This is a genomic window from Chitinophaga sp. XS-30, from assembly GCF_008086345.1.
In the GTDB taxonomy this organism is placed as follows: domain Bacteria; phylum Bacteroidota; class Bacteroidia; order Chitinophagales; family Chitinophagaceae; genus Chitinophaga.
Map to the genome: position 1 here is coordinate 3,402,617 of NZ_CP043006.1, position 57,671 is coordinate 3,460,287.

The window sequence follows — 57,671 nt, forward strand, 5'->3', positions numbered from 1 at the left end:
ATCCTGATACCGGGATCACTGCTTCTTATGTGATATAAGATCACCTTCCAGTACTGCTTCGATCCGCCTTTGCATCTCTTCGTTCCCGGGGTACCCTGTAAATTGCTGTTTCAGTACGCCTTCCTTATCAAATATCAGGTAAGTAGGTATAGCGCTAAAATCGAAGCTGTCCAACACATATCTCCACTCTTCTGCAGACAGGTAATACTGTTCTCCTCCTATACCTTGTATATGCCTTTCCCATAATTCCCGGGGCGATGAGGGGCTACTTATATAAATAAATACAGCATCTTTATCGACTAGCTGCTTTTTTATGTCCCTGGATGCTTTTATGGCTTCAAGGCAAGGTCCGCACCAGGTTGCCCAAAAGTCAACAATAACGGTTTTCCCTTTATATTTCGAGATAATAGTACTCATTAGCTCTTCGGGGGATACATCCGGAGTATTGTTGACTACCACAGCCTCTTTTGCGAGGGCCAGTTGTTTTATGTCCTGGTTTTTCCGCAGCAGGATCTTTTCCAGCTCGCCTCCCTTGTAATAGTTTTTGATGTTTTCAATCTGTTTTGTTGTCAATGGTTCTAGCTCCGTGCCAAATTGCATTGCATAGGCGTTGCCTATGAGGATATCATAGAACAAGCCCTGATCCGATCCGATCAGATCTTCCAAAATATCTTTTACTTCTTCTGTCCATTCACGGATGGGGGTATCTTGAATACGCGGGATATTCAATATATTATTTTCCAGCAACTCCTGCGTAAAATCCGGGTAGGAAAAGCCATACAGATGTAACTGATTATTCAGGTCCAGGTCTTTAAGGAACGAATAATACTCGCGGCCAGGCTTCTTTATCTCTGAACTGTCCGGCCGCTTGCGATTATTCGTGTTACTGTAGTTTAAAACCATTTTATCATGGTAATTAAATATATACCCATAGTACATTGCCAGTAAGTAGTCCTTGAATATAATCTCATTCATCTTTTCAGATAAAAGGGGCGGTTTGTTCAGAATGGCCCGCCTTTCCTGCAAGATGCTATTTGTATGATCGAGAAAAACACTAAACGGTTTATCATATAAGCGTTCGATCGGTTTATCGGATCTATAACCGATCATTTCGTTAAACTTGTTCAGGCTCAGGATAAGATCTTCTTCAGTGAACCCGGCATCATCACTGGTCTTTACTTTGTCAATAATTCCATCATCACTATAGCTAAAGGTTATTTTGCTATCCCGGCCGTTTGCTAACAGAACGGTAATCAGATTTTCCATATTTATATCCGTGCCTACGGCACATCTGCTAATATCCGTTTCTGTGTTGACCTTCAGCGCAAACCGCCCATCGGGATCGAGCAACGTTTTATATTGTTTGTTTTCGCCTGTGAATGGTTGAGGGATTACCAGCAATAGCCATACACTATCTTTCTTCATCGTTTCCGGGATAGCGACCTCTCCGCTTATACTAACAGTGCCGGCTTGCAGTACAGGAAGGCCCGATTGGGCACAAGCGGCCACCGGCCACAGGAATAACAGGATCGCGCGGGTCAACTTCATTTTTTGTAATAACATGATGATGATTAATTTTTGCAATAACGTTGAATAAATCTGCTTTTGGCGGAACCACCATCGGAACTCACTTCACCGGGCAGGCGCTGAGTTGTTGACGGGATAACAATTCCCTGGCGCCGGGTTTCAGCGCCTTCAATTTAAGCATTTTCAGTAACTAATTCTGGAATTAGTTACTGAGCAGATGATCGGTTGAATTCAGGAGGGCGAGCCATTTGCCACCCATTGCGGAGCCTCCGTTGCAGTTCGCTGATCAAAGCAATATTCGCTGAAATATTGGCGATATTATTGACTTCACCAGGATCGGCCTGATGGTCGTAAAGTTCTGTTGCCTTGACAGTATCTGTTTTGAAGTCACGCCATTCTACATAACGGTAGCGGTCCGTTCTGATAGTGTACCCCATTGTTGCAGGTTCGCCCTTGTACAGCCAGGGTCGGGGGAATTGGCTGAATACAGCGCTTTTCCAGGGTTGATCCGGCCTGATCAATAATGGCGCTAAAGAAGTCCCCTCGAGCCCACCGGGAACAGGAAGATTGCCCAGTTCGGCCAGAGTGGGGTATAGGTCTACCAATTCAACCAGTTGATCGGACTTGGCTCCTTGTGCTTTCCCCGGCGCCGCAATGATTAAAGGCACGCGGGTATCCAGTTCATAGTTAGTTGATTTTGCCCACAATCCTTTCTCGCCCAAATGGAATCCGTGATCGCTCCACAAAACGATGATGGTATTCTTTGTTAAATTTAAACGGTCCAGCTCTGCCAGCACTTTTCCAATCTGGGCATCAGTATAACTGATCGCGGCATAATACCCATGTAGCAGTTCCCGCTTTTTTTGATCAGTAATTGAATCATTGGATCCAATGTCGCTATACCCGCTAAGCTCCTGGTTGTTATGCACCGCATAGGCGGGTATATTGCCGGGAGGGGTGCGGTGAAGGGGTAGGGGGATATTTTCCCGGTCATACATATCCCAGTATTTTTTTGGCGCGCTGAACGGCAAATGCGGGCGGCGAAAGCCTACCGCCAGGAAGAAGGGCTTGTCCCTGATCTTTCTTAAAACCTCCAGCGCCTGATCTGCTACCTGTCCATCGATATAGGCATTATCGGGCACGTCTGCCTGTTCCGTTGCCACTGCTTTCGAAGATTTTGTTTGACGATTTGCAGGCAACACATATTTGCCTTCTTTTTTTGTTACTGCGGCGATCTCCGGCACAGACCAGGAAGGGGCATCTTGTGCCGAGGCGGGATCATGATAAATTTTACCGATGCTTTGCGTATGATAACCATTACTCCTGAAATACTGCGGTAAGGTAACTACATCGGGAATAGTACTGCGAAAATGTGTCTTCAGGTCCCAAACCTTTGTCGTATTGGGTCTTCTTCCTGTCATTAAAGAAGTCCGGGAAGGAGAACATACAGCTTGCTGGCAGTAAGCGCGATTGAACAGCACGCCTGATCCCGCCAATTTATCAATATTTGGACTTTGCACGATCGTATCTCCATAACAACCCAATTGAGGACGCAGGTCGTCTACCGCGATAAAAAGAACATTGAGCTGCTGTTTATTATTGCCCATTCCTTTGTTTATCCGGCAGCCGCTCATTGTCAGCATCGCTATAGAGACCGCTGTAAGAGCAAGCTTGCTTGTGCAAAAAAATATGTCAATTTTATTTTTCATATCCGGTGGAAAACAGTGTTATTTATCAGATTTCGTCAAAACACAACCTTAGTGCTTGCTGGCGAGACACTTGTTGTGGTATTCCGGGCGGCAATTAAACACTGAGCATTACTTCCACAAGTATATGTAGCACAATTGTACAAAACAAATATATTCGTTCCCGATTTTTGCTTTTTTGCAAAAAATGCAGGATTTAGCCAGATGCCGGAAAATGTTTTACATTAAGTGTGTATCCAGTACACTAAGGGTTTTTATAGAAATTGGATGCGGGTCTACCTATACCGTTTTTATATGTTGATGATCAGTATGTATGGGAATGGCCGGTACGTTATGTTGTCAATTTTCAAGAAATGTTTTGATATGTACTACATAACTACTAAGTTTGTTTTTCGACACTTCTGACGATTCATTACGGTGTGCCTATATTGGTGACCGGTCATTGGGGAATGTGCCGCGATGGCAATCCGATACAGTAGACTAACACGCAATACCAAATACAACCCGGGAATTTTATGGCTTTATCAAGAAGACATTTTGTCAAATTAAGTTCTTTGGCCCCCCTCATATATGCTTTTCCTTTTCCGGAATTTTTGACTGCACCGGGTACAAATGCCGGTGCGGCGTCCTTGTATGAAAATTTCAAGAACCCTTCGGCTGCTGCCCGTCCTTTTGTACGGTGGTGGTGGAATGGGGGAAAGATAAATGAAAAGGAACTGCTGCGCGAGCTGGATCTTCTCAAAGAAAAAGGCATTTCAGGAGTGGAAATTAATCCCGTGGCATTTCCCAAAGGAGGGAACGCAATGGATTACCGGACGCTGGACTGGCTAAGTGCGGAATGGCTGGCTGTGCTGAAAGCAACGTTGATTGCCGCCAGGGAGCGTGGCATTACCTGCGATATCATTGTTGGCTCCGGCTGGCCCTTCGGTGGCGAATTCCTTAAAGATGATGAGCAGATACAGTTACTTGCGCTCGGAACAAAACGTTTGAAAGGTCCGCAGCAATTCAGGATAAAGAAGGAGGATTTATTGGCTGAAACCAGGTTTCTGATGAAACGCAAAGCCGGTTCGATGGAACTTTTCGGATTGAGGCTTTCAGCAGCCCAACTCGACGCTTTCACTCCCGGAATCGACCTCAATTCACAAATAGCGCATGCGGAGATCATTGTAGATGTACCGGCCGGCGACCACGTGCTTTATACGATCACAAAATTAACCGGTTATGCAGCTGTAACCCATGGATCACCCGGAGCTTCAGGACCGGTTCTCGATCACTACAACAAGGCAGCGGTACAACGTTACCTGGATAGAATGTCTGATGCGTTCACCTCCCAAATTGGCAATATGGGAGATTATTTCAGATCAGTATTTGTTGACAGTCTGGAATTACGCGGATCGAATTGGTGCGTTGATATGGCTGAGCAGTTCAGGCAGAGAAGAGGGTATTCGCTGGAACCCTATTTGCCTTTTGTTCTCTTTAAGTTAAACAAAAGACTCACACATACCGGTGCGCAGTCCATTGAAAACATCATCACGCTTTCGCCTGAAACACAGGATGAAATTAACCGGGTGAGATACGATTTTGAAACGACCTGCCTGGAGCTGTTTAATGAAAGATTTTTACAAACTTTTATAGATTGGTGCGGGAAGAACAATGTAAAATCAAGGGTGCAGGCTTATGGCCGTGAATATTATGCTTTAGAATCAGCGATGCTGCCCGATATTCCGGAATGTGAAACCTGGATTCGCGATGATATAGGTGGTGATCTGCCGGAAAACACCTTTAAGACCGGCAGGGCGTACCGGCCTGTTAATAAATTTGTTTCTTCGGCGGCAAGATTAACCGGAAAGCGTGTGATCAGTTGCGAAGAAATTACCAATACCGATCTCGTTTTCAACTCCACACTGGAAAAGATAAAGATAGCAGGGGATCAAAGTAATCTTTCCGGCGTTACCCATTCCATCTTGCATGGCTTCAACCATAGTCCCCGGGACGTTCCTTTTCCAGGTTGGGTACGTTATGGAACTTATTTTAGTGAGGGCAATACCTGGTGGCCCTATCTGAAAAAATGGATCGACTATAAAGCCAGATTATCTGCAGTTTTTCAGCATTCGGAAATGCAGTCGGACATTGCCATCATGTTCCCGCTGGCGGATATGTGGTCCGAGGTTGGCCTTCAGTATCAACAAGTTCCGCAAATCGTTTATCCTGCATACGCGAACAATATATGGGAGGCTATTCACCAGCATGGAAGTGGCTGCGACTATATAAATGAAAACATTCTGCAAAAGTGCAGTTTTTCAAACGGCCGGATGCATTACAATACGCGAAGCTATAAGGTACTGCTGATGCCCGAAATAGAATCGATAGCTCCCGGAACCCCGGAATTACTTGGGAAATTTGCTGCTGGAGGCGGGCAGGTGATCTTTATCGGAAAGGAACCTGTCAAGACTTTCGGAAAGCTGCAAGCCGGGGCAGGGAATCAAAAAGTGCAAAGTGATATTCAATCCCTGAAAAAGGCATTTCCAGGGAATGTTAGGTGCTTCCCGGCTCCCGAAGGAAAGATCATAGACTGGTATGCACAGTTGCAGTCTGAATTTAAGGTAACCCCATTTGTCAGGTTCGATAAACCTGTTTCATATGTAAGTCAGGTGTACTACAAGACTGACGAGGCAGACATTTTCTTTATCTGTAACTATCACCAGAAAAAAGCCCATGCGTTCACGGCTACCTTTAACGTAAAGCATAAAAGCGCATGGCTGTGGGATCCCGAAACAGGCGAAAAATACCTGTATCCTTATCAGAGCGCAAAGAACAATCTCGGGATCCGTCTCAATCCGGCCCAATCCATGCTAATCGTGTTTACTGAAGACACTGAAGGCGAGTTATATCCATTCCGGGAAGTTGCCGGAGAACGATCCAGTGCTCTTGAAGGTCCATGGGATGTAACCCTGGAAAAGGTACATGAACAACCCAGTACAACGATATTTAAGAAGCTGATCGATCTTAAAAAGGATCCGGAGCTTCAATCGTTTGCCGGAGTTATTGTCTATGAAAAGCAATTTCAGATAGACGACCCGGGAAACTGCCATTCGCTCGATCTTGGAAAAGTATTCGGCATATCAGAAGTGGAGATCAATGGCCAGCCATTGGGATCCAGGTGGTATGGCAAGCATATTTACGATTGTGGCCAGGCATTGAGAGGCGGCAGCAATACCGTAAAAATAAAGATCACTACTACACTGGGTAATTATATGAAATCATTGAAAGATAACGCGGTTGCGCAGCGATGGACCGGTAAGCAGCCGCTGCATTCGGCAGGATTGGCCGGCCCGGTAAAATTAATCTGGTGTAAGAACTTGTGAAATGGATAGTTATATGTGGTACATTTGAACAACATTGATATATTCATACCCGGTTTTTCCTTTTTATAAGAAAGCGGAGTTTATCCAGGCGATAAAAATTGTTTCTATCGGGTTATTTTTTGCAGTGCTGTACGGAATATTGGAGGAATTGATACGGCTACTATTGTACCTGTTTCACATGTTGATGACTGGTAATAGCGGGAATAGCAGACCTGATATACGATCAATTTTCAAAAAATATTTTGATATGTAGGACATAACTACTAAATTTGTTTCGATAGCTTTTAGCACCTTTTCTGAAGCATAGGGCGTAAAAGAATGAATTCCATGATTACTGAAGTTTGATTCCACGATTAATGAGAATTAAGGACCTTCCCCGGAAAGACTCAGCGATAGTCTTCAAAGGTTGGCTGCTTAAAGTCTCCCTGTACATATTGCTTTTACGCTAAATAAAATTAACAACCAGAGTCAATTATTATCATAACAATCGCTGCTGACAGGCCGGGGATTGCCAGAGGCCCTGAACAGCGAATGCTAACCAATTCAAATCATTATCACATGTACCACGAACCAACGGCTATTCAGCGTTTCGTTTGCATCAAAGTACCTATGCGTCGCTGTTTAGGAACAATGATGATCATAGCGCTGATAGCATTGTCGCTACCCCGGGAGGCAGCGGCGCAACGCTCTTCTGTTGTTATAGCAGGACGCGTTACAGACAACGAAGGCGAGGCATTGGTGGGCGTAAACATCAAGTTTAAAAACGGGATCGCCGCAACAAAGACGGATACGTCTGGCAATTTTAAGATCAGCGTTCCTGCTGCTGAAGGAACCCTAGTTTTTACGTACCTGGGGTTCAGTACTGCCCAGGTGCCGATCAGGGGGCGGGTGTTTATTGCTGTCACACTGGAGCCTAACATCACCGGCCTGAACGAAGTGGTCGTACTCGGTTACGGAACCACCTCCAAAAAAGATCTGACCGGCTCTGTTTCCCAGGTAAACGTAAAGGACTTGCAAAAGGCTCCGGTCTTGTCGTTCGATCAGGCGCTTGCGGGAAGAGTCGCGGGCGTTCAGGTATCGTCCAACGATGGACAGCCTGGAAATGAAGGCATTAACATCGTTATTCGCGGCGCAAACTCGCTGTCGCAAAGCAATTCACCACTCTTTATTATCGATGGATTTCCGATGGAGGATCCCGAGAACATGTCCATCAACCCCGAAGATATCAAGACAATAAACATTCTGAAAGATGCGTCTGCTACTGCGATCTACGGAGCAAGGGGTGCGAATGGTGTTGTCGTGATCGAGACGAAACGCGGGGAAATCGGCGCCCCATCCATCACGGCAACCGCATCTCTCGGTTTCCAGGAAGTGACCAACCGGATGGAGCTCATGAATCCCTATGATTTTGTTCGTTATCAGTTTGAGCGGGATGAACAGACTGCCACCGATTATTATCTGCAAAACGGATTGACGATCGAGGATTACAAGCGGACTTCCGGCATAAACTGGCAGGACCGGTTGTTGCGCCGGGCACCCATGCAGGTGTATAACATCGCGCTCCGCAGCGGTAACGCCAAAACGAAATATGCGCTTTCCGGCTCCGTTTCAGACCAGGAAGGGGTGCTGATAAATTCCGGTCAAAGTCGTTACCAGGGCCGCTTTGTTTTGGACCAGGAAATCAGCAAGAAGGTGAACGTGGGTTTCAATGTGAACTACAGCCGGTTTGAAAATAACGGACAGATCGCTTCCTCTGCAAATGCCGGAACCGGAGCCAGCAGCTACCTGTTATATTCCGTTTGGGGCTCCCGTCCTGTATCGGGAAAAAGCCTGGACCCGGCCACTGATGATCTCGGTGATGAGCTGATTGATGAAGATATCGATCATACGATGGATTACAGGATCAATCCGATCAAATCAGCAGAGAACGAAATTCGAAAATCAATCTCCGGAAATCTTATTGCCAATGCTTTTATTGCAATCGATGTCATTCCCGGGTTGAAGCTCCGGGTAAGCGGAGGCATTGAAAGCCGCAGCCGTAAAAATACCAGTTTCTACAACTCGCAGACTTCACGCGGCACACCGATATTTCCCAATAATACCCGCGGTCAGTATGGTAGTGTCAGCCATTCCGAGAGGAGCAGCTGGCTAAACGAAAACACGCTGACCTGGACCAAAAGGATCAACAAGCACAACCGTGTGGAAGTTTTGGGAGGGTTTACCTTGCAGAGTACCAATTCCGCAGGCTACGGGTTTTTATCGCAGAACGTACCGAATGAATCGCTTGGCGTCGCCGGTCTCGAACAGGGGATCCCCGGATCTACCTCGTCATCAGCATCAGAAAACAAACTCAGTTCATTCCTCAGCCGGGTGAATTATAATTATCGTTCCAGGTACCTGTTTACAGCGAGCTTTCGCGCGGATGGTTCATCAAAGTTTTCTCCTGAAAACCGCTGGGCCTACTTTCCCTCCGCGGCTTTTGCCTGGAGATTGAAGGAAGAACGGTTTATGAAAGCACTGAAATTTATCTCCGAGGCGAAGGTGCGAACCAGTTATGGTGTAACGGGAAACAATCGTGTAAGCGATTTCGCCACCCTGCCGGGACTGACCAGTCCGGTAGGTGCTTCGTACTCCTTCCATAACGGAAGCCCTTCCACCGGCGTGATCCAGTCGTCATTGGGCAACTCCAAACTTAAATGGGAAAGTACCACCCAGATCGACATGGGCCTGGATGTAGGTTTTTTGAACAACCGGATACAATTCACCGCGGATGTATATCGCAAGATCACTTCCGATCTGTTGCTGAATGCCAATCTTCCAACGACGACGGGCTTTTCCAGGGTCTACAAGAATATCGGGGAAGTGCGCAACGAAGGTCTTGAATTAACGCTGACTACGGTCAACGTCAGGTCAAAATCATTCTCCTGGAGCAGTGATATAAATATCAGTTTCAACCGGAACAAGGTGACGGGCCTTGCTGAAAACCAGGATAATTTGCTAAGCACAGTGGGATGGGAAACCAGCTTCAATACGGTGCCCCTTTACATTGCTGCTATCAATGGGCCCGCCGCAATGTTCTTCGGTTATCTTACCGACGGGCTTTATCAGGTGGATGATTTCGACGAGTCGGCCAGCGGTGCATATACCCTTAAACTCACAGAACCCACGAATGGACTGGCAAGATACCGTGTTCAGCCCGGTGATATCCGGTACAAGGACATCAATCTTGACGGAGTAGTGGATGAACAGGACCGGGTTGTTATCGGACGTGTACTGCCCAAACATGCGGGAGGATTCAATAATAACTTCGGCTACAAGGGCTTCGACCTGAATGTATTCTTTCAATGGTCGTATGGCAACCAGATATACAATGCCAACCGGATGATGTTCGAAGGCAACGTTAGCAACCGCGCCAATTTGAATCAATATGCTTCTTACAACGACCGGTGGACATTGGATAACCAGGATAGCAAGATATTTCGCGCCGGAGGGTTTGGCCAGCGGGGTTATTACTCGGACTACTTTCTGGAGGACGGATCATTTCTCCGGCTCAAGACCGTTTCCCTGGCGTATTCGCTCCCTGCGAGGTTCCTGAAGCCGACCTTCGTGAAAAGTCTGTCGGCCACCGTTTCTGCTCAGAACATTTATACCTGGACGAAATATTCCGGTATGGATCCGGAGGTTTCGGTACGGAACTCCGCCCTGACACCGGGTTTCGATTATTCCGCTTATCCAATGGCCCGAACGCTGGTTTTCGGCATCAGGGCTGGTTTTTAGTTCCTAAATAAAATAGCAACATGAAGTCGTTTCATATATCTCTTCTGGCATTTGCCCTGATCACACAGGGCTCCTGTAACAAGTTCCTTGAAACCGAACCGAGCGATTTTCTGGCTCCTGAAACATACTATAACACGGAAAAGGAACTGACGTATGCACTTACGGGTGTTTACGATGTACTGGGCAATTCAGATCTTTATGGAGACAATATTTTCTATCAATTCGATATCACGGATGAAGGGGTATATAGCCATGCCGGCCTTACAGCAGGCGTGCAGGTGTACAATTTTTCCAGCGCTGATCCGGTTGTAATCAATACATGGGAAACCCTTTATAATGGTATTGGTCGCGCCAACCTGGTACTTGAGAATATCAACCGGCCGGAGATGAATGAAGATAAAAGGAAGGTGATCAAAGGAGAAGCGCTTTTCCTTCGCGGTTATTTTTACTTTTTGCTTGCGCAGATGTGGGGCGGCGTACCGCTGATCCTTCATACGACCACATCACCCGACGATACGCAGCAGCCGCGCGCTCCCCTTTCGGAAGTCTACAACCAGGTACTGGCCGACCTGCAGGAAGCCGAGCAGCTTGTGCAGCCCATCAAAACGCTGGGCTTCGGCGGACGGGCGAATAAGTCCGCCGTACGGGGTATCCTTGCGCGGGTATGCCTTTACATGGCCGGCTATCCGCTGAATGACAAATCGAAATATACGGACGCCCGCGATTGGGCCAAAAAGGTGATCGACGATGCGGAGGCCTCACATGCCCTGAATAACTCCTATAACCAGGTATTCATCAATCTTGCGGCAGATAAATATGACATTGAAGAAAGCCTGTTCGAAGTTGAATTCTGGGGAAATCGTTCAGATGCATATACGGAAAGTGGCCGACTGGGTTCCCGGAATGGTATTCGTTGTACGAACGTGGATACTGGCTACAGCCTTGGACGGATCAACGCAACTCCCCGTTTTTACAGCCGATATGAGGCGCTTGATGAGCGTCGTGACTGGAATATCGCACCCTATATTTACGGAGGGGCCAACAACGCCGAGAAGGTGTACTGGCCAGAGAGCAATACCTGGCAACGAAGCTGCGGCAAGTACCGCCGGATGTACGAAGTGCTCACACCAAAAAGTACCAGCTTTACGCCAATCAACTATCCGGTCCTGCGCTATGCAGACGTTCTGCTGATGTTTGCTGAAGCGGATAACGAGCTGACTGCGACGCCATCAACAGAAGCCATAAATGCGGTGAATCTCGTTAGGCGAAGAGCCTTTGGTAAAAATATCCATGGAGAAAATTTGAGCGAGATAACCGTTACGAATGGCGGCAGCGGATACTCTTCTGCAAACCTGCCGGATATTACGATAACAGGTGGTGGTGGCAGCGGCGCAACAGCACGCGCAACGGTTTCCGGCGGCACGATAACTGCGATCACTATAACGGATCGCGGGGCGTTCTACACCTCGGCGCCAACCGTCACGATAACAGGCGGGGGCGGAACGGGGGCCACGGCAACCGCCGGGATCACGGTTCCCGGCGATGCGGATGTTCAGCCCGGAGATTACAGTTCGCAGAACAACTTTCGCGCTTTCCTGCAGGATGAACGCAGCCGCGAACTGTGTTTTGAAGGCCTGAGAAAAAGCGATCTCATCCGCTGGCAGAAGTTCATAGAAGAGATGCGTGCAGCAGGTACCGAGATCAGCCAGATTGCCGCATCAGCCTATAAATTTGAATCAAGGGCCGGCCTTAACGTTTCAGAAAAAAATTATCTGTTCCCCATTCCAACCAGGGAGATGTCGCTTAACCGCACGCTCGTTCAGAATCCGGGATGGTAAATTCACTCATTAATACTGATCAATATGAGATTCAAATATATCGTATCAGCTTTGTGCCTTGCCATCTTTGCTTCCTGTGATAAAGAAGGCATCAGCGAACCCGACTTCAATGTAACCGGCTACAAGGTTACTGCTGTCGTTGACTCTTCAGGCAACACGGTTAATCAGGTCACATTCAGCTTTTCCGGCGATGCAGCCATCATCTCTTTTTACCCCGGCATTCTCGGCAACGATTATGCCTACCGGGAAGGGCGTATCCTCGATGTAAAGGCATTGCTTTCATCGTTTTCTACCACGCTTAATAATGGAACACAGGAGGACCAGCTGTCAGTTATGGTTTCCTCCGATTTTAACGGGACTTATGACATTGCAAGCATCCGTGCGGCAACATGGACCGATATCACCAGTTATTATACCCTGAATACGAGAGGAGCCTCCGCATCCCTGCCGTCCGGAACGAAAGATATCAGGGAATTTGTTGTGGACGGGAAGCCACTTTACTATGCTTATCGTTACATCTGTAAACCGCAAGCGGAAAACGGCGCCAATTCCACATGGCGCATCCGTGCTTTTTCGCTGGAATCACAGACTGATCTGGGCACTACTTCGCTTGCAACGCTCACCACGGCAGATTGGAATCTCATTAACGAGGGAGAGATTGTTGATCCCAACCGGGGTGCAGTCATTGAAAGTTCCGGAGCCATCCGCTTCAATGGGAACCACAAGAACAAAGAGGTGCATACGGAGTCGTGGGCGATAAGCAAAGGATTTGAGATTACTAAAACCGATATGGGACCGGACCGGCCTCTCGCCATCAAGAGTGCTATTAATCCGCATCTCGGCAGCTATTCTTTTAACTATGCCACACCCGGAACTTACAAGGTGGTCTTCATCGCTTCCAATGCAAGCCATGAAGGCCAGCTACGTGTTGTTCGCGAAATAGACGTTACAATTCCTTAACCGTTGTCCTGCATTTACACTTAACTTATTATATTATGAAAAAGAACCTCAATCCGACCCCCTTACGATTTCCGTTCTTGCGCCTTTGGCGTAAACCGTTAAACGCAGATTTCCGGCGATGGCGCCTGGCGTATGTGGAGATGGCGGCTGTCGTTGCCATCGCTTGCCTCGTCTCGGTTTCCGCATGCCGGAAAGGAACCGGCATGCCGGAAGGCCCCGATACCGCCAGCCAAAGTCTTCAGCCTGATGGGAAGGCAATGGCAGCAGTAACAGCAGGCGCAGCAGTACATACAAGTATCAAGCTGTTTGATGGGGGAACCGGAGGTTTTCATGCCTATCGTATCCCTTCTATCGTACGCACAACCAATGGTACGCTCATCGCTATTTGCGAGGGAAGAGCGGATAATGACAACGATTACGGCAATATCAACGTCGTCTGTAAAACATCTTCGAACAACGGTGCAACATGGTCAGCGCTCAAAACTATTGCAGGAGCAACCCTTGGCACATGGGGTAACCCCACGGCGGTTGTTGACTGGGACACTGGCCGGGTATGGCTCTTTATGTCCTGGAACGACGCCAATCACAGCGAAAACGGTAGCGGTGATACGGAACCGATTGACACCTGGGGGCAAAGACGCGTGTATGTAACATGGAGTGATAATAATGGCGCGACCTGGGCGCAGCCTGTCGATAAAACCAGCACACTGTTGCCTCCCACGATGACGTGGGATGCCATGGGGCCTGGCGTTGGCATACAAACTACCGGAGGCCCGAGTCCCGGCCGTCTGATTATCCCGGCCAGGAGGCGGAACATTTACAGCGATGACCATGGGCAAACCTGGCATTACCAGATTATTCCTGCAGGAACGGATGAAGGTACAATTGTGGAACGGGCTAACGGCACGCTTATGCGTAACGATCGGCCCGGCGGAACGCCCTGGCAGGCTGCTAAAAGACGCCATATCTCCACCGGAACGATTGAAGGGGGCTTTTCTGCATTTGCCCCCGCTGCTGCATTGCCTGATCCGCGCTGCCAAGGCTCGATAATTCGCTATGCCGGCAGTCGTTCCCGTATTATTTTCCTGAATTCAGCCAGCACAAGCACCCGCTATAACATGACGGCCCGCGTAAGTTATAACGAAGGACAGACCTGGTATGCCAGCCGGCGGCTGCACAATACCATTACGCAGGAAGAGGCCGCTGCACAAGGAAAAGGAGGGTACTCAAGCATGACTAAAACAGCTGACTTTGCCATCGGCGCTTTAGTAGAGCAAAAAGAAACACCTTCTTCCTCAAACAGCCATTGGTCCATAGAATTTCAGAAATTTAATCTGCCATGGCTGCTCAACGGACAGCCTGAACCTTGATAAACAAAACATAACTGCTAAATATCAATCCATGAACCTGATAAAAGCCGGAAGTTCGCTTTTTGCGATAGTGCTGCTGCTTACTTCATTTTCAAAGCCGGATCAACCGGATCCCGACTTGCACCTTTATCTGCTGGTGGGACAGTCCAATATGGCTGGCCGGGGGATCATCTCCGACGAATACCGCAACCTTTCGCAATCCAATGTACAGATGCTGAATAAGAAGAATAAATGGGTAACAGCGTCGCATCCCTTGCATTTTGACAAGCCGGCAAGGGCAGGCGTTGGACCGGGACTTGCCTTTGGTTTGGAAATGGCGAAAGCTGATCCCTCAGTACGGATCGGCCTGATCCCGTGTGCTGTCGGCGGCACAGCAATTGAATCCTGGGTGCCCGGAGCAATGGATCGCGTGACCAGGGCATATCCATATGACGACGCGATGGCGAGGTTGCGCATAGCGATGAAAAGCGGTGTAATCAAAGGCATTATCTGGCATCAGGGAGAGGCGAACAGCAAGCCTGAGCGATCTGCGGGCTACCTCGAAAAGCTGGAATCGCTCATCGGCCGCCTGCGCCAGGCGGCCGGAGATAGCAATCTGCCCTTTGTTGCCGGGGAACTTGGGCGTTATCGGGATAATTATCAATTGATAAATAATCAGCTAAGGCAATTGCCGGGGAAAGTAAAAAACACCGCTCTTGCCAGTTCGGAAGGACTCATTCACAAGGGAGACAACACCCATTTCGATGCCGCTTCGGCCACGGAACTGGGCAAACGCTTCGCAGCACAAATGATTCTCCTTCAGCAATAGATGCAGACGCAAGGTATTTTCGGAAAAAATCAACAAGTCATATGAAACGAATAAAAGTATTGACAGGGCTGTTTATGCTGGTGATTACGGTTGCCCGCGCCAAGGTAATTCTTCCGGCTGTCATCGATCACAACATGGTGCTGCAGCAAAAGACGAATGCCGCGCTTTGGGGGAAGGCACGCCCGGCGGCGAAGGTGAAGATCACCACCAGTTGGAATGGAAAATCGTACACAGCTCAGGCCGGAAGCGACAGCCTTTGGCAGGTTTCGGTAAGTACTCCGGCAGCAGGCGGTCCTTTCAATATCACCTTCGACGATGGTGAAAAACTGGTATTGAAGAACATACTCATCGGGGAGGTATGGGTTTGCTCAGGTCAGTCCAATATGTCGATGCCCGTTAAAGGCTTTCGCAACCAGCCTGTAGAAGGTTCAAACGATCTGTTGATGACCGCGAAGAATCCCGACATCCGGTTGTTCCAGGTTACACGTCAGGTGGCTGACCAGGTTCAATTTGATGCAAAGGTTCGCCGTTGGGAAGAAGCGGATGTAGCGAGCGTGAGCGAGATGAGCGCAGTTGCCTACCTGTTTGCCAGGATCATCCAGGAGAGGCTGGATGTGCCTGTGGGGATCCTTCACACTTCCTGGGGCGGAACCCGCATTGAAGCATGGATGAGCGCCGCTGGTCTGCAGTCCTTTCCTTCGGTTGAGATCCCGGCTGCCGGCGGTACTGCAAAACTGAATCAGAATAGCCCTGCAGTGCTCTATAATGCCATGATCAATCCCATCGCCGGGTTTAGTATCAAAGGAGTATTGTGGTACCAGGGAGAAGCCAACCGGAAAAACTACCAGGAGTATCCGCAGCTGATGCAGGCTATGGTAGCCGACTGGCGCAAGCGCTGGAATTGCGGAGAATGGCCGTTTTACTATGTGCAAATTGCGCCATTCAAATACGCTGGCGATAGGATATCTGCCTTTCTCAGGGAAGCACAGTTGCAGGCCTTGCAGCTGATCCCTAATTCGGCAATGGCGGTAACCGCTGATGCAGGGAAAGAAATGTCGATCCATCCGCCGGACAAGATGACGGTAGCCAAACGCCTGGCCTACTGTGCGCTGGCACGGGATTATGGGATGAATCAGCTTCCGTATCAAGGCCCGGTTTACAAGTCGATGAAAGTCAACAACGACATTGTTGATATCACTTTCGATCATGCGCAAAACGGGCTGTATGCAGGAGCGAAGGATCTTACGCTGTTCGAAATAGCAGGGGAGGATAAGGTCTTTCATCCTGCCAGTGCCAGAATAACGTCAACCGGTGTTCGCTTGCGGTCTGACCAGGTAAAAAATCCGGTAGCAGTCCGATATGCTTTTAAAGACTGGTTCGCAGGCGAACTTTTTAATACGGAAGGCTTACCGGCTTCTCCTTTCCGTACGGATAACTGGTGATTGGTATCTGGTTGCCGCGGAAGGTATGTAAAGCAGAAAATAATGGTTGAAAGATGTTATATAAAATAGTAAGATCGTTCGCGAAAGCAGCCTTGTTATTGGCTCTTTTGCTGCCGCTGCTCAGTGGCTCGGTCAAAAAAACGGGTAAAAGGCCGAATATAGTTTTCATCTTAATTGATGATATGGGCTACAGCGATATTGGCTGCTATGGATCCACCTATTACGAAACGCCTAATATCGATAAGCTGGCAAAGCAGGGCATTAAGTTTACCAATGCTTACGCCGCCAGCACTTTATGCTCGCCCACCCGTGCAAGCATCCTCACCGGGAAATACCCGGGGCGCCTGCACATTACCCATGCAATACCGATCGAAGGCTATAGCCGCCTGCCGAACACGCCTTTGATGGATGCCGATTATACCAAGAACCTTCCGCTGGAAGAAGTAACATTCGCAGAAGTACTGAAAAAAGACGGGTACAAAACAGCGGCAATAGGCAAATGGCATGTATGCTGGGATAAACAATATTTCCCCGAATTCCAGGGCTTCGAACAGAATATGGGCGGCGGAGGCATGGGGAGTACGATGGATTATTTCTATCCCTATGCCGGCAAATGGAAGATGAACCCCCAAAGCCCTGTTGTGGAATGGCAGGTATTTCCCGACGGGAAGAAAGGAGAATACCTTACAGACAGGCTGACGGATGAGACGCTCAGGTTCATTGAACAAAATAAAGAAGGCCCGTTTTTAGCTTACCTGCAGCATTATGGCGTTCATACGCCTATCCAGGCCAAAGACAGCCTGATAAAGAAATACCTCCGAAAACCCGTTGATTCCCTGAAGGGGCATACCCGTCCAAAGTATGCAGCGATGATAGAAAGCATAGACGAAAGCGTCGGCAGGATCATGAAAAAACTTGATGAGCTGGGACTCTCCGACAATACGATAGTGGTCTTCACATCAGACAATGGCGGACACGGGCGGATAACATCCAACTGGCCTTTCCGCGGCAACAAAGGCAATTTTTATGAAGGCGGCATCAGAATTCCTTTGATTATTAAATGGCCCGGCCATATCAAGTCCGGCCGGAGCACTGATGCGCAATTTATCAGCACTGATTTTTATCCCACCCTGCTTGGCCTTGCACACCTGTATGCCGGTGAAGAATATATTGACGGGATCAACCAGACGCCCTTGCTTACGCAAGATAAGAGCATAAGCCGCAACAGGTCGCTTTTCTGGCATTTTCCCAACTATACAGGCACCGGCCATCCCAATGCCTCCGGCCCCTGCAGTGTGATCAGGGATGGTAAATGGAAGCTCATAGAATACTTCGAGGACGGCTCTCTCGAATTATACGATCTCCAAAAAGACATGAAAGAAAAAAACAACCTGGCAAAGCTGTATCCGCAGGTAACGGCAAGTCTTCATAAAAAGCTCGCTGAATGGCGAAAGGAGGCGAAGGTGCAGATGCCGCGTTTAAATCCTGCTTATCAAGCCAATCGTTGAAAGAAACGAAGTATCCATAATCTGAAAAGTTCCGCCATCCCATCCTCCCGTGAGATTTTTTTTCCCGGGGCTTGTTTTATGTTCAGAAAATCACTATGTTTGAACATTCATACATGAGTTTAAGGATAGACCATAAGAGCAAAATGCCGCTCCACATACAAGTGGAAGAACTGCTGCGGAACCTGATCGGCCAGCCTGAATACCAGAACGGCTCCTTTCTGCCGAAGGAAGTGGAACTGGCCAACCGGCTGGGCGTTTCCAGGAACACCATCCGGCAGGCCACCAATAAGCTGGAGTACGAAGGACTGCTGACGAGGAAAAAGGGGGTAGGCACCAAAGTGGCGCAACGCCAGCTCTCCACCAGTCTGCAGGACTGGCAGAGTTTCACCAAAGAGATGTCCAAACGCGGCATCATCACATCCAACCTCCTGCTCACGCTGGAGAAAGTGAAGGCCGATGAAAAAAAGGCCGGCTTCTTCAACATTCCGCTCAACACGTCTATTTGCAAGCTCAGTAAACTCAAAGGTGTAGACGGCGAACCGATCGTTTACTTCGAAAGCTACTTTCATCCCCGTATCACCCTTACGGAAAGTGACGACCTGAACCGTCCGTTATATCAGCTCCTGTCTGAAAAGTTCGATATCACCGTGGTGCGTTCCAGTGAACATATCAATGCCCTGATGGCCGGTAGTGTGGCCAAAAAGCTGCAGGTGGACCCGAAGTGTCCCGTGCTTTTCAGGGAACGTTTCGTTTATGATCCGGGCGACAGACCGGTGGAATATAACATAGGCTACTACAGGTCGGACAAGTTCACGTATTCCATTGAAATAAGATCAGACCGCTGATCTCGTTATAGGCTCCTTTTTTTGCTCCGCGCAGGAAAAGGATATTTTTTTCTTAATTTCTAATATGTTCAAACATATGAACAATAACTATGTGATCGGCGCGGATATTGGCGGTTCTCATATAACGGCGGCCCTTGTGGACCTGGCCAGCGGTGCGGTGGTAGATGACTGCAAGTTCAAAGAACCGGTGAACGCAGCTGCGGGCGCCCGGGAGATACTCGACCGGTGGACGGCCTGCATCGGCCGCGTGCTCACCGCAGCCAACACGGAAGTGGCGGCCATCGGCATCGCCATGCCGGGGCCGTTCGATTACCCCGGCGGCATCTCGCAGATCAGGGACGTGGCCAAATACGAATCCCTCTACGGCATGAACATCCGCGCGGCGCTGCAAGCATCCCTGGCGTTTTCAAAAGGCATTTATTTCGAGAATGATGCTTCCTGTTTTGCCCTTGGTGAAGCATGGGCGGGTGAAGGCGCCGGCTGCAGCCGTATGGTGGCCATTACGCTTGGCACCGGCCTCGGAGGAACGTTCCTGCGTAATAACGAAATACTCCATGAAGGTAAAGGCGTACCGCCGGAAGGATATATCTATCACCTGCCTTATAAAACAGGCATCGCGGAAGATTACATTTCTTCCCGCTGGCTGCTCAACGAATATCACGAACGCACCGGCCGGCGCCTCGGGGAAGTGAAGCACATCGGTGAACTGGCTGAAAAGCAGGATACCGTGGCGCTGGCGCTGTTCGCGGAATTGGGCGAAGCTTTAGGCGAGGTACTGGCTCCCTGGCTTGCAGATTTTGATGCGGAACGAATGGTGATCGGCGGGAACATCCGCAAGGCGCATCCATACTTCCTGCCTGCGCTGCGGGCCTGCCTGCAGCAAAACAACATAAGCACCAGCATACACATTTCCAGCCGTGGTGAAAACTCGGCCCTTTCCGGAGCCGCATGGATATGCAGGTCCGTACTCGTTACCCATAAATAACAGCAACGCGCGACAGAATATGAACACCATGATGAATTGGAGAAAGACAACCCAGGCCCTGATGCCGGTTACAACGGCAGAAAGAGCGGTTCCCCCGGTGGGTCATTACGACATGTACCCTTTCGCCAGGCTGGAAGCAGGCAGCATCCAGTGTGGATATGCCAGCCTTGCAAAATGGATGACCGACCGGAATGTTATTTTGATAGACGGATATATCGGTAACGACTGGGAGTATATTGCCGGCTCCCTCGAGCGGGAGCTGACTGCGGCGGGTGTGGCCGTGAACCTCGTGTACACCGCCACGCTAATGAAACCCGTGGAAGAAATAGAAGCGCTGGTAGCGCCTTTCCTCGGTGAGAAGGGATCGGTATGGGGCAGAAGGGCGACGATCACCTTAAAAGATCTTTTTGACAACGAAAAGTTGCAGTGCGTACAGCCTGCGGCGGAGGGCATCACGCTTGTCATTGGTGCGGGTGCGGCGCTCACGGGATTGAATGCGCCGGTAGTGTATGTAGATCTTCCCAAGAACGAGCTGCAATACCGCATGCGCGCCCGTGCCGCCAATAACCTGGGCAAGGAGCATTGGGACGATAACCAGGAAACCTACAAACGTTTCTACTTCGTAGACTGGGTATTGCTCAACGCATACAAACAAGAAATACTGCCTTCTATTGAAGTGATCGCGGACGGCCAGTGGAGAGAACAGTTCACCTGGGCCAGCCATGCGGCCATCAGCAAAGGGCTGCAATACCTTTCCCAAAACGCTTTCCGGGTGAGGCCATGGTTTGAGGCCGGCGCCTGGGGAGGGGACTGGATGAAGGAAAAGATAGCTGGTCTCAATAAAGATGAGGTGAACTACGCTTGGTCCTTTGAAATGATCGTTCCCGAAAACGGGCTGGTATTCGAAAGCGATGGCCGGTTGCTGGAAATTGCATTCGACTGGCTGATGATGAAGCATTCCAAAGAAGTGCTCGGACAGGATGAGCAACGTTTCGGCATCGATTTCCCGATCAGGTTCGATTTCCTGGACACCTTCAACGGCGGCAACCTCTCCATACAGTGCCACCCCCGCGTAAAATACATCCAGGAGCAATTCGGGGAAACCATTACCCAGGATGAAACCTACTACATACTCGATTGCGGCAAGGATGCGAAGGTGTACCTCGGCTTCCAGGACGATATTGATCCCGCCGCTTTCCGCCGCGCACTGGAAGAAAGCGTGGAAGAGAACAAGGCCATTGATATAGAAAAATATGTGCAGGCGCATGCTGCCGGCAAACATGATTTTTTCCTGATCCCGAACGGTACGGTGCACAGCTCAGGGAAAGACAACCTGGTGCTGGAGATCAGCGCCACCCCTTACATCTTTACGTTCAAGATGTACGATTGGGTGCGGCTGGACCTTAACGGGAAACCAAGGCCCATCAATATCGATCACGCTTTCAATAATCTCGATTTCAGCCGCAAGGGCGCGCGGGTAAAAGAAGAGCTGATCTCCACGCAGCAGGTGATCGCCAGCGGCGGGAACTGGCAGCTGGTACATGCGCCTACTCATGCGGAACATTTCTATGACGTGCACCGGATCGAGTTTACCGGTACGATAACGGTGGAAACCGCGGGCAAATGCCATGTGCTGATGCTGGTGGAAGGAACATCTGTATTGGTGGAAACCGCCAACGGGTTCCGGCAGCGGTACAACTACGCGGAAACCTTCGCGGTACCCGCCGCAGCGGGGTCCTACAAGATCATCAATGAAAGCGGCACCACGGCTAAAGTGGTCAAAGCTTTTATAAAATAAAAACGGAACGGTCCGGGACAGAGGCTCCGGACCGTCATCACCACAAAACAATGACACGTATGAGAAAGGAAAATTGGATGCTCTGGTTGTTGCTGTTCGTTTCAGTATCTCCGCTCAGTGCACAGGAAAAGAAAGATCCGGTGGTATATGTAGATCCGCTGATCGGCACCGCGCATTGCCGCTGGTTCCATTTTGCGCCCGGCGCTTCGCCGTTCGGCATGGCCAAACCCGGCCCCTCTACAAACGGGCACTACGGCAATCCCAGTGGCTGGGAGGCTGTGGGTTACGATTACAGGCATACTTCCATTGAAGGGTTCCCCAATTTTCACGAGTTCCAGGTGGGCGGCGTGGTGCTGATGCCCTCCAGGGGCCCGCTGGTGACGGTGCCGGGTAAGCTGGAGGATAGCCTTTCCGGCTATCGCTCGGCATTTGACCGTGCAGACGAAACCGCTACCGCGGGATATTATTCCGTGCTGCTGAAACGCTACGGGATCAGGGCCGAACTGACGGCTACGCAGCGCGTGGCTTTTCAGCGTTTTACTTTTCCGGCCGGCAGCGATTCCCATATTCTTTTCGATATCGGCAATAAACAGGGCGAGAGCGGTGAAGTGAAGGATGCACACGTGTACATGTCGCCGGACGGCCGCATCGAAGGGTACGTGATCACCCTGCCCGCTTACGTGCAAAAGTACCAGCCGGGTGCCGAGGTGGCCATGTATTTCTCCGCCGTGGTCGATAAAAAACCTGCCGCTTTCGGCACTTTCCGCGGCGAAACGCAAACTGCCGGCGCCGCGGACATCCGCGGAAAAGGGGCGGGGATGTACCTCACCTTTGCTACCAAAGAGCAGGAAGCTGTTACGGTGCGCATCGGCCTTTCCTATACTTCTGTAGAGAACGCCCGCCTAAATATGCAGCACGAGGCTGCGGCTATGGATTTCGACAAGGCCAGGGAACAGTCCCGCCGCCAATGGAACGAATACCTCGGCCGCATTACCGTGAGCGGCGGCACGAAAGCCGACCGTACAAAATTTTATACCGGCCTGTACCATGCCGTGCTAGGCCGCGGCCTTGCCAGCGATGTGAACGGGGCTTATCCCAAAAACACCGGCGGCAACGGGCAAATTCCTTTGAACAAAGATGGTGTGCCATTGCATAACCATTACAATACAGATGCCGTATGGGGTGCATTCTGGAACCTTACGCCGCTCTGGGCACTGGCTTACCCGGAATACTATTCGGATTTCGTGAGCAGCCAGTTGCTGGTTTACAACGATGCAGGCTGGCTGGGTGACGGTATCGCTTCCAGCAAATACGTGTCCGGCGTGGGCACCAACTTCGTCAGCCTTGTGATAGCCGGTGCATACAACTACGGCATCCGCGATTTTGATGTGGCCAAAGGATATGCAGCGGCGCTTAAAAACGAGATAGGCTACGAGAACAGGCCGGAAGGTGCGGGGAAAGATGATGTGGCCCGTTTCCGCAAATATGGCTATGTGGACCATATCGACCCGAAACCGGGCGAGTGGGCCTTCTCCGGTTCCCATACGCTGGAATATTCATTCAGCGCCTATGCGGTGGCCCAGTGGGCAAAAGCGCTGGGCAAAACCGGCGATTACAATACCCTGATGAAACTCTCCAAAGGCTGGGAAAAGATATTTGACCCGGCTACAAAATATATGCGTCCCCGTTATGCCAATGGCCGCTTTGTGGACAACTTCAAGCCCACTGAGCCCTGGCGGGGCTTCCAGGAAGGGAATGCGGGGCAGTACACTTTTTATGTGCCGCACAATCCCGAGGGCCTGGTGGCCAAAATAGGCAAGGCAGAGTTCAACAAGAGGCTGGACAGCATTTTCACTGCCGCGCAGAAAACAACTTTCGGCGGCGGTACCACTATCGATGCCTTCTCCGGTCTTTCTGCACCTTACAATCACGGCAATCAGCCCTGCCTGCAAATGCCCTGGATGTTCAACTACTCGGGCAAACCGCATCTTACCCAGAAGTGGGTGAGGGCCATCTGCAACGAGTTTTACGGCACCGAAGGGGTGCATGGCTATGGCTACGGACAGGATGAGGACCAGGGGCAGCTCGGCGCCTGGTACGTGATGAGCGCCATGGGGCTGTTCGATGTGCAGGGCGGGGCTGCGGCCAAACCGGTAATGCAGATCGCCTCCTCCCTGTTCGACAAGGTGGAGATCAAACTGAATAAGAAATATTACAAAGGTAATACCATAGAGATCGTTACGCGTAACAACAGCACAGGCAATATCTATCTCCATCAGCCAACATTCAACGGCAAAAAGCTCAGGCAGAACGCCATTCCGTTTGAGCAACTGACACGCGGAGGAAAGCTGGAGTACAGCTTGTCCGACAAACCTGCTGCGTATTGATGCGGTGGGCGTTATAAAAACATATTCCACTTCTGATCAAAAAAATGAAGCCAATGCTAGCTTATTATCACGTTATTGTAGAAAGGCTCTCGCGCAGAAGCAGGCTCCCGCTGATGGTGCTGCTGCTCCTGCTGGCGGCGGGCCGCGGCGCGTATGCGCAGGAATCACGGACCATTACAGGCCGCGTTACGGACGATGCTACCAAACAACCTGTTCCGGGCGTATCCATTTCGCTCAAGGGCACCGGTACCGGCACGGCTACGGCCGCCGATGGTACGTTTTCCCTGAAGGTCCCGGCCGGCAGCAACCAGCTGCTGGTATTCTCTTCCATCGGTTATGCCAGCCAGGAAGTGCCGCTTACATCCGCGGCGCAGCTGAACATATCCCTTAAAGTAGCCAGCAGCACGTTATCGGACGTAGTGGTGGTGGGGTACGGCACGCAGAAGCGCACCAGCCTTACAGGTGCGGTGAGCGTAGTGACAGCAAAGGACCTGGAGGGCAAACCTGTTACCAGCGCGGTACAGGCCCTGCAGGGCGCTGCGCCTAACCTCATCATTCAGCAGAACGCTACCGAGCCGGGCGCGGCTATCAATATCAACGTGCGCGGCGTCAGCACCGTCAACAATACCAGCCCGCTGATATTGGTAGATGGTGTGCCGGGATCGCTTGATCTGCTTAATCCTAACGACATTGAAAGCATCAGTGTGCTTAAAGATGCGGCATCGTCCGCCATCTACGGCTCCCGCGCTGCCAACGGGGTAATACTGGTCACCACCAAAACAGGAAAGCTCAACAAAGTGCCGCGCGTTACCTACAACGGTATGGCGGGCGCGCAGCAGCCTACCTTCCTCATCAAACCGGTGAGCGGGGTGGAATACATGCAGCTTAAAAATGAGGCGCTGGTCAATTCCGGACAGACGGCGCAGTTCTCTCCCGGGCAGATCCGCCAACAGGGGGAAAAAGGTTCAGAAAAATGGTGGATGGACGAAGTGATGCGCCCCGCAGCTTTGCAGCATAATCATAACCTTGGTGTAACAGGCGCGGTGGGTAAGGTATCCTACCTGGTCTCCGGCGGGCTGCTCAACCAGAACAGTCTCTATCGCGGACCCGACTACGGTTACAAGCGTTACAACGCGCGCGCCAATCTCAGCACGCAGCTGGGCAAATTAAAGCTGGGCGGCAACTTCGCCTACGCCAAACAACACATCCGGGAGCATGCTTATTATTCCGACTGGCTGATCTCCACGGCCATCCGGATTCCGCGCATCTATCCTGTCAAAGACACGGCCGGCAACTATTTCCTGGCGCCTACAGCCTCCAATAACCCGCTGGCACAGCTGGAGCAGGGCGGCCGCAGGTTGTACAACAACGATAGCTACAACTACATGGCCAATGCGGAATACGCGCTTACCAGCCACCTGTCCGCCAAACTGGTGTACGGTGCGGATGTCCGCGTGAACAACATGGACGAGTTCCGCCGGTCCATCGACTATACGCCCTATTCGGGGTCAGACAACCAGAGCGCCAGAACGGTGAACCATGCCCGCAGCATACAGGACAACTTCCAGGCATTGCTCAATTACGACCGTACCTTCAACGAATTGCACGAGGTAAAGGCCTTGCTTGGGTATGCCACAGAAGGCTGGAAGAACGAATACCGGCAGACCCGCCGGCTCAATGTGGATAATACAACGGGAGATTCCATCGCCGGTACCGAAACCCTCACGGGCTTCAACGATACCTACGGTACCCGGATCGACCAATGGGCGCTCAACTCTGCATTCGGCCGGTTGAACTATGCCTTTAACAACCGCTATTATTTCGAATTCAATTTCCGCTACGATGCATCCAGCCGCTTCGCCAAAGGCAACCGCGGCGCATTCTTCCCATCGTTCTCCGCCGCCTGGCGTATTACAGATGAGCCGTTCATGGAAACGGTGAAGGAGAAGGTGGGCGACCTGAAGCTGCGCGGTTCCTGGGGCCAGCTGGGCAACCAGCAGATCATTTCCAATTATGGCTACATGAACGTGTACACGACCGTGAGCAATATGTATGGCTTCAATAACATAGCCCAGCCAGGCGCCTCGTTTGCGGTTGGCAACCCGGTGATCACCTGGGAATCCGCCAATTCCGCCAACATCGGTTTTGACCTGTCTATGCTGGATAACCGGCTTACCATCAGTTACGATTACTTCCACAAGATCACGGATAATATTTTGCTGCAATTGCCCGCACCCGGCTTGTACGGCGCTACGCCTGCCTTTCAGAATGCCGGGAAGGTGAAGAACCAGGGCTTTGAACTGGCGGTGAACTACAGGGCAAAGACCGGTGCGTTCAATCACACCGTAGGCGCCAACCTGGCGGACAACCTGAATGAGATCGTTGATTTCAAAGGCCGTACCTCCATCCAGGAAGGGGACGTTACCTACATCAACCGCGAAGGGTTCCCGATCAGTTCCTATTACGGTTACCAGGCCGATGGCTTTTACCAGAACCTGGAGGATATCAAGAACAGCCCCAAACCTGCTTTCGCAAACGAGGTAAAACCGGGGGACATCAAGTATGTAGACCGCAATGGGGATGGCGTCATCAATAACGATGACAGGTTCATCATGGGCAATCCTTTTCCCCGTTTCACCTTCGGGCTGAACTACGGCGTAACCTGGAAAGGCTTTGATGCCAGCATTTTCATACAGGGCGTCGGCAAAAGGAACGTGTTCCTGCGCGGCGAAGGCGTAGAGGCATTCCACAACAACTGGGATAACGTGTATGCGCAGCATATCGACCGGTGGACGCCTAACAACCCGAACGCAAGCTATCCCCGCCTTACCATCGGTACGGAATCCGTTAACAATAGGGCGAACTCCACCTTCTGGCTGGAGAACGCTGCTTATGCGAGGCTGAAGAATGCACAGCTCGGTTATACGCTGCCCGCCAGTCTTACCAACCGCGCGAAGATACAGAAGGTAAGGGTGTACCTCACCGGGCAGAACCTGTGGACCGTTACCGGCATGAAGAACGGTATGGACCCCGAACTGACGGAGTTTAACAGTACCCTCAACCTGAACCAGCTGAGCAGCGCCACGAGCGGCCGTATCTACCCGGTTCAGAAAGTATGGGCGGTAGGGCTGGATATCAACTTTTAACCACGTTTAAATGATCGCATTATGAGGATAAGAAAGTATTGTTCAATTGTGTTGGGGGCGTTGCTGCTGGGAGCGGCAGGCTGCAAGAAGCTTGACCTTGGCCCGTCCTACCAGGATACCGACCTCACCTTCTGGCAAAAGCCGGAAGCCGCGGAGCAGGTGCTCAATAACTGCTATGCCGGCATGTATTCCGCAGATTATTATTTCTTCAATGAAAGTCTCAGTGATAATTCATTCAGCTCCAGCGCTGTGAACGGCGGCGCCGCGCAGAGCATTGCCGCGGGCGCGTACGATGGCCGTACCAACCGCGTAGCAGGGGAGTGGGCTTTTCACTACGGAGGCATCCGCAACGTCAATAATCTCATCGCCAATATAGATAAAGTGCCTGGTCTTGATGCCGGCCTGAAGGCCCGCTACCTCGCTGAAGCAAGGTTCATCCGCGCCTTCCATTATTTTCATCTCGTTACCTGGTATGGCAATGTGCCGTTGATCGAAAACGAGATATCTTACGAAGAGAGCTTCCAGATCTCCCGTACGGCCAAAGCCGAAGTGGTGAACTATATCCTCACGGAGCTGGATGAAGTGGCCGCTATATTGCCGCAGAAATCGGCGTATCCCGATGCGGAAAAGGGCCGCATCGCCAAAGCCGCCGCCGCGGCCCTGAAGGCCAAAGTGCTGCTCTACGACAACAAGTGGAGCGAAGCCGCTACCGTGCTGGAGCAGATCATGGACGGCACATACGGCGTTTACACCCTGTTCCCTTCCTTCCCCGGCATCTTTCAGCCGGAAAACGAGAACAACAGCGAGGTGATCCTCAACCTGGAATTCGTACCGGTGAGCAGAACGCATGCCATGCAGCGTTTCTTCATACCCTTCACCGAAGGCACGCTTATCAGCGGCATGGCGCCTTCCCAGTCCCTGGTAGATGATTTTATCATGACCAATGGCAAGGGCATCAATGAAACCGGCTCCGGCTACGATGAGAACACTCCTTTCCGTAACCGGGACCCGAGGCTCGAAGCCACCATCATTCACGATGGTTCTTCCTTCATCACCAAGCGCGGGGACACCATCACCATACAAACCGCGCCCGGCAGCGGCGATAACGCGGCGGACAAAGCGGACGCCTCCAAAACAGGCTACTATTTCCGCAAGTACTACGACCGCACGGCGGACGGCAACAACAATTCCGGTCTCAACCTTATCCTCATCCGTTATGCGGATGTGCTGCTGATGTACGCCGAAGCAAAAGCGATGATGAACCAGCTGGATGCGGATACCTGGGATAAGACCATCAGGGTCATCCGTCAGCGTGCAGGCTTCACCGATCCGGCGGCCCTCAATTTCTCGAACTACGCCGGCTTAAGCAATCCTGCCAAAACCGACCTCGTGCGCCGTGAGCGCAGAACGGAAATGGCGCTGGAAAGCCAGCGGATATTCGATATCCGCCGCTGGAAGATCGCGGAGACCGTGATGAACGGAACGCTCTACGGCATGAAGGTGGGCAACAGCCATCTTGTAGCAGACAGGCGTGTGTTCGACGCAAGCAAACATTATCTGTGGCCGGTGCCGCAGGCGGATATAGAAATGAACCGAAACCTGCTGCCGAACAATACCGGCTGGTGACCAGTACAACCATTACCAACATCAATAAAAAGATATTATCATGACACATACTTTCAAATTCAGGGTATATAACGTGCTGGCCGCGCTGCTGGCGATAGGGGCCTTTGCCTCCTGCGAAAAGGAGAAAGCCATCAACAGCAACATTTCCACCGTTAAAGAATTGTATTACCCAGAAGTGGGCAAATATTACAAGCTGCAGCCCGCCACCAGCGCCGTGGTGAACTTTGAATGGAGCCCGGCCAGAGCGGAAGACGGCAGCCTAGTAATGTATGAAGTAGCATTTGATACGCTGGACGGCGATTTTACGCGCCCCATCTATACCGTTGCCTCCGGCGGTAACGGGGTGCAGAATTCCCTTGCGCTTTCCCACAAAGTGCTGAACGCCATTGCCAGCAAGGCGGGCATTCAGCCCTCCACCTCCGGTTCCCTGAAATGGACGGTGATTGCCATGAAGGGACTCAACGAAAGACGCGCGGATTCCTCCAGGACGATCGTGATCGAAAGGCCATCCGGCTTTACGGAAATACCTGACAATGTATTCATCACCGGTGCGGCCACTGAAGGCGGAACGGACCTTGCCAATGCCCTGGCCATGAAACCGGGTACCGATGGCGTGTTCGAGATATTTACCCGCCTGAAAGACGGCGCTTTCACTTTCACGGACCGCAACAGCGGCACGCCCGTAACCTACTCCATGCAGGGCAGCAGGTTGCAGGAAGGCGGCGAGAACCAGCAGACCGGGGATAAGATATACCGCATCCGGCTGGACTTTGCAAATGCCGCCGCGGAAATGATAGAGATCACCGATGCTGGCGTGTTCGCATCCGCATACAACAGCGTGATCGGCAACCTCGCCTACGCCGGTAACGGAACCTGGGCGGCGCAGAACGTACCCATCGTTTACTTCGATTTCGGCAGCTGGAAAGACGATCGTTTTAAATTCCAGTTCACCACCATGGATGCGGGCGGTACCCCCGGCACCCTCTACTATGGCAGCGAGAACCAGTCCAATTCCACACCTCCGGATGCCAATACACCGGCCGCTTATTACAACGTGGTGCCGGTAGATAATTCACAGTGGGATTTCACTTACAAATACCCGGCAGGAGCTGATGGAAAAACAGGGGACTTTACCCTGCAGCTGAATGCGTCGGAAGATTATTCCTATCAACTGACCGTGCATTAATTGGTGAATTACTAAAGTCATTTATATGAGACCTATCATTTTAATCATAGCCGCAGCGGCGTTTACCTTTACCGGGTGTTACAAGGAGCGGGAAGATGTGCCCGTGAAGGTGGAAGGCGATACCACATCGGTAACATTGAGCTACAAACTCAAAGCCCGCCAGGCGCTCGACGATATTTACAGGAACTACGGCATCAGCGGCAGCAACTATGTAAGGGAAAATTTCCCCGCCCAGCCCGGAGACCCGAGGTATGCATACCTGTGGCCGTATTCCGCCATGTTTACGGCAGCCACGCTGCTCAAACAGTTGGGTTTTACCGACGAAGTGTACCAGGGTTACTATACCAGTACCCTCGCGGGCATGGAGGGATACCTGGACGCATCCCGCCAGCCTGCCGGCTACCAGTCCATTCCCGTAAGCGAAGGCCTGGCGGACCGTTTCTACGATGATAACGCTATTACGGGTATAGACATGCTGGAAGCCTACCGGCTCACGCGGGAGGCGCAATTGCTCACCAACGCGAAAATTTGCTACGCGTTCTGTGCCTCCGCCGAAAGTCCCGAAGCAGGTGGTGGCCTTTACTGGAACGAAGGTGTGCTGAACAATCCTGACGATCCGAATTATATCAAGGCCACCAATGTGACCGCGCTTTCCGCTACGCTGGCCCTGCAACTGTACCAGCAGGAACAGAACGGGGACTATCTAGTCTCCGCCAAACGCTGGTACGACTGGGTCAAACAATATATGCTGGACCCTTCGGACAAGATCTTCTGGAACTCCATATGGATCAAGGATGGCAGCATCAACTATGCTAAATGGACCTACAATTCCGGCGCCATGATCCAGAATGCTGCCCTGCTGTACAAGATCACCGGCGAAGAGGCTTATCTGGCGGATGCGAAAGCATGGGCGGAGGCTTCCTATAATTTCTTTACACGCCAGGTGACCAATATCGGGCGGTTCTTCGTGCCGCACGACCCCTGGTTTACCGCCGTGCTGTTGCGCGGATACCTGGAGCTGTATGAGCTGGACGAAAACGCCACCTATATCAACACCCTTGTGGCGAATGTAGATTATGCGTGGGAACACAGCAGGCTGCCCGGTACTTTCCAGTTCTATGAGGACTGGTCGGGCTCCGACCTGGGGAGATACTATTCCTTGCTCACGCACATAGGCATGGTAGAGATCTATGCCAGGATATCGATCTGGAAAAACGAAGAGTAAACCGTTTCATCCGTTCGCAGTGTTCATAACGCGAACGGATGAACGTTAATAGGGGATTATGAAAAGAATATTATTCAGTTCGGTGCTGACCATGATGGTGTTGCCGGTCATTGCGCAGCAGCGCGAGTACCAGCGCAGGGCGGAAGAAATGTTCCACCGGGTATGGACGCTGTACCGGGTACCGGAGCACGGGCTTTTTTCAGAGTATTACCCGCAGCAGCATAAGGATTCCCTCACCTATATGCAGGACGGGAATGTACAATCGAAGGAAGTGAGTTACCTCTGGCCACTCAGCGGCGTGGTAACTTCCGCCGGCATCATGATGCGGCTGCCCGGCAAAAAGACGGCCTACCGGCCTTATGTGGATACCGCGATGGCGGCGATGTACCAATACCGCGATACCACGCGTCAGCCAGCGGGCTACCAGGCTTATCCGGCAAAGTTCGAAAAGGTAGACCGTTATTATGACGACAACGGCCTCGTGGCTATCGATTATATGGAAGCCTATGAGAATACCCGCAACCCGCTGTATCTTTCCAGGGCGAAGGAAGTATTCACTTTCATCATGAGCGGATGGACGGATGTGCTCGGTGGCGGCGTTACCTGGCTGGAGGGCCACGAAGATCAAAAGCCGGCCTGCAGCAATGGTATGGCCGCACTGGCCGCGCTCAAAATATACCAGGCTACCAAAGAGCCGTATTACCTGCGCCAGGGCATTAAGTTCTATGACTGGATGAACAGGCATTTGCGTGACTCCGCCGGTTTGTACCGGAACGATATTAAAACCGCTACGGGTGCGGTCAATGCGACCTATTACACCTATAATTCGGGATCTATGCTGGAAGCGGCCATGATGCTTTATGCTTTCACCGGGGAGCAAAAATATTACCGGGATGCGAAGCAGACCGCTGAATCCGCCTATCACTATTTCGGTCAGCCGCAGGAAGGCATGCGCAGCGAATTTTGCGACCTGCCCTGGTTTGTTACGGTGCTGTTCCGTGGATACGCTGCGCTGTATGCGGTGGACAAAGATCCCGTGTACCTGAAAGCAATTATTGCGCGGGTAGACCATGCCTGGAACAACCGTGACCGCTACGGTCTGCTCAACCATAACTGGAGCGATCAGCGGGATGAGACCGGAAAGCCCAAGTGGCTGCTGGACGAAGCCTGCATTGCAGAACTGTATGCCCGCATGGCCCTGCTGAATTTATAATGCATACAACATCCAACAACTTATGACGCAAGCTAACAGCAATTCATCAATTCCACCGGCCACAACAGGTTTGTTACGGCTGGCCCCTATATTGTTCGGCTTCTTCATCATGGGCTTTGTAGACGTGGTGGGCATTGCCACCAGCTACGTAAAACAGGATTTCGGTCTTTCCGATACCTTGTCTAACCTTTTGCCCATGGCGGTTTTCCTGTGGTTCCTGATCTTTTCGGTGCCTACCGGCATGCTCATGAACAGGATCGGCAGAAAACGTACCGTGCAGCTGAGTTTGCTCATCACCGGCATCGGCCTGCTGGTGCCGATGATATCCTACACCTTGCCGGTGGTGCTGTCCGCCTTTGCGCTGCTGGGCATCGGCAATACGCTGTTGCAGGTGGCCCTCAATCCGCTGCTGACCAATGTGGTGAGTAAAGACAGGCTGACCAGCAGCCTCACAACCGGACAGTTCATCAAAGCGATATCTTCCTTTCTGGGCCCCATTATTGCAGCCTATGCGGTCACGCGTTTCGGGAACTGGCAGTTGCTGTTTATCGTATTTGCGGGCATCACGCTGTTGTCTTTTCTCTGGCTAAGCGCCACGCCGCTGCAGGAAGACGGCCGCAAGGAGAATATTTCTACCATCAGGGAATGCTTCGCCCTGCTGGGCGACAGCCGCATATTCCTGTATTTCCTGGGCATATTGACGCTGGTAGGTATTGACGTAGGGCTGAATGTGTCCGCTCCCAAAATACTGATGGAGCGCACCGGTATGGCACTTGAGCAGGCGGGTTATGTAGCCAGCGTATATTTTGTTTTCAAAACCGCTGGCACGTTCCTCGGCGCTATTCTGCTGGCCAAATGGTCCGCACACCGTTTTTACCTCGCGTCAGCCGTTGCCGCGGTAGCTGCCATGGTGTTGCTGCTGTTCGCTGACAACGCCGGTCTGATCTACGCCGGCATTGCACTGGCCGGGTTTGCCTGCGCCAATATTTTTTCCATCCTGTTTTCCTTTGCGTTGCTGCGGATGCCGGAAAGGTCCAATGAAGTGTCTGGCCTTCTGATCATGGGCGTTTCCGGTGGCGCTATTTTCCCGTTGCTGATGGGCATGGCTTCTGATGCGGCGGGTGCGCAATGGGGAGCTGTGGCGGTGTTGCTGGTTTGCTGCGCGTATCACTGGGTGCTGGCCGTCCGGGAGATGCGGTAGAGGGGCTGGTAGCCCCCTGGATCATGCATCCGGTATCTCGGGTTCAACCAGCTTAGCCAGCTTTTCCAGCGATTCCTGCCAGCCCAGATAGCACATTTCCGCGGGTATGGCAGCGGGAATGCCTTCCTGGGTGATTTTTATGTCTGTACCCACTATCGTTTTCTGAAGCCAGACCGTGGTGATCATCTCTCCCGGCAGATTGGGGTCGTCAAATTTATCCGTGTATTTCAGGAACTCGTTAGGTTTGAGCTCCAGGTAGGTTCCACCGAACGAATGGCTGTTGCCGGTAGAAAAGTTATGGAACGACATCCTGAAGGAACCGCCTGTTTTCGCATCCATTTCATGGACAGTGCAAAGAAATCCGTGAGGAGGTAACCAGGAAGCGACTGCCAGCGTTTCCGTAAATGCTCTGTAAACTTTTTCGGGAGAGGCTTTAAGCACTCTGTGCAACGAAACATTGTTGTTTGACATGACGTTCATTTTTGTTCCTACTCGTCTGGCTTTTCGGTTCCGCCCGTTTTTGGAATGGTTGCTGCTCCACTAAATTCTGATACAGCAAAGATGGCGGGAAAATTAAACACCCGAAGGGGCCATATACGACAACTTGAAGGGCTTTTTGCGACCTGGGTCAGCTTCCCCTGCTTTCTTCGTAGGTAGGGCCGTACATACCGGGCACCTTGTTTCCGGTAGCACGCAGATAAACGATCATTTCACCGCGATGGTGATAAATATGATTAAAAAGAAACCCGCGCGCTACAATTCCCCGCGGCATGGGGCCAAGAACGGTCCGTTCCCCTACTTTCATGGTCCAGTTGTCCTGCAATTGCTCATCCGTAAGCGATTTTAACGCAGCCCGGGCTTTCTCCACATTACTTTCAAAAAGCGCGAGGGTAGCTTTGATATCATTCGTATCACCGCGTTCAAGATGATCCGCAGCCATGTCGTAAACGTCCTGTGTCAATGCGCCCACGTACCAGTAGTAAATGGTGGCAATGTGCTGTGCAAGCTCCCCCATAGTCCAGGACGTTGGAGAAGGTTTATAGGCGAGGTCTTTTTCAGGGACCGCCTGCAATAATTTACGGGTGCTGTTTACTTCATGTTCGAATTCCTGTATCAGATATTGCAGCATCATATCTAAATAGTTTAAATAGTAAATAATGGGTGAAATGGCGATGAGTAAAATCCCGGTAAAAACTACCTGCTCCCCGGCACTGCCTGCGGTGCGGTTGTAGGCCCTTCCACAACAAGCACCCCGTCTTCCTGTATCTCCATCCGGTCAATAAAAACAACACGTTTTTCGCCTGTTTCCGATGTGCGGGCATGATATACGCAAAACATCTCTTTACCATCCGGGGAGTAAGTAATGCTGTTATGCCCCGTTCCGGTCACTATACCGCCGTTCTCCACGTTTTTTTGCAATACGGGATTATTGGCAGCTTTGGTGAACGGCCCGAGCGGGCTTTTGGACGTGGCATATCCTACCGCGTAATTCCTGCCGCCGAAATAGTTGGCGGAGTACATCATATAGTAAGTATCTCCTTTTTTAAAGGCCACGGAACCTTCCGTCCACCGGCGGTTGATCTCTTTTGAGGTAACGGAGCGGCTTTCCCATTCCGATTGCTTGTCATCCATTTTTACAGGAGGGCGCAGCAACAATACCGGCTCGCCTGTTACACCACTGAAATCAGGTTTCAGCTCAACGCCATATACCCAGCTTTCCTCTATCACATCAAACCACCCCTTTTCCCTGGCCCAATCGGCCACTTCGCTCTCTACCGGGTGCTTATAGCAGCAACGGGAGTAATAGAGATAAATTTTGCCATTTTTATCAAACAGGATATTGGCATCGATGACGGGGTAGCCGGGATCGAAAACAGGTTTGTTGTTGAGGTCAGTGAATGGCCCGGTAGGGCGGTCAGACACGGCTACGCCTATACGGAAATTCTCAAGTTCTTTACCGGGATTCTCTTTCCATTGTGCGCTGTAGAAGATGTAAAACCGGCCTTTGTATTCGTACACTTCAGGCGCCCAGTAAGCTCCGTTCCATGCGGCCGTGGAATCGCTCCAGCCATTGCTGTTGGATGCGTGATACACCTGCCCTTCGTCTTTCCAATGCACCAGATCCGCAGAAGAATAAGCGGCAAACCCGTTTTTGGCACTGCCGCCGGTGCCGTACATATAATATTTGTCACCTTTTACATGCAGTACATACGGGTCCCCGAATGCTATGGGCAGCGGGTTCTGATAGGTCGGTCCGGTTGCCGGTTGGGCGGACTGTGCAAGCAGCGCCGTGGTATTCAGGGTTAATGTCAATAGAAGGCTTGCAATTGAAATCTGTGTCAGTTGTTTCATGATGTGGCATTTATCTGTTGGAGATCACGCTATATACTCAAATATAACCGTAAGAAATTACAAATTAAAATTCAGGGACAGGGTGGAAAGATCAGCATTGGCGGAAAACGGACAGCCGCTGTCAATCAGTTACCTGATCACCAGAACCGTTCCCCTGAACAGGAAAGTGGTCCCATCCTCGCAGACGGTCTCGATGGCATAGACGTAACTGCCGTATGGCACTGCCTGGCCTTTCCGGGTGCCATCCCAGCCGGCGGCGGCATTGTTGATCTGAAAATTTGTTTTTTCAAATACCAGGCTGCCCCATCTGTCGTAGATGCGCATCCATGCCACTTCTTTTACACCGCGTCCTTTGGGATAGAACCGGTCATTTACACCATCATTGTCCGGGGTAAAGGCATTGGGGAGAAATACAGCGCCCATATCGCAGACCAGGTTCACCAGCACTTCATCCGCGGCCTTGCAGCCGTAAATGTTCTCTACTGCCACGGTATAGTTGGTGGATATATTGGGCCGGGCCACAGGTGTCGGGCAGTCGGCACAGTCAAGATAGTCCGGCGGCGTCCAGGTCCATTTTACGATATCCAGACTGCCTTGCGTACCCAGCGTTACGGGTACACCTGCCATCGCTGTACGGTCCGGCCCTGCATTGATGACAGGTGAGGGGTGCACGCTGACAACCAGCGATGTGTCATGGGTGAAACAGCCGTCGGCATCGTAACCGGTTACTTGGTAGGTATAACTTCCCGTTGCTTTGATGGTGGCATGCGGATAGGGGCTGGCGGCATCATCCAGGCCTTCTCCCGTCCATACGTAATGATCAGCGCCCGACACCTGCAAGGGCAGCACATGCCCGAGGCACAGTACCGTATCCGGCGTGGCTTTTATCGTGAATGGTTGCGCTACGCGGATACTTATATCATCTGTATTGCTGCATCCGTTGGCATCCGTCACGGTTACCTCGTAAGTGGTGTTCTCCCGGGGAGCTGCTACAGGATCGGGGGCGAGGGGATTGCTCAGGTCCGTGGCCGGCGACCATTGATAAGCAACACCGCCGCCGGCGCTCAGCGTGGTGCTGTTGCCGAGACATATGACTCCTGACGCGGCAGTTGCATTCACCACAGGCGCCGGTACGATAGCGATGTTATGATGTGTGGTATCGCTGCAGCCGTCTTTGCTGGTAACGATGAGCGCCACTGCTGAAGGCCCCGGCTTGTCATATACCTGATCAGCAGGTTGCTGTACGGCGCCTGTATTGTTATTGCCGAAATCCCATTTCCAGGTAACATCGTTCATATTGCTCACGGTTCCGCTGAAGCTTACGGGCGCATCCTGGCAGGTCTGCAAAGGCCCGGTAATGGCCGATACGGGTTTGGGATAGGCATATATCGTTTTGCTTACGGTTTGCGTACAGCCGTAAGCGGTAGTAGTGGTAAGCGTGAAATTATACCCCTGCGTTTTATCAAGGTAAAAACCGGGCGTGGCAGTGGCCTCATTTTCCACGGGCAGCCCTGGCTCAAACGTCCATTGATATTGCGCTTCTTCTTTCAGTTCATCAATGGAATAACTGTTGAAAGCGGGCGTAAAAGTGATCCAGCCTTCATCACAAATGAACGCCGGCGCGGATGTCAGTGCTACATCCAGTTTGTCGATAACGATCGGCCCGTCCAGGAAAGCAGTGCCTTTACAGCCCGCCTGGTCTGACAGGATGAGGCGGGGCTTGTAAATGCCGGGGTCTTTAAAGGTATGTTTGATGGTGGCATCCGTTGTTTCGGTAACAATACCATCTGTAAAATCCCAGGCGAAATTGACCGCATTAGATGCATCTACCTGGAATTCGATCTCTTTTGTGAGGCAGCCGCCGTTGGCGGAGGTTGTAATGGTGGCGTAAGGTCCCTTTACTTCCACTTCCTGCTCATATTCATCCTCCGTATCGGCATCGCCCACCACTTTCAGCTTCACTTTATACTTCCCCGCATAGGTATAGGTATGAGAGGGATTGCTGATGGTGGAAAAGCTGCCATCGCCGAAATCCCAATATGAGCTGGCATGGTTAACGGAGGTATTGGTGAAACGTGCTGTCACCGGCGGGCAGCCGCTGTTATTCACAAATGAAGTGCTGACCGTGAAGCCTGCGCTGACGCTGGATACCTTGACCTGTTTTTTGGCGCTGTCTATGCAGCCGTTATCGTCCTTCGCCAGCAGTTTTACGGTATAGACGCCTTTATCGGGATAGGTCTTGTACGGACTGTTGTCCGTGGAAGAGGTATTGTCGCCAAAGTCCCACTGGTAGGTGGCATTGCCGCCCGTTTCCGTGGTATAGTTGTAGAACCATATGTTGCCGCCGGGCGGTATCAGTGTTGCACTTGGCACAAAATCCGCGTTGGGGCCGTTCACCTGCAGATAGGAACCGTCAGCGGAGCTGGTACAGCCGTCTTCGTCCGTGACCGTCAGCCTTGGATAGAAATAGCCGGACCTGTTGTAGGTGTGTTTGAAAGGAGGCGCGGTAAATACTTTTGCGGGAGTGCCATCGCCAAAATCCCATGACCAGGATTTTATGGGTTTTCCTCCGGAAACGTCCGTTTGGTCAGTAAAAGTAAGCTCGGTGCCCCGGCATTCCAGCACAGGCGGGGAGAGGAATTTGGCCAGCGGCCCGTGTACGTTCACTTCTACTTTATTGCTGCTGTCCGTACACCCCTGCAGGTTATAGGCTACATACCGGATGGTGTTTTTGCCGGGTTTGAGGTTGATAAAAGTAGCATTCTCGGAGTTGTAATCAGCCCAATTGGGATATGTGCCGTCTGAAGAAGACCAGGAGTTATACCAGTAGTTGGTATAGATAGATCTGTCCAAAGACACTACGCTGGCTTTGAGCGTTTCGTTACCGCACAGGGTTGTTTTGTCCGTAGTAATGGTAACAGGGGATGGCGCGTACACATTGATGTTCATGGAATCCGTGCTGGTGCAGGTCCCGTCTGTAACGGTCAACTTTACTAAGTACACGCCTGTTTTATCATATTTGTGGCTGACAGGGCTTGTTTTTGCGGTGTAAGTATTTTCTTTTCCATCTCCCCAGTTCCATTTCCAGCTGGTAACCGAACCCAGCGACAGTTCATCAAAGCTGATCTCTGTACGATTATCGCAATCAATATTCTTCCTGGCAAAGCGCGGGAAAGGGTTCACGGCAGTGATATAGGCCGTTTTGGTGACCGTTTCGCTGCAGCTATGATTGGAAACGGTCAGCCTGACCGTGTAGGTACCGGGTTCCCTGTAGCTATGCTTTGTTTGCTGCGATGAACCGGTATGGTAATCCCCGAAATCCCAGGCCCAGCTTGTACCCACATCTGTAGTGCCATTGAAATGCACCCAGTTGTTGCCGCAGACTTGGGGCGCCTGCGGAGATGAAAAATCAGGCTTGGGCTTTTTATATACCCGGATAGTGTTGTAGGAATACAGGTTCACTGTTCCTTTACAGCCATTGGCAGTTGTATAGGTCAGCTTTACAGGGTATGCGCCTTCCTTGTTATACGTGTGTGAGGGAGCCGCTTCTGTTGACTTGGGGCTGCCATCACCAAAATCCCATTCATAGCTGGCAATGGCATCTCCGGTATTTACGTAGCTGCTGAAAGTAGGGGTCAGCCCTTCGCAGCCCTCGGAAACACTGGCATAGGCATAGACCTCCGGTTTTTGCACATACACATAACGCTCTGCCGTGCTGGAGCAGCCGGATGCATTGCTGGCAGTGAGTTTTATATTGAAATATCCCAGGCTGTTATAGGTGACAGAAGGATTTTGCTGCGTGGAGGATTGCCCGTTGCCAAAGCTCCAGTTCCAGCTGGTGGCGTCCTGCGATTGGTCCGTCAGCTTCACCGTGGCCGGTACATCGCAGATCGCCTGCTGATCGGTCACAAAATTCGCCTTCGGTGCAGGTTTTACCACGAGGTCTTTGGTCACGCTCTCCTTGCAGCTGCCGTAATCAGCCGTCATGGTCACTTTTACGGTGCCGGTACCGGCAGGGTAGTAGTAGGCAGTTGCGCCATAGCTGTTGACATACCCCTTGTCAACGCTCCAGGTAACGTTGTTGGATTGCGGGTTGTTGGCTGCCGTAAACAACGTGGCGGAACTGTTCTCGCAGATGCTGGCCGGCAACTGAAAATCCGTTTTGAAATTGGCTACATTGATATCTTCGGATGTTTTGGTGGCGGTACAACCTTTATCGCTGGTAACCGTAAGCTTTACCTTGTAAACGCCTTTGGCCGTGTACGTATGGGCGCCCGGGTTAGCGCCGGAAGCGGTGCCGCCATCGCCAAATTCCCATTTATAGGTCAGCGTACCCGGACCGGTAGTGGTATTGGTCACCGTCAGTGCAGCCGGCGCAGCGCACAGGAACCGGTCAGATACGGTGAAATTAGCCGTCAGCGAAGCCGCCGCATCTACGATATTACTGAGCTGTTTTGAAGCCGTACAGCCGTTGCTGTTCGTAATGGTGAGGGTAACTGCGGGGGACAATACATCGTTGTAAGTATGTATCGGGCTGCTGCCGGAACCGGTGGTGCCATCCCCGAAGTCCCAACTGTAAGCGGTAATGCTGCCATTCACAGGGTTCGATTTGTCCGTGAATGTCACCGCAAAGGGGATGCAACCTTTGGCAGGACTGGCCGTAAAATCAGGCTTGGGCTTCTCCCATACGGTAACTGTCTTTTCCGCGGTACTGGTATTGCCCGCAGCGTCCTTCACAGTTAATGTTACCTTGTAGGTGCCGGCGGTGGTATAAGAGGCGCTGGGGCTTTGCTGCGTAGAGGTAGAGCCATTGCCCAGGTTCCACTGCCAGGAAACAGGGTTGCCGGTAGAATTATCATTGAATTTGGTGATCAGGCTTTCGCAATCGCCGGTTTTACTGGGCGTAAAATCCGCTTTCAACTGCGCATGGGCAGCCACGCTCAGCAAAAGCATCATAAAAATTGTAACATAGGTAAAAGCACCGCTTGGGGTTACCCGGGTATTTAGGGACATGACATACAGGTTCGCGGCGGCAAAATACACAAAAAATCCGAATGCCGGTGCTGGATCATTTCACCGCCGCGGCCTCCGGTTACACCGTCAATATATTGCATGCCTTTTTTACTATATTCGATGGAACATCACCTAAAAATAGCAAAATGACACCGAAAGAAGTGCTCGAAAAATGGATCGATGCGTTCAACCGTGCGGATGTGGATGCCATTGCGGAACTGTATGCAGACGATGCTACGAACCACCAGGTGGCCAACCTGCCGGTCACCGGTAGGGAAGCCATTAAAAAGATGTTCGCCGGGGAGTTTGCCGCGGCGGAAATGATCTGCATTCCGGAGAATATCTTTCAGGATGGGGAATGGGCCATACTGGAATGGAAAGACCCCAACGGCCTTCGCGGCTGCGGGTTCTTCCATGTGCAGCACGACAAGATCGTTTTTCAGCGCGGGTATTGGGACAAGCTATCTTTTCTGAAACTGCACAATCTGCCCATCAGTTAGCCATACCATCTGCGCCAGCACCTCATTTTTTCTGCAACCGCAGCACCACGCTCGTTCTGCTGCCGGAGACTTCCGGATTGAAGCCCACTGTCATCAGAAATTCTCCCGAGTACGGCCTGTCTGCATCTGTGGGAGAGGTCGTTCCGGGATACAGGCTGATCTCTTCCAGCTGATACATGGCCGCAGGGTCCAGCCCTTTTAACCGGATGGGGCGGCTGCTGCCTGCGCCATACCGGTTGCTGGTGAGATAATTGAATATAACGCCTTCAGAACGGTCTTTGCTGATATACGCAATGGAGGCTATCTCGTCTTTCCGGGGATCGGCCAGCCGGTATTGATCTCCCTGCCATACGATGTGTTTAAAGGAATGATATTCCCTGATGGCATTACGGCAATAGGCCAGGTCTTTTTCAGCCAGATGCGCTACAACGATATCAAATCCCAGTTTGCCCATCATGGCTACATCCGTTCTGAATTTGACGGGTTGTTTCCCCCAATCCGTTACATGGTTGGCCGTAGCGACGGCGGGATAAAAATAGGAATACTCCCATTGCATGAAAATTCTTTCCAGCGGGTCTGTATTATCACTGGGCCAGAATTCGGTAAAATACTTCAGGGCTTCGTAATCCACCCGGCCACCGCCGCCGGAGCAGAGCATCATGGGAACATCAGGGTATTTGGCGCGGATGCGTTCCAGCACACGGTACAATCCGCGCATATATTCTATGTAAAAATGATTTTGGTGGTTGCCGAGATGAGCGGAATAGGCATTATAGATCACGGCATTGCAATCCCATTTAATGTAGGCCAGGCCGGGATTGCGGGTAAACAGATCGTCCATCGTGCGGAACACGAAATCCTGTACGGCGGGATTGGCGAGGTCCAGCACCAGCTGGTTGCGGAAATAATGTTCTTCACGCGCGGGCTCTTTCACCACCCAGTCGGGATGCTTTTCATACAATTCGCTTTTGGGGTTGACCATTTCCGGCTCCACCCATATCCCGAATTTCACGCCATTGGCCGCGGCTTCTTTGACCAGGCTGGCAATGCCGTTGGGCAGCTTGGTCTTGTTTTCCTGCCAGTCGCCCAAGCCTGCATTGTCGTTATTGCGGGGATATTTGTTGGCAAACCATCCGTCATCGAGCAGAAAAAGATCAACACCCAGTTTTTTGGTATCGCGGAGCAGCGCTTTCAGTTTGTTTTCGTTGAAGTCGAAATAAGTGGCTTCCCAGTTGTTGAGCAATGTCAGCCGTTCGCCTTTCCCGTTGAGGATGCGGTAATTCCTGGCCCAGTCATGCAGCTGGCGGCTGGCGTACCCTTTCCCCTTTTGGGACAGGATGTAGAGGAATGAAGGCGTGGTAAATGCTTCCCGCGGTTTGAGGGTATATGGCGATGCATAATTGTTGATGCCGGAAATGATCCGCAGATTATCCTGGTAATCCAGTTCTATATCCGTGCGGAAGTTCCCGCTGTAGGACAGTGCGCCGTAGAGCACGGTGCCTTCGTCTTCCGAAGCCGGGGCGTTCAGCGAGATCATGAACACGGAGGGCTGAAAGATATTGGCCCTGGTCCCCAGCTTCGAGTCCAGGGTTTTGATGCCGTGGGTGATCTTCGATTCTTCCGGCCGCATTTCCTTCGCCCAATCGCCATGATACTGCTGCAGCCAGAACCCGCCTGCTTTCAGGTATAAATTGGCGGACGCATATTTGTGGAGCGTAACGTTCCCCTTTTCCCCGTGCCGGATCACCGACCATTGTTCAATGACATCCTGTTTAACGTACGCTTTGTAATGCAGCACTACTTCAAAGTCATATACAGGATCTTTCAGCGTAATGTTCAGCAGCGTAACATCATGGTCAAGCTGTTGCTGTTCATGGCGAACGTAGCGGAGGTCCAGCGACTGGTGGCCATCTGCATGGGTTACTGTAATAGCCGGTTCCATCAGGTTGCGGGAGCCGGAAGGAGTGTAAGCCGCATTCAGCAGGCCGCTGTAATCGCTGGTTTGCCGGTATGCAGAAGGTACGAGTTGGTATTCCTGCGCATTGGCCAGTTTTTTACCGAAATAGATGATGGACAGCTCCTTTGCTTTGCCGGCCTCCAGCACCAGCGCATTGTTTTCCGTCACCAGGGGAATGATGATCTCCTGTGCATGCAGGCGGCCTGCACCAAAACTTAAAAATACCAGTATGATGCTGCAAACGGCTGCGCCGGTACTGTACTTCCTTTTCCTTCTGCTATTCATGTGTTGCTTATGCTGTGGCAGGTATGGCGTGAATGATCATTTTCCTGCTACCACGGTTTTCAATTGCCCGTTCACCTTAAGTTTCACTTTTTTGCGGTGGGGCGATGTGATCTTATATTGTGTGACGATGCCGTTCTCCCATTCAAAATCAACGGTCAGGTTTCCCCTGGCCTTCAGTCCCTTTACCTTGCCGGCAGGTTTCCAGAGATCCGGCACTGCGGGAAGCAGCTCCACGTAACCGGCATGGCTTTGCATCAGCATTTCCATGATGCCTGCTGCGGCGCCGAAGTTGCCGTCTATCTGGAAGGGAGGGCCTGCGGAGAACAGGTTGGGATATACACCGCCACCTGCGCCGTAATTGATGTCTGTACGAAGTGTGGGTTTCAGCAGCTCCCGCAGCAGTTTGAACGCGCGGTTGCCGTCCAGCAGCCGGGCCCAGAACAGCTGTTTGTAGGCAATGGCCCAGCTGGGGCCGTCATCGCCTCTGACTTCCAGTGATTTCTTTGCGGCTGCGGCCAGTTCCGGCGTGCCGTTGGCGGTGATCAGATTGGCCGGGTACAGTCCGTATAAATGCGAGATATGCCGGTGCTGCGGATCTGTTTCCTTATAATCTTCCAGCCATTCCTGCAACCGGCCGTCCGGGGCAATGATGCCGGCGGGCGGGAGCTGTTGCAATTGCGCACGCAATGTATCGGCCAGCGCTTTATCGGTTTTCAGCCGCTCCGCCGCGATGATGACGTTGGTAAAAAGTTCACGGATGATCTGGTTATCTATCGTGGCGCCTGTGCAGATGCTGGCATGGTTACCGTTCGGGAGCAGGAAGCTGTTTTCCGGGGAAGAGGAAGGGGAGGTGACGAGCCAGCCTGTTCTTTCATCTTTCACCAGTATGCTTTTGTAGAACTGTGCCGATCCTTTCAGGATGGGATAGATGCTTTCCAGGTAAGCGATATCATTGGTATAGGCATAATGTTCCCACAGATTATTGCACAGCCATCCTGATCCCGATTTGGTAACGCCCCAGGATGCGCTTTCGCCCGGTTCGGTGAAGCCCCAGACATTGGTGATCACATGGGCCACCCATCCTTCTGCGTTGTAATAGGCTTTGGCAGTCCGTTCGCCGGGTTTCACCAGCCCCCGCACCAGTTCCGTCAGCGGAAGGTTGAGTTCGGAGAGATTGGCCATTTCCACCGGCCAGTGATTCATCTGTACGTTCACGTCCAGGTGATAATCACCGTTCCAGGGTGTGCGTACCTGGTTCGCCCAAAGCCCCTGCAAATTGGGTGGCAGCAGGCCCACCCGGGTGCTGCTGATGCTCAGGTACCTGCCGAATTGCAGGAAAAGCGCGGGCAATGATCTGTCTTCCTCCGGATGCTGGTAATAGGCGGCCAGCCGTTTGTCGGTCGTAAGGCTTTCAGCCGGCCCGGTTCCCAGGTCTACCGCTACGCGGCCGAACAGTTTGCGGAAGTTGCGGACATGCGATGCCCGCTGTGCGCTGTAATGTTGCCGGAGCGCGGCCTGCATGTTCTTCGCTGCCAGTTGCCGGTAACCCGGCTCCCGGAAGTCCGTTGCCGTGGAGATGATGATCAGGGCTTCGTCAGCGCCTTCCACCACCAGTTCCTTTCCCTGTGAGAATTGTGTACCGCCGGTATTGATCACCCGCACTTCCGTGAGATGCTGCATGCCCTTGCCATCTGTTCCGTTGTCCAACTGGCCGGCTAAGGTCAATACCTGACCGCTGACAGCGGATGTTCCTTTCTCCGGCCGGCTGATGCCCAGGGAAAAACTGATCTTCCCTTTTTCACTGGCGCTCAGCCTGATGATACTTACATCATCGCCAAAGCTGGTGAAATATTCGCGCACATACTGAATGTCATTGATCTGAAAGGAGGTGGTGGCAATAGCGCTGTCCAGCGAAAGCCGGCGGCGATAATTCGTATAGGCGGCCCCGTTCTCATAAGCGTATGCAATGTCCAGGTCCGCGAGCATCTGGAAGCAGCCCCATTGCGGGCCGCCGGAACCCGGGCCAAGGCACACGAAATTCTTGTCGATCAGCCGCTGCGCGTCATCATTCCTGCCGGCGGACAGCAATCTTCTAATTTCGGGCAGATGCTTGTAAGCTTCATAATTGTTGGCATCCTGCGGACTGCCTGACCAGAGGGTGATGTCGTTCAACACTATTTTTTCCTTCTCTACCCCGCCGTCCGGCGTCATGCCCAGGCGGCCGTTCCCGAGCGGAAGCGTTTCTTCCCATTGCGCCGCAGGTTTGTCGAACCAGAGCTGCAGGGGCCGGTCCTGCGCGGAAACCTTTACCGCGCAGCAAAGCAGGGCAAGGCCGGTGATGACTTTCATCCTGCCGCTCTTCCTGCTTTCAGGCCGTGCTGGTGGTGTGCCGCAGGTATTCCTGTATTGATCCATATTGCTTTTTTATTGACTATAAATATCGCCTGTATATTCCGGCAATGAAAGTTTTACTTCTTGTATCCCGGTGTCAGCTCACTCAGGTTGCTGTAGGCACTTTCATTGCTGTCCACTCTTTTTATCCTGATCCGGATATAACGGATCTGCGGCGTTTCGGTGGAGAAGTTGACGGTATAAGGTCCCTTTCCATCATCTGTACGGGTCACTTCCTGCAGCAGTATCCAGCCTTTAGCCAGTGCATCGGCCTTCCAGTCCGCATCATTGCCCGGCACGGTAGTGGCGGCGCCGGCAATATCGGCAATCCCCCATATCTCGTATGCTACAGGGTTATGGCAGCAATCACGGCCGGTCACTTCCATCGTTCTGAGACTGTCATACACTTTACCCATGTCAAACGTGAAATGATGTGGCAGCGGACTGTCCCCATTGGAGTGGAAGATATTCGGATAGCCCTGCGGGCCGTCTGAACCGTCCCACAGGCGGGCTATACTGGTCTGCCCTTCGTAGGGCTGCACATCGTAAGGGAGGTTGACTGCCTGGAAAAGGGACTTGTCGCATTTCACAATGCCGAATTCGATTGGCGGGAACGTATCCACCAGGCTTGCGGGGAAGGTATCCAGCGCTATCGGGTCCGGTTTGTAGTACGACTGGTACGCCACTTTGGTGCCGTACCGGAAATCGTTCAGCGTGACCGACTGCTGACCGGGAGGTAAAGCCACTTCCTTCAGTTCGTTATCCGTGGCGGTGTACCGGATATAGGTCATGATATTTGTGCTGTCCGGTGTCAGGAAATTAAGGGTAAGTTCGTTGCCCTCGTCATTCAGCAGCTTGTAAGGCTCCGTGAGGTTGATGGGCCGGTTCATCAGGCTTTGCCTGTACGTATTGCCATATACTCTCGCATTCTGTATCTCGATGGGGATAGAGCGGTTGCCTTTTGCATCCAGCGAATACACGAAGAAGGAATACGTATATTCCTGCAGGTTATCGATGATGGCGAAAACCGTATCGGAAGGGCTGTGTGTAGCTGCTGCCACATCCACGGAATCTGCATAGTTATTCCAGTACACCCTGTACTTTGCAACAGAGGGATCAGCGCTGGGCGACCAGCCGATGCCGATACGCAGGTTGCCGGGCCTGGTGAATGCCTGCGTAATGGCGCCGGGGTATTTAAGTTCCTGCCCGTTGAGAAAACTTTTGAAATCATCCGGCTGCTGCGAGCAGGAAGCCAGCAGGCCGGCCAAAACCGTTATCCGAAGCAGCAATGAATTTTTCATATACATATAGGCTCTTTTATGAATTACCTGGGATCTCCCCAGAATGTCAACTCGGCGACGTTGAAAAAGTTATTGGTGAGCGATGCGTTCTCCAGGCACTGGAAACGGATGTACCGCACCTTGGGCAGATCGAGCGAAAAATTGTAGCTGAAACCTGCATTCCAGAAATCGAGGTCCGCATTCGTGTACTGCGGATTGGGGAGTCCGGATGGTTTGGGCAGCAGGCGGAAAGTGCCGAGATTGATCCAGCCGTTGGGAGAGGTTTCGCCCACACCGGGTGCGCCGGGGCCGTCAGGCAGCGTTTCATCCACAGGATCGGATGCCCGTCCCCATAAGGTCCAGCTCAACGGTGCTCCGGCCTGCCAGAGCCAGTTGCCGCTACCGTCAATCCCGCGGTTCCAGATCGTGTACCGGCTCAGCTTGGCCGTCTGGCCCATATCGAACGTGATCACGGCAGGCCATACTAAAGGCTGAATGGGTTGCTCGGTATGATAACCCGGTGATCCCGTATTGCCATTCCAGAGGTTTTGTATCTCCCAGCCAAAGCCTGTGCGGGCATCGGTGCCGAGTACATATGGACTGAACCTGGATTTATCCATCTGCACTTCAAAGATCGGCGTTATCGTAGAGAAGAGCGTGTCTGATATATTCCCCCATTCATCGGTAATATAAATGCCAAAGTCTTTCGGGATGGTATCATATCCGCGCAGGCTGTAGGAAATCGTGTCGCTGTTCGTATAGTTCTGATGAATGATCTCATACTGTTTGGTGACCGCGTCCTGTGCAATGGTAACGATGCCCAGGTTAGCTTTGGAAAGGTTCAGCACATTGATGTTTACCCCGCCGAAATCCGGCTTCGTTTCAATGGTGGGGAACGCCTGCAGGTAGGCCGGAACGCCGGGATGCACGGTAACTTCCACGGGGTCTGATTTTACATCCGCCCTGCTCACCGTGTACAGCGTTACGGTATAGTCCGCATTCTTTTCAAAACCGCCTACGAGGATCGTATCTGAATAGAATGATGATTTGGTTTGCCGGCTGGCCTGATCGTTGATCATATAGTTGGCCTGCACGTAGAGGATATTGTCCGATTCGGGGAGATCGTAAGTGATGATCGCCGCGCCTGCCTCATTTTGCACTTTCACATTAGACACCGGGTCAGGCTTTGTCTTGTCCTGCGAAACGACATCTTTATAATCGTTGACCTTGCTGCAGGAAAACGTCATCACGGCCAATGCAACAGGCAGCATGCGCCATAACGGTATTGTATATTGATTTGCCATAGTCATTTTTTGAACGGTTCTTGACGAAAGATCACCAGTAGGGTGTTTGAACGAGATTGGAGTTGGTGATCAGATCGTATTCCTGTATGGGGAACAGATAGTCCCTTAATCCAAATGAAGGCTGGTACACGGTGCTCAGCTGGTAGTAACCCGCAATGCTCCGGTTGAATACGCTCCATCCCTGGAAGGGGGAGGAGAGCACCGCCTGCAGTTCTTTCCAGCGGCGGAGGTCCCAGCCCGCCTGGCCTTCAAAGGCCAGCTCAATCCTTCTTTCCTGGTGGATGATCTGGCGGAGCCCTTCTTTGGTGGCGGGCTTGTTAGGATTGCGGGAGTATTGCGCCCAGGATTCCAGCACACCCGGCAGCCCGGCGCGTTCCCTCACCTTGTCGATCCAGGAATACACTTCCCCATCCGGACCGTAAGCCTCATTCAGGCATTCCGCATACAGCAGCCACAGGCCGGAAAGGCGGATGAAGGTCCAGGGATAGGTTTGCCATACGGTATTCTGGCCGGGTACGGACTGGTAATGCACCAGTTTTTTGGGCCAGTAGCCGGTGGCGTTGTACCGGGTACGGTCGGGTGGCGAAGCATAACCATTCACCGCGTTCACATAATTCGGATTGTTGTCATTCGTATTGCCTGATCCGAACCAGGTGGCGCCATCGAAAGCAACGCTGGAATAATAGCGCGGCTCCCGGAAGAAATTGCCTTTTACGGTCGTATAGTCCTGCCTGATATAATAACGGTGCGCTTCATCCCCGGTCTGCAGCTGATAGCGGCCCGCATAATCCCAGGTCTTGTCTTCATTAAGCGGCACACCATTGCGGGTGTAAAATATCTCTGATGTGGCCACCGGTACGGAGAAATTGGAATAGACGGCGAACACGTTGGCCGCAGCTTCTGCGGTTACCCTGGGCATGGACATGTACTGCCAGCCGTAATGCGGGTTGAGCGTCCAGACCTGTTCGGGGTTCCAGCCGTCCACAAAAGCGCCCTGCAGTGTGAGCAGTTGCCGCGTCTGGTCGGACATGCTGACGATGTTGCCCTGTATCCGCAGTTCATACGGTTTGGCTCCCGCTTCCACAGCCGCATCTATTGCTATCCTGCATGCTTCGGCGGCGCGTTCCCATTTGAGCGGGTCCATCGTGGCGGGGAACAGCGGTTGCCCGCTCTTGTTTTTGAAAGAAACATAATCCGGATTGCCGTTGAAAAGCGGGCTGGCTTGTGTGGCGAGCACTTCCGCTTTGACGGCCAGCGCAATGGTGGACGTGATGCGTCCGGCTTCAGCTGCAGCGTTCTGTATGGCGGGAGGCAGACCGGCAATGGCCTCATCCAGCGTTTTGATCACGTAATTGAAGCAGGAATCCAGCGTTTGCTGCTGCTGCCGTACTTCTTCAGAGCCGGCATTGATGGGAATGGCGGCATCCGCAATGGGAATAGGCCCGTACATCCGCAGCAGCCAGTAGTGGTAATATGCTTTCAGGAATTTCGCCTCTGCGGACCAGCGTTGCCTTTCATAAGGCTGCACATCCAGCGGCAAATGAATATTGGCCAGGAAGATATTGCACATGCGGATGGATTCCCAAAGCCGTAGCCCCAGGTTATATCCGTCCCAGTAATTATGCAGGGGATTCAGGCTGTTCTGCAATCCGCGCATCAGGTTAAAGCCGCCATCGCCGCCTTGTCCCCCCAGCGTAGTCTGATCCTGCATATTGATGGGAAATATGATCTCGCCGGAAGCAGTGAAACCCGGGTTCCTTCTCACGTCCGCCAACTGCTGGAGATTGGCATAGCAGCCGAAAAGGTAGGCCTGCGATTCATTGGCGTTGCTGAATGAACTGGACAGTGTGGCCACATTGTCCGGTGTTACATCGAGGTATTTTTTGCACCCGGGCAATACAGTCATGATGCAACCGGCCAGGAATATTTTTAAGATGATCTTCATATCCTCTTTTTTTATCGTTACAGGCTAGAATTCGAATTTCAGGCCAACGTTATATACTTTCTGGATCGGGTAAGCGAAGCCATTTCCGGCCAGCTCCGGGTCCCATAATTTGAATTTGCTGAAGGTCAGCAGATTCAAACCGCTGAAATAAATGCGTACGCTGTTCATGTGTGCCGGCCTGCTCCATTTTTTTGGGAGCGTGTAGCCGCCTTCCACGGATTTGAGGCGAATGAAGCTGCCGTCCCGCAGCCACCAGGTGCTGGTTTGCTGATTGTTCGGGATCTCGTAGGTGGAGAGCCTGGGCCAGAGCGCGTACAGGTTCTGATTTTCGGCGGACCAGTGATCGTCTGCATAAGCCTGCAATATCTGCGCATTATTGGCGAAGGGTGCGGTACCGAATACGCCGGCGTTGAAATCGGTACGGGCGGAAGGATCAATAAAGAAAGATGATCTGGCCGAACCCTGGAAGAAGGCGCTGAGATCAAAACCTTTATACCCCACGGAAAAACCCGCACCATAAATGATCTGGGGCGTGGAGGGGAGGCCGATGGGCACCATATCGTCCTGGTCGATCACACCGTCCTGGTTGATATCGCGGTACTTGATATCGCCACCCATGGGCAGATAATCTCCGAATATCTGCGTTGGTGAATTGCGCGCTTCCTTGTCGTCCACGAAAAGCCTTTCTGCGATGTAGCCGAAGGGCTGGCTGATCATCCCGCCGGTGCGGTAACTCCAGGGATTGCGGTACTCCGGCTCCTCCAGGTGGATCACCTTGTTGCGGGTAACGGTGAGGTTGCCCAATGCGGAAGCCCACAGGCCGGAATTGAAATCTTTGCGGTAGTTCAGGTTCAGGTCAAGCCCCTCGGAAAGCGCTTTGCCCAGGTTGGAGCGGAGATTGCTGAGGGCCGCGTTCTCTATGCCCACCGTAACGGGAATGTACCCACGCTGTATCAGGATGTTGTACCTGTTCTCCCGGTACACCTCCGCCACCAGGTTCAGGCTGTTGAACAAAGTGATCTCCGCTGCAAGGTTCGTTTTGCGGGAGGTTTCCCAGGTCACATCTGGATTGGGATAAGCATAGATCACCGTGCCGTTCATCGTCACGGAATTATTGGTGCCGAAGGAGGCGCCCGGCCCTGCATTGGGCGCTACGTTGGACAGGTAGAAGAAACGTTGCGTGTTGGGATCGCCGATGGCATCATTGCCCACCAGGCCATAACTGCCGCGCAGCTTGAGCCTGGTGATCACTTCGCTGACGCCGCCCTGCCAGAATTTTTCATTGGAGATCACCCATCCCGCACCGATCGTAGGGAAGAAACCGTAACGGTGCGCAGGCGCGAATTTTTCCGATCCGTTGTAGCCAAAATTGAATTCAGCGAAATAACGGTTATCGTAGGAATAGCTTGCCCGGCCGGAAAGGCCCAGGTTGCGGTTGGGCAAGGAGGCCTGGAGGCTCCCGGCATTCCCGTTGAGCGTTTGCTGCCGTGTGCCGATAAGGGAGGCGCCAACGGTATGCTGACCGAAGGCGTTGCTGTAGTCTATCCTCCCGAGCATGTACAGATAGGTATTCAGATATTTAGGCCCTTCCTGGTAACCGAGGTATTCCCTTGCAGCACCGGGCTGAGGATTGAGCCAGCTGAGCTTGTATTCGCCGGCCTGCTCGTCAAAACTCTGTATGCCGTAGTAGAAGGGAAGATAATTGCGGCTGACATCAAAATAGGAATAACGGTTGGTGCTGAACAATCCGAAAAAGGTCAGTCCGGGTACAATGAACTTCAGGTTCTGGTTTACCTCGAACTGGGCAGACATGCGCGATTCGGAGAAACTCTTGTACCCGTACATCAGTGATGCATAGGGATTGGATTGCAGGTTGCCGGTCTGGTTGACCGCATTGCCGAACAGGATGTGTCTGGTATTGCGGTTGGCGCTGTCCGGCAAATAATAAGCCTGGAAAGCAACCGGACTGGAATGCAGGGCCTGCGAGTAGAGGTCCGTTGCAAAGCCGCCGCCCTGGTTGCTGATGGGGCCGATATATTCATTGAAATTGCCCCAGAGGCGAACGCCCACTTCGGTAGTAGGCGTGACCTTGATGCTGGTATTCGCCCTCAGCTGGTAGTTCTCGAAGCGCATCCCCGAATTGAAATTATTGACAGGGTTGACCTGCAGAATACCGTTATCTCTCGAATAAGAGCCGGCCACATAATATTTCGCCAGATCATTGCCGCCGCTTACGCTGAAATTCGCGCGGTGCGTATTGGTGCGTTCCTTGAATATCTCTTTCACCCAATCCACGGCAGGGTAGATGTAGGGATAAATGCCGCCTTCCCCGTTCAGGGTTTTCTGTGTGCCGATGATTTTATTTGGACTGTAGAACGGTGTGGCCAGCGGGTCCCTTGTGGTCAGCGCTTCGTTGTAGGTGCGCATATAAGTGATAGGGTCCGCCAGTTTGATGCTTTTCGTAGGCGCGGAAATAGCGGATTCCACCCGCAGTTCCACCTTGGCCTTGCCGGCTTTGCCCTCTTTGGTGGTCACCAGTATGACGCCGTTGGCGCCTCTGGCACCGTATAGGGCAGCTGCGCTGGCATCTTTCAGGATGGAAAAACTGGCGATGTCATCTACCTGTATCCTGGCCAGATCGTTGGCCGTCAGTTCAATATTGTCAACAAGAATAAGCGGGCTGTTGCTGTAACCGAGTGTAGTCACGCCGCGGATGAAAAATGAGGAGTTGTCCAGCCCCGGCTGTCCGCCCCTTTGAAAAGAAATAACGCCGGCCACTTTTCCAGCCAGGGCATTGGTGAGATTGCTGGCCGGGATCTTCAGCTCTCCCGGTTGTATGGATGTAACAGAGCCTACCACTGCCTCGCGCCGCTCTTTGCGGCCGAAAGCCGTGATCACTACCGCGCCGAAAGTATCGATTGCCGGGGACAGGTACACCGTCAGCGGCTTTCCTTTCTGAACCATCAGTTCTCTGGGTTTGTAACCCACGCAGGTAAATTCGAGCAATGCCTGGTTGCCGGAAACATCCAGCGTAAAGGCGCCCGACCTGTCCGTACTCGTTCCCTGGCGGGTGCCTTTTATGACCACAGACGCCCGGTCTATCGGCGCCCGTGTAGCACTGTCCAGCACAAAGCCGCTCAGTGGCCCGGTGCTTTGCGCGAAAGCATGCGCCGAAAAAATGAAGAAAAGTGGAACGGCCAGCAAGCGGCAAGCCAAACGCTTCAGGCTGTTAAAGCAGGTAAATCTGAAATTCATATTCAAGCGATTGAGATGTTGACTGGCGCTATCGCCATGCTAAATGCATTAAAACATACGGTTGACAGATAATCAAAGGTTGAGACTTACGGTTGGCACATGACGGTATGGCGCATAACGTGTTTATTTATCTTATTGATTCATAACGTGATAAGGGTAGTATGGCTATCATCTATTCTATACTATCCTATACTATAATGCTAATTTATTACATTAATCCGATCCGCCAAAAAAAAACCGCTGTTTGGGCAAAAGGGTATCACTAATCAAGATGATAATATCAAAGCCCTGGAAAACCGTTTATGCGATGCCTGCCGGTGAAAAGAGGATGAATATCGACACCATCAGCACCAGCAGCAGTATATAATATCCAAAACGGTTTTTCCACGGCGGATTATTCAACACAGGTTGCTGCGGCAGTGCAAAAGCCCTGGCCATGGGCTTCAGGCGGCCGATCAAAAGCATCAGGGCCGTGGTGACAAGGAATAATATGGCCAGCACATGCAGGTAGTGGAATCCTGTATCGAACAGGAACTGCGTAGCCGTATATACCGTCGCAAAGAATGTGATCCCGATCTTGGCAGCCAGGGGAGGCACTTTCCTGGTCAGCAGGCCCACCACCATGATGGTAAAGACCGGCACGCTGAAAAAGCTGCTTACTTTCTGCAGGTAGTTGTAAAAGCCGCCATCGAAATACATGATATAGGGAGAGAACACTATGGCTGCGATGGTCACACCGATCTGCAGCGTTTTTCCGCTGCGGAGCAGCCTGTGCTCATCGGCGGGGCGGCCTTTCCTTTCCAGCCAGGGCCGGAACAGGTTCATGGTAAATAAGGTGCCGGTACTGTTCAGCCCGGCATTGAAGGTACTGAGCGCTCCTCCGAAAACCACGGCAGCCACCAGCCCGATGAAAACAGGCGGCAGAATATCGCTCACCAGGCGCGGGAAGACAGTAGCGGTATTATCCAGGCCGGGATATAAATGCACAGCTATCAATCCCGGAACATTCAGCAAAAGCGGCGCAAACAGTTTCCCGACAGCGGCAAGGGCTATGCCTTTCTGGCTTTCCTTGAGGTTTTTGGAGGCCAGGGCTTCCTGTACGATATATTGCTCCATGCCCCAGTAGTAGATATTGATCAGCAGCATACCGGTAAACAGTGTACCGAATGGCAGCACATCTCCGGGGCCGCCGATCGCATTCAGGTGTTCCCGGTGCGAGAACGTCAGGGTTTCAACACCCTGCCGGATACTGCCATCGCCCAGGTAGCGGAACCCGTACCATACGATCAGGCTTGCACCGATCAGCATACCGATGCCCTGCACCACATCGGTAATGGTGATGGCCCGAAGGCCGCCCAGCACATTGTACAGGCAGCCCACAATGCCCACGATCAGCACGATCAGCCGGATAGCGGAAAAGTAACTGATGCCAAGCCATTCATCCACGCGAAAGATCCCGTTGATGGCCACTGCGCAGCCATACAGCACGGAAGGGATGAGGTTCACCAGGTATCCGAGAAGAAAGATGACGGAAACGATCCGTTGCGTTTGCACATCGAATCTTTTAGCCAGGAAGTCAGGCGTGGTTACCGCACCGATCTTCAGGTACACCGGCATCAGGAATTCCGCCACGATCAGCATGGCCAGCACAGAGCTCATGCCCCATGCCATGACGGACATATTGGTGGTGTAAACGAACTCGTTCTCGCCGATGAACTGGTTCGCGCTCATATTGGTAAGGAACATGGAGCTGCCGATCATCCAGAAACCCAGGCTGCGGTTGCCGAGGTAAAAGCCCACCGGTGTTTGCTGCTGTTTTTTTCTCGTGGCATAGATGGATGCCAGTGCCGCCACAACCGTTACGAACAGGAAGCTCAGAAGTATGGTAAGATTCATAATAATGCAATCATAAAGATCCCCTGCGCAACAGAACGGTAGGAACGACCTCCTGTATCTTTTCGCGCGTCAGCACAAACCTGGCGGCCTTTTCGGCCATGACGGCAAAGTCTGTGGAATATGTGGTGATGCCGTCAAAGATGATCTCTTTTACCACTTCATCGTTATGGGAAAGGATGCCCACATCTTTGCCAAGCCTGAAACCCTTTGCCTTGGCATCTTTCAGCATCAGCCAAAGCTCTGCATTGTTGATCGTGAAATAAACATATCCCTTTTCGATGGACCCGGGAACATACTCCGTGCGGATCACGCTTTTGATCTTGAAATCTTTCACGAACCGCTTGTATGCCCCCAGTATCTCTATAGGGGTATCGGATGCCGGTCTGTGATAATGCACCATTCCGCGGAATTTACGGATAGCCGGCGCCAGTTGCGAAAACGCGGTATAGGTGGGCTTTTCAAACTCCTGCACAATGTAGGAGAAATCGCCGTCCATCTTCAGGTAGCGGTCGATCATCAGGAATTTGTTCAGCGGCAGTGCGCCAAGTATCTCCGGCGTTTTTTTATGAGGGATGGGGGCGACCACGTACATGCCGTATTTGCCCCTGACGTTGGCAATGATGCTTTCCAGTACGTCTATATTGTTATGATGGAAAAATATATCGATGACCGCCGGTGTGCCCAGGCTGTCGCGGAACGTTTTGTACAGCACCTCCTGGAAACTGTCAAACGCAAAAATGATCAGCGCGATCCGCAGATTATGTTCCGTGTTTTCCCTGGCTACGTAAAAACCGATCCGGTTCTTCGATTCCACAATGCCCCGGCTGACCAGTTCTTTATACCCTTTTGCGATGGTTTCCCGCGCAAACCCCAGCTCTTTTATCAGGTTATTCACAGAGGGCAGCATGTCTCCGCGCTGAATGACCTTGTCGTTGATCGCATTGATGATACCCTGTACCAGTTGTTCGTGTTTAGACAGCCCCTGAATATTTTCCAGCTCCCTGATCAGCTCATATATATTGTGCATAGCAGATAATTAACCGACAGCCTCTTAAGCTGTCCTATTCTATTCTACACGTAAATATATTTAACTTTTCGGGATTAGGGTTGCTCTTTTATTCCGTTCCAAGCATGGGGAATAGCTGCCTGATCTCTTTCTCCGTAGGCCGGGCGCCGTATTCGCACAATTCAAAAGCTTCCGCATAATGTGCAGCTTCCGCCTGTGCGGGGCTGTACCATTTTCCCAGGCCGGCTCTCAGGGTACTGTCCAGCGAAGGCCAGCGGTTTTGTTTGATCCAGGCTTTCCGTTCCTGTTTACCCGCGGGTATTTTCCCTTTATAACCGGAGATCCAGGGAAGCCATTCATAGAACTGTGATTCGTGTGCATCCAGTGCATCGGTCTTCTTGTCGATGACCGGTGTGATATCCACACATACATCAGGCTGAAAGCGGGTGGGCTTCGTGAAATGATCCTGGAAATACAGGAAGACGGGGTTCTTTGTGAGGGGAGGCGTGTCCGCCGCGATATTGGGCACCATCACCATAAAGGCCGCATCCTGCACCAATATACCGGTATAACG

The 57,671-nt window shown here is 51.8% G+C and carries 34 protein-coding genes (1 of these 34 cut by a window edge); 19 read left to right on the plus strand and 15 right to left on the minus strand.

All coding sequences use genetic code 11. The annotated features are described in order from the left end of the window. Window positions 1-15: 15 nt before the first annotated feature. Together FW415_RS14005 and FW415_RS14010 are read right to left on the minus strand one after the other, a co-directional pair. Window positions 16-1,563 (minus strand): TlpA disulfide reductase family protein, encoded by a 1,548-nt coding sequence (locus FW415_RS14005; RefSeq protein WP_148386050.1) that lies wholly within the window; start codon window positions 1,561-1,563, stop codon window positions 16-18. A gap of 170 nt (window positions 1,564-1,733) precedes the next feature. After that, window positions 1,734-3,236: a sulfatase gene (locus tag FW415_RS14010; RefSeq protein WP_210420690.1), complete on the minus strand. Its 1,503-nt coding sequence runs from the start codon at window positions 3,234-3,236 to the stop codon at window positions 1,734-1,736. A 512-nt stretch (window positions 3,237-3,748) separates the two neighbouring features. On the opposite strand from FW415_RS14010, the gene FW415_RS14015 reads away from it, so the two are divergent. The 18 genes from FW415_RS14015 (at window position 3,749) to FW415_RS14100 (ending at window position 33,913) form a co-directional block, all read left to right on the plus strand. Then, window positions 3,749-6,598 carry a glycosyl hydrolase gene (locus FW415_RS14015; RefSeq protein ID WP_148386052.1) on the plus strand — a complete coding sequence of 950 codons (2,850 nt, stop codon included), beginning with the start codon at window positions 3,749-3,751 and terminating at the stop codon, window positions 6,596-6,598. Between the two features lie 558 nt (window positions 6,599-7,156). Beyond that, window positions 7,157-10,375 carry a TonB-dependent receptor gene (locus FW415_RS14020; protein ID WP_246858742.1) on the plus strand — a complete coding sequence of 1,073 codons (3,219 nt, stop codon included), beginning with the start codon at window positions 7,157-7,159 and terminating at the stop codon, window positions 10,373-10,375. Between the two features lie 20 nt (window positions 10,376-10,395). Further along, window positions 10,396-12,213, plus strand: a complete 1,818-nt coding sequence (locus FW415_RS14025; protein ID WP_148386054.1) for a RagB/SusD family nutrient uptake outer membrane protein — start codon at window positions 10,396-10,398, stop codon at window positions 12,211-12,213. Between the two features lie 24 nt (window positions 12,214-12,237). Further along, window positions 12,238-13,173 (plus strand): DUF5017 domain-containing protein, encoded by a 936-nt coding sequence (locus tag FW415_RS14030; protein ID WP_148386056.1) that lies wholly within the window; start codon window positions 12,238-12,240, stop codon window positions 13,171-13,173. A 35-nt stretch (window positions 13,174-13,208) separates the two neighbouring features. Beyond that, a complete protein-coding gene (locus FW415_RS14035; RefSeq protein ID WP_246858743.1) occupies window positions 13,209-14,543 on the plus strand; it encodes an exo-alpha-sialidase in 1,335 nt (444 codons plus the stop codon). 31 nt (window positions 14,544-14,574) lie between these two features. Next, the gene (locus tag FW415_RS14040) at window positions 14,575-15,351 is read left to right on the plus strand and encodes a sialate O-acetylesterase (RefSeq protein WP_148386058.1); all 777 of its coding nucleotides are present in this window, start codon (window positions 14,575-14,577) and stop codon (window positions 15,349-15,351) included. Window positions 15,352-15,392: 41 nt separating this feature from the next. Further along, window positions 15,393-16,793 (plus strand): sialate O-acetylesterase, encoded by a 1,401-nt coding sequence (locus FW415_RS14045; protein WP_148386060.1) that lies wholly within the window; start codon window positions 15,393-15,395, stop codon window positions 16,791-16,793. Window positions 16,794-16,846: 53 nt separating this feature from the next. Further along, window positions 16,847-18,301 (plus strand): sulfatase, encoded by a 1,455-nt coding sequence (locus FW415_RS14050; protein ID WP_148386063.1) that lies wholly within the window; start codon window positions 16,847-16,849, stop codon window positions 18,299-18,301. Window positions 18,302-18,414: 113 nt separating this feature from the next. After that, complete coding sequence (locus tag FW415_RS14055) at window positions 18,415-19,146, plus strand: GntR family transcriptional regulator (RefSeq protein ID WP_148386065.1); 732 nt, start codon at window positions 18,415-18,417, stop codon at window positions 19,144-19,146. Between the two features lie 76 nt (window positions 19,147-19,222). Further along, the gene (locus FW415_RS14060; RefSeq protein WP_168208824.1) at window positions 19,223-20,131 is read left to right on the plus strand and encodes an ROK family protein; all 909 of its coding nucleotides are present in this window, start codon (window positions 19,223-19,225) and stop codon (window positions 20,129-20,131) included. A gap of 28 nt (window positions 20,132-20,159) precedes the next feature. After that, a complete protein-coding gene (locus FW415_RS14065; protein ID WP_148386069.1) occupies window positions 20,160-21,929 on the plus strand; it encodes a class I mannose-6-phosphate isomerase in 1,770 nt (589 codons plus the stop codon). A gap of 59 nt (window positions 21,930-21,988) precedes the next feature. Further along, entirely contained in the window at window positions 21,989-24,316 is a 2,328-nt protein-coding gene (locus tag FW415_RS14070) for a GH92 family glycosyl hydrolase (protein WP_148386072.1), read from the plus strand. 44 nt (window positions 24,317-24,360) lie between these two features. After that, window positions 24,361-27,462, plus strand: a complete 3,102-nt coding sequence (locus FW415_RS14075) for a TonB-dependent receptor (RefSeq protein ID WP_148386074.1) — start codon at window positions 24,361-24,363, stop codon at window positions 27,460-27,462. 21 nt (window positions 27,463-27,483) lie between these two features. Further along, window positions 27,484-29,088 carry a RagB/SusD family nutrient uptake outer membrane protein gene (locus FW415_RS14080; RefSeq protein ID WP_148386076.1) on the plus strand — a complete coding sequence of 535 codons (1,605 nt, stop codon included), beginning with the start codon at window positions 27,484-27,486 and terminating at the stop codon, window positions 29,086-29,088. Between the two features lie 40 nt (window positions 29,089-29,128). After that, window positions 29,129-30,274 (plus strand): SusE domain-containing protein, encoded by a 1,146-nt coding sequence (locus FW415_RS14085; RefSeq protein WP_148386078.1) that lies wholly within the window; start codon window positions 29,129-29,131, stop codon window positions 30,272-30,274. Between the two features lie 25 nt (window positions 30,275-30,299). After that, the gene (locus tag FW415_RS14090; protein ID WP_148386080.1) at window positions 30,300-31,499 is read left to right on the plus strand and encodes a glycoside hydrolase family 76 protein; all 1,200 of its coding nucleotides are present in this window, start codon (window positions 30,300-30,302) and stop codon (window positions 31,497-31,499) included. Window positions 31,500-31,557: 58 nt separating this feature from the next. Continuing rightward, on the plus strand, window positions 31,558-32,712 hold the full coding sequence (locus FW415_RS14095; RefSeq protein ID WP_148386082.1) for a glycoside hydrolase family 76 protein: 1,155 nt from the start codon (window positions 31,558-31,560) through the stop codon (window positions 32,710-32,712). A 22-nt stretch (window positions 32,713-32,734) separates the two neighbouring features. Beyond that, window positions 32,735-33,913, plus strand: coding sequence for a sugar MFS transporter (locus FW415_RS14100; protein ID WP_210420692.1), 1,179 nt, complete (start codon window positions 32,735-32,737; stop codon window positions 33,911-33,913). A 21-nt stretch (window positions 33,914-33,934) separates the two neighbouring features. Here FW415_RS14100 and FW415_RS14105 read toward each other — a convergent pair whose 3' ends face one another. From FW415_RS14105 to FW415_RS14120, 4 genes are all read right to left on the minus strand, one after another. After that, complete coding sequence (locus tag FW415_RS14105; RefSeq protein ID WP_148386084.1) at window positions 33,935-34,384, minus strand: SRPBCC family protein; 450 nt, start codon at window positions 34,382-34,384, stop codon at window positions 33,935-33,937. Window positions 34,385-34,541: 157 nt separating this feature from the next. After that, window positions 34,542-35,045, minus strand: coding sequence for a DinB family protein (locus FW415_RS14110; protein WP_148386086.1), 504 nt, complete (start codon window positions 35,043-35,045; stop codon window positions 34,542-34,544). 62 nt (window positions 35,046-35,107) lie between these two features. Further along, window positions 35,108-36,265 (minus strand): glycoside hydrolase family 43 protein, encoded by a 1,158-nt coding sequence (locus FW415_RS14115; RefSeq protein WP_148386088.1) that lies wholly within the window; start codon window positions 36,263-36,265, stop codon window positions 35,108-35,110. A 129-nt stretch (window positions 36,266-36,394) separates the two neighbouring features. Beyond that, window positions 36,395-41,221, minus strand: a complete 4,827-nt coding sequence (locus tag FW415_RS14120) for a PKD domain-containing protein (RefSeq protein WP_305764220.1) — start codon at window positions 41,219-41,221, stop codon at window positions 36,395-36,397. A 203-nt stretch (window positions 41,222-41,424) separates the two neighbouring features. Here FW415_RS14120 and FW415_RS14125 point away from each other — a divergent pair, with 203 nt between their 5' ends. Beyond that, complete coding sequence (locus tag FW415_RS14125; protein WP_148386090.1) at window positions 41,425-41,778, plus strand: nuclear transport factor 2 family protein; 354 nt, start codon at window positions 41,425-41,427, stop codon at window positions 41,776-41,778. A gap of 22 nt (window positions 41,779-41,800) precedes the next feature. Here FW415_RS14125 and FW415_RS14130 read toward each other — a convergent pair whose 3' ends face one another. The 9 genes from FW415_RS14130 to FW415_RS14170 all read right to left on the minus strand — a co-directional run. Continuing rightward, window positions 41,801-44,020, minus strand: coding sequence for an alpha-galactosidase (locus tag FW415_RS14130; RefSeq protein WP_148386092.1), 2,220 nt, complete (start codon window positions 44,018-44,020; stop codon window positions 41,801-41,803). A gap of 36 nt (window positions 44,021-44,056) precedes the next feature. Continuing rightward, window positions 44,057-46,435: a glycoside hydrolase N-terminal domain-containing protein gene (locus FW415_RS14135; protein ID WP_246858744.1), complete on the minus strand. Its 2,379-nt coding sequence runs from the start codon at window positions 46,433-46,435 to the stop codon at window positions 44,057-44,059. 53 nt (window positions 46,436-46,488) lie between these two features. After that, window positions 46,489-47,712, minus strand: a complete 1,224-nt coding sequence (locus FW415_RS14140) for a DUF4998 domain-containing protein (protein WP_148386093.1) — start codon at window positions 47,710-47,712, stop codon at window positions 46,489-46,491. A gap of 23 nt (window positions 47,713-47,735) precedes the next feature. Continuing rightward, the gene (locus FW415_RS14145; protein ID WP_210420693.1) at window positions 47,736-48,995 is read right to left on the minus strand and encodes a DUF5000 domain-containing lipoprotein; all 1,260 of its coding nucleotides are present in this window, start codon (window positions 48,993-48,995) and stop codon (window positions 47,736-47,738) included. A 31-nt stretch (window positions 48,996-49,026) separates the two neighbouring features. Beyond that, complete coding sequence (locus FW415_RS14150; protein ID WP_148386097.1) at window positions 49,027-50,940, minus strand: RagB/SusD family nutrient uptake outer membrane protein; 1,914 nt, start codon at window positions 50,938-50,940, stop codon at window positions 49,027-49,029. A gap of 24 nt (window positions 50,941-50,964) precedes the next feature. Beyond that, window positions 50,965-54,195 (minus strand): TonB-dependent receptor, encoded by a 3,231-nt coding sequence (locus FW415_RS14155; protein WP_148386099.1) that lies wholly within the window; start codon window positions 54,193-54,195, stop codon window positions 50,965-50,967. Between the two features lie 300 nt (window positions 54,196-54,495). Next, window positions 54,496-56,091, minus strand: a complete 1,596-nt coding sequence (locus tag FW415_RS14160) for a solute:sodium symporter family transporter (RefSeq protein WP_148386101.1) — start codon at window positions 56,089-56,091, stop codon at window positions 54,496-54,498. Between the two features lie 10 nt (window positions 56,092-56,101). Beyond that, window positions 56,102-57,118: a GntR family transcriptional regulator gene (locus tag FW415_RS14165; RefSeq protein WP_148386104.1), complete on the minus strand. Its 1,017-nt coding sequence runs from the start codon at window positions 57,116-57,118 to the stop codon at window positions 56,102-56,104. Between the two features lie 88 nt (window positions 57,119-57,206). After that, a protein-coding gene (locus FW415_RS14170) for a PIG-L deacetylase family protein (RefSeq protein WP_148386106.1) crosses the window boundary here: on the minus strand, window positions 57,207-57,671 show its 3' portion. The gene runs 411 nt beyond the window's last position; the window shows 465 of its 876 coding nt (coding positions 412-876); the start codon falls outside the window, past its right edge; the stop codon is at window positions 57,207-57,209.

Excerpts from the sequence above, each read along its gene's own strand:
- FW415_RS14005 (WP_148386050.1), bottom strand. The coding sequence starts at position 1,563 with ATGTTATTACAAAAAATGAAGTTGACCCGCGCGATCCTGTTATTCCTG.
- FW415_RS14010 (WP_210420690.1), bottom strand. The coding sequence starts at position 3,236 with ATGAAAAATAAAATTGACATATTTTTTTGCACAAGCAAGCTTGCTCTT.
- FW415_RS14015 (WP_148386052.1), top strand. The coding sequence starts at position 3,749 with ATGGCTTTATCAAGAAGACATTTTGTCAAATTAAGTTCTTTGGCCCCC.
- FW415_RS14020 (WP_246858742.1), top strand. The coding sequence starts at position 7,157 with ATGTACCACGAACCAACGGCTATTCAGCGTTTCGTTTGCATCAAAGTA.
- FW415_RS14025 (WP_148386054.1), top strand. The coding sequence starts at position 10,396 with ATGAAGTCGTTTCATATATCTCTTCTGGCATTTGCCCTGATCACACAG.
- FW415_RS14030 (WP_148386056.1), top strand. The coding sequence starts at position 12,238 with ATGAGATTCAAATATATCGTATCAGCTTTGTGCCTTGCCATCTTTGCT.
- FW415_RS14035 (WP_246858743.1), top strand. The coding sequence starts at position 13,209 with ATGAAAAAGAACCTCAATCCGACCCCCTTACGATTTCCGTTCTTGCGC.
- FW415_RS14040 (WP_148386058.1), top strand. The coding sequence starts at position 14,575 with ATGAACCTGATAAAAGCCGGAAGTTCGCTTTTTGCGATAGTGCTGCTG.
- FW415_RS14045 (WP_148386060.1), top strand. The coding sequence starts at position 15,393 with ATGAAACGAATAAAAGTATTGACAGGGCTGTTTATGCTGGTGATTACG.
- FW415_RS14050 (WP_148386063.1), top strand. The coding sequence starts at position 16,847 with ATGTTATATAAAATAGTAAGATCGTTCGCGAAAGCAGCCTTGTTATTG.
- FW415_RS14055 (WP_148386065.1), top strand. The coding sequence starts at position 18,415 with ATGAGTTTAAGGATAGACCATAAGAGCAAAATGCCGCTCCACATACAA.
- FW415_RS14060 (WP_168208824.1), top strand. The coding sequence starts at position 19,223 with ATGAACAATAACTATGTGATCGGCGCGGATATTGGCGGTTCTCATATA.
- FW415_RS14065 (WP_148386069.1), top strand. The coding sequence starts at position 20,160 with ATGATGAATTGGAGAAAGACAACCCAGGCCCTGATGCCGGTTACAACG.
- FW415_RS14070 (WP_148386072.1), top strand. The coding sequence starts at position 21,989 with ATGAGAAAGGAAAATTGGATGCTCTGGTTGTTGCTGTTCGTTTCAGTA.
- FW415_RS14075 (WP_148386074.1), top strand. The coding sequence starts at position 24,361 with ATGAAGCCAATGCTAGCTTATTATCACGTTATTGTAGAAAGGCTCTCG.
- FW415_RS14080 (WP_148386076.1), top strand. The coding sequence starts at position 27,484 with ATGAGGATAAGAAAGTATTGTTCAATTGTGTTGGGGGCGTTGCTGCTG.
- FW415_RS14085 (WP_148386078.1), top strand. The coding sequence starts at position 29,129 with ATGACACATACTTTCAAATTCAGGGTATATAACGTGCTGGCCGCGCTG.
- FW415_RS14090 (WP_148386080.1), top strand. The coding sequence starts at position 30,300 with ATGAGACCTATCATTTTAATCATAGCCGCAGCGGCGTTTACCTTTACC.
- FW415_RS14095 (WP_148386082.1), top strand. The coding sequence starts at position 31,558 with ATGAAAAGAATATTATTCAGTTCGGTGCTGACCATGATGGTGTTGCCG.
- FW415_RS14100 (WP_210420692.1), top strand. The coding sequence starts at position 32,735 with ATGACGCAAGCTAACAGCAATTCATCAATTCCACCGGCCACAACAGGT.
- FW415_RS14105 (WP_148386084.1), bottom strand. The coding sequence starts at position 34,384 with ATGTCAAACAACAATGTTTCGTTGCACAGAGTGCTTAAAGCCTCTCCC.
- FW415_RS14110 (WP_148386086.1), bottom strand. The coding sequence starts at position 35,045 with ATGATGCTGCAATATCTGATACAGGAATTCGAACATGAAGTAAACAGC.
- FW415_RS14115 (WP_148386088.1), bottom strand. The coding sequence starts at position 36,265 with ATGAAACAACTGACACAGATTTCAATTGCAAGCCTTCTATTGACATTA.
- FW415_RS14120 (WP_305764220.1), bottom strand. The coding sequence starts at position 41,221 with ATGATGCTTTTGCTGAGCGTGGCTGCCCATGCGCAGTTGAAAGCGGAT.
- FW415_RS14125 (WP_148386090.1), top strand. The coding sequence starts at position 41,425 with ATGACACCGAAAGAAGTGCTCGAAAAATGGATCGATGCGTTCAACCGT.
- FW415_RS14130 (WP_148386092.1), bottom strand. The coding sequence starts at position 44,020 with ATGAATAGCAGAAGGAAAAGGAAGTACAGTACCGGCGCAGCCGTTTGC.
- FW415_RS14135 (WP_246858744.1), bottom strand. The coding sequence starts at position 46,435 with ATGGATCAATACAGGAATACCTGCGGCACACCACCAGCACGGCCTGAA.
- FW415_RS14140 (WP_148386093.1), bottom strand. The coding sequence starts at position 47,712 with ATGAAAAATTCATTGCTGCTTCGGATAACGGTTTTGGCCGGCCTGCTG.
- FW415_RS14145 (WP_210420693.1), bottom strand. The coding sequence starts at position 48,995 with ATGGCAAATCAATATACAATACCGTTATGGCGCATGCTGCCTGTTGCA.
- FW415_RS14150 (WP_148386097.1), bottom strand. The coding sequence starts at position 50,940 with ATGAAGATCATCTTAAAAATATTCCTGGCCGGTTGCATCATGACTGTA.
- FW415_RS14155 (WP_148386099.1), bottom strand. The coding sequence starts at position 54,195 with ATGAATTTCAGATTTACCTGCTTTAACAGCCTGAAGCGTTTGGCTTGC.
- FW415_RS14160 (WP_148386101.1), bottom strand. The coding sequence starts at position 56,091 with ATGAATCTTACCATACTTCTGAGCTTCCTGTTCGTAACGGTTGTGGCG.
- FW415_RS14165 (WP_148386104.1), bottom strand. The coding sequence starts at position 57,118 with ATGCACAATATATATGAGCTGATCAGGGAGCTGGAAAATATTCAGGGG.